Below are 56,397 nucleotides of genomic sequence, written 5' to 3'. Positions count from 1 at the left end.
TGGTCGTGGACCTGGCCCCCGTCGCCCTCGAGCGAGCCCGCGCGCTGGGGGCCGAGGCCGTCGTCGACGGCCGCGGGCAGGCCCCGGAGGAGATCGCCGAGGCGGTGCACGAGGCCACCGCCGGAGGGGCGCACGTCTCGCTCGACGCCTTCGGCTCCCCGTCGGCCGCGCTCGCCTCGGTGCTGTCGCTGCGCCGCCGTGGACGCCACGTGCAGGTGGGGTTGCTGTTGGGGGAGGCCGCGCGCACGGCCCTGCCGATGGACCGGGTGGTCGCCTGGGAGCTGGCCGTCCACGGCACGCACGGGCTGGCCGCGCAGGACTACCCGGCAATGCTGGCGCTCGTCACCGGGGCCGACGGGGGACCGGGCGTGGACCTGGCGGGCCTCGTCGGACGCACCATCGGCCTCGAGGAGGGACCGCAGGCGCTCGCTGAGCTCTCCACGGGTGGTGGGGGTGGGATCACGGTGATCCGCCCTTGAGGGGTGGCCCGGCACGCGGGGACGGGGCGCTTATCCCCTCCCGCCCGGGCTAGCCTCGGCGACATGAGCGCCACCCCCGACACCGCGTGGCCGGGCCACGAGCGGGGGACCGCCGGCTACCGGCGGATGCAGTGGGCGCTTTTCGCCGCGGGGATGGCCTGCTTCGCCCAGCTCTACTCGCCGCAGGGGGTGCTGCCGCTGCTGGCCGCCGACCTGGGGGTCACCGCCTCGCAGGCCTCGCTGGCGGTCTCGGCGGCGACGGGCGGGTTGGCGCTCTCGGTGCTGCCGTGGTCGCTGGTGGCCGACCGGATCGGACGGCTGACGGCCATCCGCATCGCCCTGGTGGGTGGCACCGGGCTGGGGCTGCTGGTGCCCTGGTGCCCGTGGTTCGAGCTGATGCTGGTGCTGCGCGTCCTGGAGGGCGCCGCGCTGGGTGGGGTGGCGGCGCTCGCCGTGGCCTATCTCTCCGAGGAGGTCAGTCCCCGGGCCGCTGCGGTGGCGGCCGGCACCTACGTGGCCGGCACCAGCCTGGGCGGGCTGATGGGGCGCATCGTGGCCGCACCGGTGGGTGACCTCGCCGGCTGGCGGACGGGGGTCTCGGCCGTCGCGGCGCTCGCGGCGGTGGCGGTGGTGGCCTTCTGGGTGCTGCCGCCGGAGCCACGGGGCTTCCGCGCACAGCGCTCGTCGGTGGGGTCGGTGGCACGCACCTGCCGGGAGCACCTGCGTCGGCCGGGGCTGATGGCCCTGTACATGCAGGCCTTCCTGCTCATGGGTGGGTTCGTGGCGGTCTACAACTACCTGGGCTTCCGGCTGGAGGGGCCGCCATGGAATCTCTCGGTGGGGGCGGTGAGCCTGCTCTTCCTCGCCTACCTCTCGGGCACCGGGTCGGCGCGGGTGGCGGGCTCGCTGGCCGACCGCTGGGGGCAGCTGCCGGTCCTGCTGGCCTCGGTGGGGCTCATGGTGACCGGGGTGCTGGTGACCCTGTCGTCGATGCTGCCGGTGGTCATCGTCGGGCTGGTGGTGTTCACCACTGGGTTCTTCGGCGCGCACTCGGTGGCCTCCGGGTGGGCCGGGGCCGCCGCCGAGCACGGGCGCTCGCAGAGCACGTCCCTGTACACGCTGGCCTACTACGCCGGGAGCTCGGTGGTCGGCTACGCCGGCGGTTTCGCGTGGGGAGGGGTCGGCTGGGGCGGGCTGGTGGCCGTCGTGGCGGGGCTCGCCCTGGCCGCCGGCGCGTGGGCGGTGCTGGCGCTGCGGGGGCGGTGAGGACCCTCTCACGCCCCGTCAGACCGTGCCCATGTCCTCGTGGTCGGGGTCGTTCGGGTCGCTCGGCCGCAGGGACAGTGCCACGACGAAGGTTGCCGCCGACAACCCGGCCGCGATGAGCACCGGCCCCCAGCCGTGCAGGCCGTTCAGCGACGGGATCGGCGCCCCCAGCACCACCCAGGCCAGCACGAAGACCACCGCGGCGGCGATGCTGGCGGTCGTGAAGCGCCGCTGGTCGTCGGGGGAGTCGAGCCGCTGGGGGTGCATGCGCACACCCTAGGCCGGCCCGCTCGCCGCGGTCAGCAGCTGCAGGGGTCGACGTCCTCCCCGGCCAGCGCCTTGGCCGCTAGGCCCTCCTCGGTGGCCACCTCCCAGACCTCCTTGGCCGCGTCCAGGTTCAGCAGGATGATCAGCGCGCCGAGGACGATGTCCGGCCACCCGCTGTCGGTCCACAGGGTCACGAAGGCCATCGCGATGATCGCGACGTTCACCAGCACGTCGTTGCGCGCCACCATGAAGGCAGCCGTCGTCATCGAGCCCCCGTGGTGGCGCACCCGCAGGAGCAGCAGGGCGCAGATGCCGTTGACGACCGCGGCACCACCGGCGGTCAGCACCAGGGCGGTGACGTCCGGTGGCACCGGGTCGCCGGCCTTGACGAACAGACCCCACGCGGCAGCCAGGGCCGGCAGCAGGATGACGCCCGCCATGATCTTCCCGGCCGTCGCCCGCCGGGCCAGCGACCAGCCCAGGGCCAAGGCGATGAGGAGGTTGACCGCGGTGTCCTCCAGGAAGTCGACGCTGTCGGCCAGGAGCGAGACCGACCCGATCGAGACCGCCACGCCTGCCTCGACGACGAAGTAGGCCAGGTTGAGCAGGGCGACCACGAGCACCGTGCGGCGCAGGGTGCGTGGGTCGAGCACGGAGGTGGAGGGCGCGGACATGCCCCCGATTCTCCCTCGTGCGGTCCCCGTCAGCGGCGGCGGGCCTGCGCGTCGTACGGGCCCCTGGCCCCCGGCCGCCCCACCTGGAGGTACAGCTCCTCGGCCCGGGCGTTGACCTCCTGCGCCGGCTCCGGATGCCCCAGGTCGTCGTGGACCCGGCCGAGGGCTCGCAGCGTGTGGGCCAGGCAGCCCACGTCGTCCAGCTCGTCGAAGAGACCCACCGCGCGCTCGATGACGTCCACGGCCTCCTGCCCCCGCCCCAGCTTCCAGAGCGAGATGCCCCGCCCGCGCAGGGCCTGGCCGAGTCGGTGGTCGTCCCCGGCCCGTCCGGCATCGGCCACGGCCTGGTCGAACATCTCCAGCCCGGCCGCGTAGTCGCCGGCCATGTTCCGCAGCCCGCCCCCGACCGACCGGGCCGAGGCCCGGATCCGCGTCACCGGGCTCTCCGCGGCGACCCGGGCGTGCTCGGCGGCCTGCTCCCGGCGGTGGGTCTCGCGGTGGGAGGTCACCAGGTTCAGGTGGCACAGGGCCACCCCGGCGTCGCACCCCGCCGCGGCGAAGAGGTCCATCGCCTCCCGGACCAGCTCCTCGGCGGCCTCGTACCGGGCCCGGTAGAGCTTCACCTGGGCCTGACCGCGCACGAGGGCCGCCCGCAGCTTGAGGAGGGCCCGCTCGTCCGCGGCCAGCGAGCCCGGGTCGGAGTCCTCCACGCTGCGGTTCGGCACCGGGGGCAGGGCGCGGAGCGCGGCATAGCAGGCTCGCTGCCAGTCCTCGTGGAGCCACTGGAAGTCGAAGGACGGGAAGAGGGTGAGCGCCAGGCGTGCTGCCAGCTCGGACAGGCCCTGGTCGGCCGCGAGCTCCACCGCCTGCACGAGGTGGCTCCGTTCCGCCTTGAGCCACTCCCGCGGGGACTCCAGCGCCCGACGTGCCGTGGCATCGAGGAAGGCCTCCTGCGAGGGCAGGTCCGGGGCCTCGTCGAGCAGCTCGGGGTCGTAGAGCGTCGGCGGGATGCCCGCCGTGGCCTGGTCGGCGAGACACCACCAGACGTGCACGAGACGCTCGGCCGCGGCGCGCAGCTCCTCGGGAGGCGTCCCTGACCAGTGGGAGCCGGCGGCAGCCTTGGTCAGGGCCGGGACGACGTATCGCGGCTGGCCCAGCTCGTCCACCCGCTCCAGGTGCAGCAGGTGCGTCTCCACCAGCAGGTCCAGGGTGTCGAACCACTGGGTCTGCCCCGTGAGCGCACCGACCACCCAGCCCGGGAAGGGCTCCTCACCGAGCAGGGAGAGCAGACCGAAGGCCGCCCGAGCCGGTTCCGGGAGCTCCTCCAGGAGCTCCTCGGTCGTGGTGCGCAGGTCGAGGCCGTCGGTGGCCAGCTGCGGCAGGATCTGGTTGGAGCTGCGCAGTCGGTCCAGCGCCATGGCGGGGGTCCAGTCGCGCTGGGTGCGCAGCTGTCCGGCCACCATGAGGAGCACGTACGGGTGGTATCCGCACAGCCGGGCGATGGCGGTGAGCTCCTCCTCGTGTCCCTCGGTGCGGTGCAGGCCCACCTGGCGGTGCAGCAGCTCCACCGCCTGGGCGGGGGTCAGCGCCTCCACCGGCAGGTGGTGGGCACCGGGCAGGCCGCGGAGAACCCGCCGACTCGTCATGAGCGCCGCCACCTCCCCCGCCGGCAGCACGTGCTCGGCCAGCTCGGGAGTGGGCACCGAGTCCAGCACGAGGAGGACCTCCCGGCCGGCGAGGCGCTCGGCCAGAGCCTGCCGGCGCTCGGGGACGGTCTTGGGCAGGTTGTGCTGGTGCACGCCCGCCTGCGAGAGCAGCTCCCCGAGCACCTCCCCGGCCGACCGACCCTGGGCCGAGTTGCCGCGCACGCCCACGTAGAGGACGCCACCGGGGAACTCGTCCTGGAGGTCCTGGGCGATCTGCAGCGCCGTGGCCCGCTTGCCGATGCCGGGGTGCCCGTGGAGCACCACCATCCGGCGCCGGCCGGACCGGGTCAGGAGGGCGGCGGCCTCCTCCCGCAGCTCCTCCCGGCCGACGAAGTCCTCCGGGGGCGGGGGCAGCTGGCTCGTGATCTGGGCCCGCCGGGACTGCTCGGCCCCCTCGTCCTCCTGCCCCCGGAGGATCTGCTCGTGGAGCTCGCGGGAGGCGGGGGAGGGGTTCACCCCGAGCTCGTCGCGGAGCCGGGAGCGCACCTGGGCGTAGACCTTCAGGGCCTCCGAGCTGCGTCCGGCGGTCACCAGGGCCTGCATGAGAGCCCGCGAGGTGCTCTCCCGCAGCGGGTGCAGGGCCAGCAGGCGCCTCAGCTCGGCGACCGCGCGCGTGGGGTCGTCGGCGGCCGCCAGGACCCACCATCGCTCGCAGAGCTCGGTGTGGGTGCTGTCGAGCTGGATCGCCAACGCGGCGGGGCGGGAGCCGTCCACCGCATCCGGGAAGGGGGCTCCGCGCCACAGTGCCAGGAGGGACTCGGAGGCGCTCCGAGCACGCTCGGTGTCCTCGCGGTGGATGGCCTGGGAGGCCGCGCGGCTGTGCTCGCGGTACTCGGCGAGGTCCGTCTCCACCGTGGCGCCCAGTCGGTAGCCGGTCGACGTGGTGACCACCACCTGCTCGGTCTCGGAGGCGGTCGCGCGCCGGATCCGGGCCACACAGCCCTGCACCTGGTTGCCGGCGGTGCGGGGCGGGTTCTCCGGCCAGAGCGACCGGACGAGCTCCTTCTGGTCCACGGCCCGCGGGGCCGCGGTCACCAGGATCTCCAGGACACGACGTTCCCGCAGCGGCAGGTCGAGCGGGATCCCCTCGGTGGTGGTGGCCTCGAGGGGGCCGAGAACGGCGATCCTCATCGGCCTCCTTCGAAGTCGAACCCGGGGGAACCCATCGTAGGGTTCCCCCCGTTGTGTGACGGTCGATGCCGTGCCCGCGTCAGCCCCCTCCAGCTGACGCACGCACCTCTCGAGACTCGTACCGGGGGAGCGGCCTCACCCGGCTCTGCCATCGTGCGGGACCCTCCTGTCGTTGCGCTGTCGTGGGGCACGTTGTCGCTGTCGCCACCGCAGAGCGGCAGCGGGGTGTCGCGGAATCCCCTCCCGGGGGACGGGTTCTCCCCGTTTTCCATCCCTCCGGGAGGGATCCTCGGGGTGGCATCATGCGGAGGAAGACTCGACCGGCCCAGTGCTCAGCAGACGATTGGACGACCATGACCACGCCCCCGCCCCCCGGAGGTCTTCCCGGGGACCGACCCGACGACCTGCCGCCCTACGGTCAGGGCTCCCCGTACGGCTCCCGGCCCGTGGACGGCAACGCCGAGACCGCCCCGCAGCACCCGCCCGCCTCGCCGTACGACGAGGAGGACTCGTTCGCCCACGAGCAGGCGGCCGGAGCCACACCGTGGGGTGGCGACCAGGCGCCTTACGGAGGGCAGGCGCCTTCTGGGGCCTACGGCGGTCAGGCGCCGTACGGGGGGCAGGCCCCGTGGCAGACCGGTCCGCACGGGGGGCCGCAGCCGGAGGGCACGGCCTGGCACTCCTCCACCCACGCCGCCGGCGGTGCCACCGGGAACGGTGGCGGTCGGGACATGGGACCGTTGGCGGTCGTGGGCTGCCTGTCGCTCCTCGTGATCGCCCTGTTGGGCTTCCTGGTCTTCAAGCTCGCCACGGGCGGGATCGACATCCCGGCGATGCCGGGGGGCGACAAGTCGAGCTCCTCCGAGGAGTCGCCGGGCGAGGAGTCGCCGGAGGAGACGACCCCCGAGGAGACGACACCCGAGGAGACCACGCCGGAGGAGACGACACCCGAGGAGACCACGCCGGAGGAGACGACCCCCGAGGAGACCACGCCGGAGGAGACGACCCCCGAGGAGACCACGCCGCAGGAGAGCGCCACGGCCCTGCCGCGCACGGTGGAGCTCAAGGCGTCGGTGTCCGACGGTCAGACGGCCGAGATCACGTGGTTCGACGACCAGGGGCGGCTCCAGAAGGAGACGATCACCGGTGACTGGTCGAGGTCGGTGACGATCGAGAACGAGTACCAGTCCACCTACTCCCTCTCGATCATGGCGAAGTCCACCGGTGACCAGGAGGAGTTCGACGTCTCGTGCGAGGTCTCGGGCTCCGACGTCCGCGGCAACGCCAAGGACGAGGACACCAGCACCTTCCCGTACGCCCGCTGCTCCGCCGACCTCAAGGAGGCCAAGGAGCAGTGATCCGCACGAGGGGCGCCTGCTCCGGCTCACCGGCCGGGGCAGGCGCCCCTCGCGTGTGCTCCCTCCGCCGAGGGCCGGGTCCCCTCAGCCGCCCAGGTGGCTGAGCATCTTGCCGGGGTTGAGGATCCCCTGCGGGTCGATGGCCTGCTTCACCGCCAGGTGGAGCCGCTGGTTGACCGGGTCCAGCTCCTTGGCCAGCCACCGGGCCTTCAGCGAACCGACCCCGTGCTCACCGGTGATCGTGCCGCCGAGGTCGAGCCCCAGCTGCATGAGCTCCTCGAAGGCCGCGTGCGCGCGCCGCTCCTGCTCGGCGTCGTCCCGCGCGTAGAAGATCGCCGGGTGGAGGTTGCCGTCGCCGGCATGGGCCACCACGGCGATGACGATCCCGGACTCCTCCCGGAGCTGGGCCAGCCGGGCGAAGAACTCCGGCATCCGCGAGCGGGGCAGGCACACGTCCTCCATGAGCTCGCTCGCCCCGTGGGCGGCCGTGTACTTCTCGTAGGCCGGGTGGGCCAGGCGCCGGGTGGCGACCAGGGCCTCGCTGTCGGCCGGGTCGTCCGAGGCCGCCACGTCGAGGGCGCCCACCGACTCGGCCACCTCGGCGAAGGCCTCCACCTCGCGCTGGGCCGTGGCCGGGTCGCCGGAGCCGTCCGACTGCATGAGCAGCATCGCCCCGGCCTGCTCGTCGAGCCCGAAGTCGCCGTAGTCGTTGAGCATCGACAGCGTCGTGCGGTCGAGCAGCTCCAGCATGGAGGGCTGGGCACCCCGGGCCATGAACTCGGCCACGCAGGTGCCGGCGGTGGCCTCGTCGGGGAAGGTCGCCACGGCGGTGAGCGGCTCCGCCAGCAGCGGCACCAGGCGGAGGGTGGCCTCCACGACGATGCCGAGGGTCCCCTCGGAGCCGATGAACAAGCCGCGCAGGTCCAGACCCGCCACGCCCTTGGCGGTGCGCGGCCCCAGGGTGGCCAGCGAGCCGTCCGCGAGCACCACCTTGAGCTGGCGCACGTAGTCCTTCGTGACGCCGTACTTCACGCAGCACAGGCCGCCGGCGTTCGTGGCGATGTTGCCGCCGATGCTGGAGATGTTCACGGAGCCCGGGTCCGGCGGGTAGCTCAGACCGTAGGGACGCAGGTGGTCCTTGAGCTGCTGGTTGATGATGCCGGGTTGCACGGTGACCGTCCGCTCGGCCGTGTTCACCCCCAGCACCTCGGCCATCTTCTCCACGCTCAGCAGGATGCAGCCGGCCACGGCGTTCGCGCCGCCGGAGATCCCGGTGCGCGCACCCTGCGGCACCACCGGGATGCCGTGGGCCGAGGCGAAGCGCATCACCGCCTGTACGTCCTCGGTGGAGGCGGCCCGCACCAGGACGGCCGCCCCCTCCGCCTCGCACTGGATGGCGCGGTCGGCCGAGTAGGTCTGGAGGATGTCCGCGTCGGCGGTCATCGCGCCGGGGGGGAGCTGCGGGGCGAGCTCGGCCTCCAGGAGCGCCAGGCGCTCCTGCGGGTCGTGCGGGGTGTTCGGGGTGGGTGCCGTCATCAGCGGGCTCCTTCGAGGTCGGTCTCCACGACGGTCTCGTCGTCGGCGGCGGGCGCCCCCTTGAGGGCGAGGACGATCAGGGCGGCGGCGATCATCATGGCGCCCAGCACCCACATCGCGGCGTTCTGGGTGCCGGTGAGGTCGGCGAGGTAGCCGGTGACGTAGGGCGCCACGAAGCCGCTCGCGTTGCCGACCGAGTTGATGAGCGCGACCCCGGCGGCGGCAGCGGCCCCGGAGAGGAAGCGGGTCGGCAGCGGCCAGAAGTTCGGCAGGGCGCCGCAGATGCACACGCAGACGATCGTGACGGCCACCATCGCGGTGAAGGGCGAGCTCATGTACAGGGCTGAGGGGATCACCAGCCCACCGAGCAGCAGCGGTGCGGCCAGGTGCCAGACGCGCTCGCCGGTGCGGTCGGCGTGCCGGGCCCAGAACACCATCGACAGCGCGCCGAAGGCGAACGGGATGGCGGTGATCAGGCCGATCTCCATGACCGAGTACTCCACGCCGAAGGTCTCCTGGAAGCCGGCGATGATCGTCGGGAGGAAGAAGCTCAGGGCGTACAGGCCGTAGGTGGTGCCGAAGTAGACGAAGGCCAGGGCCCAGATCCGGCCGTTGAGCAGGGTCCTGCGCAGCGGGTAGTGGTAGCGCTGGCCGGTGCTCTCCTCCTCGTGGGCCATCCGGTCCGTGAGCCACGCGCGCTCGGTGTCGTCCAGCCACTTCGCGTCGGCCGGGCGGTCGGTGAGGTAGAACCAGCAGACGATGCCGAGCAGGACCGCCGGGATGCCCTCCATGAGGAGCATGAAGCGCCAGCCGGACATCCCGCCGACCAGGTCGTCACCGGCCTGCAGCAGGGCAGCCGAGACCGGTGCGCCGATGACGCTCGAGAGCGGCAGGGCGAGCAGGAAGAGCGCCGTGGCCCGGGCCCGCTCCCGCTTCGGGAACCAGTAGGTGAGGTACAGGATGATGCCGGGGAAGAAACCGGCCTCGGCCACACCGAGCGCGAAGCGTGCGACGTAGAGCCAGGTCGCGTTGGGCACGAAGGCCATGGCGGAGGCCACCAGACCCCAGCTGATGATGATGCGGGCCAGCCAGCGCCGGGCCCCGTACTTGTGCAGCGCGAGGTTGCTGGGCACCTCGAGCAGCAGGTAGCCGGCGAAGAAGATGCCCGAGGCGAGACCGAACATCGTGGCCGTCAGGCCCAGCTCCTTGCTCATGCCGTTGGGGCCGGCGAACCCGATGTTGGTCCGGTCGAGGTAGTTCACGAAGTACAGGGCGATGAGGAAGGGGATCAGGCGACGGGAGACCTTCCGCATCACCCGCTTCTCCAGCTCGGGGTCGGCAGCGGGAGGTGGTGCCTGGATGTCCAACTCAGCGGTGCTCATGGCGGTCCTAGCTGCTCGGAGGGGCGACGACGGGGCGTCGGGTGGTTCTGGGAAACGTAGGTGCGCAGCGAGAGGGGTCACAATGTGGTGATGACACAGCATCCAGGGCAGTCGATGGAGGATCCGACCACCAAGGGGGCGGGCGCGCGCTGGCTCGAGCTGCTCCTGCGGGGTGTCCCGGTGGAGGAGCTCCTGCGACACGGGCAGGAGCTGGGGTCGGAGGGGGCACGTCAGGCCGGTCAGGCCCTCCAGGTCAAGGCCCTGCTGCAGGAACGCTCCCGCCGGGCCGGGGAGCTGGCGGCCCTCAACGACATCGCCGGGCACCTCCTCGGCATGCGCTCGCCGACCGAGCTCCTGCCGGAGATCGTGACCCGGGCCCGGCACCTGCTGCGCGTCGACCTCGCCTACCTGGCCCTGGCCCGCACGGACGACAGGGGACGGGACTGCCTCCGCATCGAGGTGACCGACGGGGCGCTCACCCCGGAGCTGGTCGGGGTGGAGCTCGACCTCGAGAGCGGGGTCATGGGCTGGATCATGCGCAACGCCCGCCCCCGCTGGTCGCACGACTACCAGGCGGACACGACCTTCGTGCGCGCCCCGGAGGCCGACGCGGCGGCGAGCGCCGAGCACATGCACGGCACCCTCGGTGCGCCGTTGACGGTGCGCGGCCGGGTCATCGGAGCCCTGTTCGCCGCCGACCGACTGCCCCGCGACTTCTCTGAGGAGGAGGTCACGCTCCTCTCCGCCCTGGCCGCCCACGCCGGGATCGCGGTGGACAACGCGCGCCGGCTGGCGCAGCTGGAGGCCACCCTGGAGGAGCTCGACCACCGCTCCGAGCGGCTCGCCCACGCCCTGCACTGGGACGACCGCCTGCGGGAGGTGGTGCTGCGGGGCGGGGGGATCACCGAGCTGCTGGCGGAGGTCAGCAGCGCGGTCGGTTCCCCGGTGCGCTTCGTGCGGCACCGGGTCGGGGAGCCCGACCCCGAGCTGCCCCCGGTGTCCAGTCCCGTCGTCGCGGCACAGCGGGTGCTCGGTTGGCTGGTCCTCGGCCGTGAGGAGGTCTCCGAGGCCGGCCGGATCGCCCTCGACCGGGCCGCCCCGACGGTGGCGCTGGCGGCCGTGGCCCACGAGGCGGCCACCGAGGCGACGGGCCGCGCCCGGGACCTGCGCCTCATCGAGCTGGTCACGGCCCCGCCCGACGCCGAGCCCCGGACCCGGGAGCTGCGCCTGGCGGGCCTGGACCCCACGGGCGAGTACTCCGTGGCGGTCGTCGCCGGCCGGGGAGCAGCCGTTACCGGTCACCCCGCCTGGGTGGAGGGGCTGCCGACCGAGGCGGTCGTGGTGCGGCACCACCGCGACGCCCTGGTGGTCTCGCCGGGGGATCCCGAGAAGCTGGCCGCCACCCTGCGGGCCGCCGGGGTCACTGCTGGTGTGGCGGGACCGGTGCCGGCCGAGCGGGGGCTGCCGGCCGCGCACACCGAGGCGAGCGAGGTGCTGCTGGCGCTCAAGGTGCTCGACGACGGTCCGATGGTGGCCACCCGGCGGCACCTGGGCATCCACCGGCTCCTGCTCACCGAGCTGGGGCGCGACGGGCTGCGGGCGGAGGTCGAGCGGGAGCTCGGCCCCGTGCAGGTCGAGGAGCAGCAGCGCGGGGTGCCCCTGCTGGCCACCATGCAGGCCTATCTGGACGCCGGGCGCAGCCCGAGCCGGGCCGCGGCCGCGCTCTCGGTGCACGTCAACACCGTCTACCAGCGGCTGGCCGTCGTGGACCGGCTGCTCGGCCCCGAGTGGCGGCAGCCCGGTCGTTCGCTGGACCTGCACGTGCTGCTCCGGCTGGAGAGCGGGCTGCCCACCCTGCGCCCGGCCCTGCCGACACCGCGCTGAGGCCCGGGAGCGGGCGGACGCGGGCCCGGTCGGGGTGCCAACTATCCTGAGGATCTGTAGCGCACGCCACACCACCGAGGGAGCGAGTCCATGAGCGACGCCACCGACCACGCCGTCCCGGCCACCGGGGAGGCCGAGGGCGCTGCCGCGCCGCCGGCCGACGTGGGGGAGGCCCGCATCGCTCTGGCCGAGGGCTTCGAGCCCCGCACCCTGGAGCAGTGGACCGAGTCCGCTGCCAAGGTGGTCAACCGCGGCCGGCCCGAGGACCGCCAGCTCGATCTCGAGGCTGCCCTCGACGTGCTGCGCACCCGCACCCTGGACGACTTCGTCGTGGAGCCGCTCTACGACGAAGGGACCGCCCCGTCGATGCCCACCGAGGCGCCGGGCGAGTTCCCCTACACCCGCGGTGGCGCCCTCCGCCCCGCCGACCTGCCCTGGGACGTCCGCCAGGCGTTCGACGACCCCGACGCCGCCGCCACCGCCGAGGCGGTCAGCGCCGACCTGGAGCACGGCGTGAGCTCGGTCCACCTCGTGGTGGGCGCCGCCGGTCTCGCCGCGGAGGACATCGCCCGCGCCGTCGAGCCGGTCCTCACCGACCTGGCCCCGATCTCGCTGGGCTCCCCGACCGGTCGGGCCGACTCCCTCGCCGCCGCCCGGGCGCTGCAGGAGGCGCTCGCGGGCAAGGACCTGCTCACCCAGGCTCCCGAGGCCGCCACCCAGGGCTCCTTCGGCCTGGACCCGGTGGGTCACGGCGCCCTGGAGGGCCACGAGGGTCCGGTCACGCTCGACGAGGACACCCTCGCGATCGTGCGGGCGGCCCTCGAGCTGGCCGAGGGGCGCGAGCTCGCCCCGATGCGCGCGATCACCGTCGACACCCTGCCCTGGCACGAGGCCGGCGCCTCGCACGTCCAGGAGATCGCGGCCGCCATCGCCACCGGCATCGCCACCGTCCGCCTCCTCGTGGAAGCCGGCATCGCCGCCCGGGACGCCTTCCGCCTGGTGGAGTTCCGCGTCTCGGCGACGCAGCAGCAGTTCCCGACCATCGCCCGCCTGCGCGCGACCCGCCGCCTCTGGGCGCACGTGGCCGGGCAGGTGGCCCGCGCCGAGGGTGCCGAGTGGCACCTGGAGCCGGCCGTGGCCGCCGCCCGGCAGCACGCCGTGACCGGCCGCCGGATGATCACCCGCGACGACCCGAGCGTGAACATCCTGCGCAGCACCATCGCCTGCTTCGCCGCCGCCGCCGGCGGGGCCGAGGCCATCACGGTGCTGCCGCACGACACCGCCGCCGGGCTGCCGGACGCCCACAGCCGCCGCGTGGCCCGCAACACGCAGACCGTGCTGGCCGCGGAGTCCCACATCGGTGCCGTGACCGACCCGGCCGGCGGTGCCTACTTCGTCGAGGCCCTCACCGACCACTACGTGCGCCTCGCCTGGGCGTACGTGCAGGGCCTCGAGGCCGCCGGCGGCATGGAGGCGGTGACCGCCCGCGAGCTGCTCGCCAAGAACGTGGCCGCCGTGGAGGAGATGCGCACCGAGCGCCTCGCCACCCGTGAGCTGTCCGTCACCGGCGTCTCGCAGTTCCCGATGGCCGGCGAGGAGCCGCTGGAGCGTCGTCCGCGCCCGGAGGTGGAGCTGCCCGAGGGTGCGCTGCCGCGCTCCCACGACGCGCTGCCCTTCGAGGTGCTGCGCGACCGCTCGGCCGCCGCCGCGCTGGCCGGAGCCGCCCCGCGGGCCGCGCTGGTCTGCGTCGGTGCCCGCAAGGACTTCAGCCCGCGCGAGACCTTCGCCGCCAACGTCCTCCTCGTGGCCGGCATCGAGCCGGTCCTCGTGGAGACGGCCGACGCGGCCGGTGTCGACGCCGCCCTGCAGAACGCCTTCGGCGAGGACGAGACCCCCGCCGCCGCCGTCATCGCCGCCGCCCCGGCCACCAACACCGAGCACGGTGGGGCCGTGGCCGACGCGCTGCGCGCCGCCGGGATCGGTCACGTGGCCCTGGCCGGCAAGCCCGCAGAGCTCGGCGGGGCGGGGTCCTCCGTGGACTCGGCCATCGCCACCGGAGGCGATGTCATCGCCTTCCTCACGCAGCTCCTCGACCAGATGGGAGTCGCCCGATGAGCGCGCCCTCGTTCACCTTCCCGCAGTTCCACGAGATCCCGGCCCCCGAGACCGGCTCCGGCGCCCCCGCCGAGATGCGCACCGGTACGCACCTCGACGGTCCGGATGCGCACCGGTCCGCATCCGACGCCGCTGCCGGCCGCGAGCCGTGGACCACCCCGGAGGGCATCGACGTCCCGCCGCTGTACACCTCGGCCGACCTGGAGAGCGTCGACCACCTGGGCACCGTCCCCGGCGCGGCGCCCTACCTGCGCGGCCCGTACCCCACGATGTACGTGAACCAGCCGTGGACGATCCGCCAGTACGCCGGCTTCTCCACGGCGCAGGAGTCGAACGCCTTCTACCGTCGCAACCTGGCCGCCGGGCAGAAGGGCCTCTCCGTCGCCTTCGACCTGGCCACCCACCGCGGCTACGACTCCGACCACCCCCGCGTGGCCGGCGACGTCGGCATGGCCGGCGTGGCGATCGACTCGATCCTCGACATGCGCCAGCTCTTCGACGGCATCCCGCTGGACCGCATGAGCGTCTCCATGACCATGAACGGCGCGGTGCTGCCCATCCTGGCGCTCTACGTCGTGGCGGCCGAGGAGCAGGGGGTGAGGCAGGACCAGCTCTCCGGGACCATCCAGAACGACATCCTCAAGGAGTTCATGGTCCGGAACACCTACATCTACCCGCCCGAGCCGTCGATGCGGATCATCAGCGACATCTTCGCGCACACCAGCGAGAACATGCCGCGCTTCAACTCGATCTCCATCTCCGGGTACCACATCCAGGAGGCCGGGGCCACGCAGGATCTCGAGCTGGCCTACACCCTGGCCGATGGCGTGGAGTACCTGCGCGCCGGCATCGAGGCCGGGCTGGAGGTCGACAAGTTCGCCCCCCGCCTGAGCTTCTTCTGGGCGATCGGCATGAACTTCGCGATGGAGGTGGCCAAGCTCCGCGCGGCCCGCCTGCTGTGGGCCCGCCTGGTGCGCGAGTTCGACCCGCAGAACCCCAAGTCGATGTCGCTGCGCACGCACAGCCAGACCTCCGGCTGGTCGCTCACGGCGCAGGACGTCTACAACAACGTGGTGCGCACCGGCATCGAGGCGATGGCCGCCACCCAGGGCCACACGCAGAGCCTGCACACCAACGCCCTGGACGAGGCGATCGCGCTGCCGACGGACTTCTCGGCCCGGATCGCCCGCAACACCCAGCTGCTGCTGCAGCAGGAGTCGGGCACGACCCACACGGTCGACCCGTGGGGCGGCTCCGCGTACATCGAGAAGCTCACCCACGACCTCGCCCAGCGTGCCTGGGCGCACATCCAGGAGGTCGAGCAGGCCGGCGGCATGGCCAAGGCCATCGAGGCCGGGCTGCCCAAGCTCCGCATCGAGGAGGCGGCCGCCCGCACCCAGGCCCGCCTCGACTCCGGCCGCCAGGCCCTCGTCGGCGTCAACCTCTACCCGGTGGACGAGGACGAGCCGATCGAGATCCTCAAGGTCGACAACGCCAAGGTGCGCGCCGAGCAGATCGCCAAGCTCGAGAAGCTCCGCGCCGAGCGCGACGAGGAGGCCTGCCAGGCCGCTCTCCGCGCCCTGACCGAGGGGGCTCGCGGCGACGGCAACCTGCTGGCCCTGTGCATCGATGCCGCCCGGGCCCACGCCTCGGTCGGGGAGATGAGCGACGCGATGGAGGAGGTCTTCGGCCGCTACACCGCGCAGATCCGTACGATCTCCGGCGTGTACACCCAGGAGGCCGGACAGGACGAGCACATCGACGCCGCCCGCGAGGCCGTCGACGCCTTCGCCGAGGCGGAGGGTCGCCGCCCGCGCATCCTCGTGGCGAAGATGGGCCAGGACGGTCACGATCGTGGCCAGAAGGTCGTCTCCACCGCGTACGCCGACCTCGGGTTCGACGTGGACGTGGGTCCGCTCTTCCAGACCCCGGAGGAGGTTGCGCGTCAGGCCGTGGAGGCCGACGTGCACGTGGTCGGCGTCTCGTCGCTGGCCGCCGGGCACCTCACGCTGGTGCCCGCCCTCCGGTCGGAGCTCGACGCCCTGGACGGTCAGGACATCGCCATCGTCGTGGGTGGCGTGATCCCCGAGCAGGACTTCGAGGAGCTCCGGGCCGCCGGCGCGGACGCGATCTACCCGCCCGGCACGGTGATCGCCAAGGCGGCGCTCAACCTGGTGGAGACCATTCGCGAGCGCGTGGGCCTGGGCTCCGGGGCCGCGGACGCCGGGTCCGCCGAGGGCTGAGGGGTGGCTGCCGGGCTCGACCCCGAGGTGCTGGCGCGCGGCGTCCTGGCGGGCAACCGCCGGGCCGTCTCCCGGGCGATCACGCTCGTGGAGTCCATGCGCTCCGACCGTCGTGAGGCGGCCCGACGGATGCTGCAGCAGCTCATGCCGCACACCGGTGGGGCCGTCCGGGTGGGCATCTCCGGGGTGCCCGGGGCCGGCAAGTCGACCACCATCGACGCCCTGGGGCGGCGCCTCATCGATGCCGGGCACCGGGTGGGCGTGGTGGCGGTGGACCCGTCGAGCGCCCGCACCGGCGGGTCGATCCTCGGCGACCGGACGCGGATGGGCGAGCTGGCCAGCCGGCCGGAGGCCTTCGTGCGCCCCAGCCCCACCGGGGACCACCTGGGGGGCGTGGCCCGGGCGACCCGGGAGTCGATGCTCGTCCTGGAGGCCGCCGGTTTCGACGTGATCATCGTCGAGACCGTGGGCGTCGGTCAGTCCGAGGTGGCCGTCTCGGGCATGGTCGACACCTTCCTTCTGCTGGCGCTGGCCCGCTCCGGTGACCAGCTGCAGGGCATCAAGCGCGGCATCCTGGAGATCGCCGACGTGATCACGGTGAACAAGGCCGAGGGGGAGCACGCCCCGGAGGCCCGGGTGGCGGCGCGCGACCTGCGCCAGGCGCTGCACCTCATGCGCCCTGACGACACCCCGCAGGTGCTCACCTCGTCCGCGCTGACCGGGGAGGGGCTCGACGAAGTCTGGCAGGCGGTCCTGGACCACCGGCAGGCCCTGGTGGACGCCGGCCGCCTCGAGACCCGACGGGCCGAGCAGCAGCAGGCCTGGATGTGGTCGCTCGTGGACGCCGAGCTCCGGGCCGCGGCCCGGACCACCCCGTCGGTCAGGGCGCGGCGCCGGGAGTGGGAGGCCGCCGTGGCCGAGGGCGCGATGCCTGCGACCGAGGCCGCCGAGGAGATCCTCGCGGCGCTGCGCAGCGACTGGTCCCGTCAGGCCTGAGCCCCTCGGGTGGGCGAACCATCGCCTGCCCCCACCCGGGCCCACCGGACGTCCTTCGCCGTCTGGACGGGCCCTGGCGGGAACTGACCGCTGGACGGGAACGCCCTGGGAGTAGTGTCGAATCGTGAGTGCGACGCGCAGCAGTGCCTCTCCCGTCAACCCGTCCCCCGTCATCGAGGTCGAGAGCCTCGTCAAGACCTACGGCCGGTTCAACGCGCTGGACGGGCTCGATCTGCGCGTGGAGCCCGGTGAGGTCCACGGCTTCCTCGGCCCCAACGGCTCGGGCAAGTCCACCACCATCCGCATCCTGCTGGGTCTGGCCCGGGCCACGGGCGGGAGCGCCCGACTCTTCGGCCGGGACCCGTGGGCCGAGGCGGTGGGGCTCCACCGCCGACTGACCTACGTCCCCGGCGACGTCGCGCTGTGGCCGCGCCTCACCGGAGGGCAGTGCCTCGACGTGCTGTCCGCGGGCCACGGTGGCATCCCGGCGGCCCGGCGGGCCGAGCTGCTCGAGCGGTTCGCGCTGGACCCCACGAAGCGGGCCCGCGACTACTCCACCGGCAACCGCCAGAAGGTGGCCCTCGTCGCCGCCCTCGGGGTGCAGGCCGACCTGCTTGTCCTCGACGAGCCGACCTCCGGTCTCGACCCGCTCATGGAGCAGGTCTTCCAGCAGGTGGTCCGGGAGCGGGTCGCCGAGGGGGCCACGGTGCTGCTCTCCAGCCACATCCTGTCCGAGGTCGAGGCGCTGGCCGACCGGGTGACGATCATCCGGGAGGGGCGCACCGTCACCATCGGCAGCCTGGCGGAGCTGCGCGGTGCGACGAGCAGCCACGTCCACGCCGTCACCGTGCACGCCCCGGCCGGGCTGGAGGGTCTGCCCGGGGTGGGTGGCCTGCAGGTGCAGCCGGTGGCCGGTGCTGCGGCTCCGGGGGCGGGTGCTCCGCGCGGCACGGACACCCGCTGCCGGGTGGAGCCCGCCGCGCTGCCGCAGGTCGTGGGCAGCCTCCACGCCGCCGGGGTGCAGAGCCTGACCGTGGAGCCCCCGACCCTCGACGAGCTCTTCCTGGAGCAGTACGCCGGCTCGGGGGAGGTGCGATGAGCAGCACGGCGGGGTGGGGGCGGGTGCTCCTCCTCGGGTGGCGCTCCGGGTGGCGCGGGCTGGCCGCTTGGGTCGTGGGCCTCTGTGCGCTGATGGGGATGACGGCCGGCTCCATCGCCTCGGTCTACACCACCGAGGCCGAGCGCACGGCCTACGCGCGCATGGCCGGGAGCCCGGGCATGTCGGCACTGTCCGGCGACGTCGCCGGCGTCGACACCCTCGGCGGGATCACCGCCAACGAGTTCGGGCAGATCGCCGGCTTCGCGGTGCCGCTCATGGCCATCGCCCTGGTCGTCCGGGGCACTCGCACCGAGGAGCAGGCCGGCCGCCACGCCATGCTCCGGGCCGGTCCGCTGGGCCGTCTGGCTCCGCTGGCGGCCGCCCTGCTGACGGCGCTGGGAGCCCTCGCCGCGATGGCCGCCGGGAGTGCCGTCCTCATGGTGGCCAACGGTGCCGACGGGACGGGGGCGCTGTACTACGGGGCGGGGCTCTTCGCCCTCGGGGCCGTGCACGCGGCGGTGGCGGCCCTCGTCGCCCAGCTCGTGGGGCAGACCCGCGGCGTGTGGGCGGTCTCCCTCCTGGTGGTCGTGGTCGGTTTCGTCCTCCGCGGTGTCGGTGCCGTGCGGGGCGGTCCGTGGGGCTGGGCCTCGCCGCTGGGCTGGCTGGACGCGCTGCGCTCCTTCGGCGACGACCCGCGGTGGTGGCCGCTGGCCCTGAGTCTCGGCGTGTTCCTGGTGCTGACCGGGGCGGCGGTGGCGCTCGCCGCTCGCCGCGACCTCGAGGCCTCCCTGTGGTCGGCCCGCCCGGGTCCGGCGGGCGCTGGCGGGAGGCTGCGCACCCCGTGGGGCCTGGCCCTCCACGAGCACGGCCTGACCATCCTGGGCTGGGCGGTCGGCACGGCCGTGCTCATGGGCGCCTACGGGCTGCTCACCCAGCCGATGATCGACGCGCTGCGGGACATGCCCGAGCTGCAGGGATACCTCCGGGCCGCCGAGGAGGTCGTGGACACGGTCGTGGCCACCTTCGCGATGCTGCTCGGGGCCCTCGCGGTGGCGAGCGTGCTCCAGGCCGCCGGGGGACTGCGCACCGCGGAGGAGCAGGGGCTGCTCTCCCAGCAGCTCGCCGGACCGGTCTCCCGCACCGGCTGGTGGTGGACCCACGCGGTCGTCATCGCCCTGGGGGCGCTGCTGGTCGTCCTCGTCGGTGGCGCCGCCCTCGCCGGCAGCATCGTGGTGAGCACGGACGACGCGGGCCGCTTCGGCGAGCTGTTCGCCGCCGGGCTGGCGCAGCTGCCGGCGGTCGTGCTCTTCCTCGGTCTGGTGACGCTGCTGCTCGGCTGGGTGCCGGAGCACCGCGGCCTGGTGTGGCTGCCCTTCGCGGCGGCGCTCGTCATCGGCTGGCTCGGGCCGGCCCTCGACCTGCCGCAGTGGGTCATGGACGTCGCCCCGCTGACCGCGGTGGGGCAGGTGCCGGTCGACGACTTCCGGCTCGGCGCGGCCGCGGTCCTGGTCCTGCTGGGGGTGGTGCTCTCCGCCCTCGGGGCGATCGGCCTGCGGCGGCGGGACATCCCGCGGGTCTGAGACCGTCCCGCAGAGGGACTCCGGCCGTCGGTGGGGCCTGCCAGACTGGCCCCATGCCGAGCTATCGCGTCCTGGCCGAGGTGATGGCGGTCCGGGGTGAGACCCGGCCGACCGACGTGCTGAGCATCGCCCGCGACGTGGTCTCGCGCACCCACCTGGTGGAGAAGGTCTCGCTGGACATGCCCCGGGGCGTGCCGGTGGTGACGGTGCGCTGCGTGGTCCCGGAGTCGAACGACGACGCCGAGGACCACGAGGCCTTCGACCTGGCCCAGCGCTACCTGGTGGCGATGAGCGAGTTCGTGGACATGCGCCGGGTGGAGGTGCGCCGCCGGGTCAAGGGGCGCTTCGAGCCGATCGCCCGCCCGAGGGGGGCCGATGATTGACTACCTGAAGATGCTGCGGATCGACCCGGAGCGCAATCGGGAGGTCCTGCGGGCCCGGGAGGCGGCCGCAGCGCGCAACCCGCTGCCCCGGGTGGGCTTCTGGCCCTCCTTGGTGCGCCTGCTCGGGGCCGTGGTGCCGGCCTTCGGGGGCTCGGTCGGGTTCATGGTGCTCGTGCTGGGCCTCGTCCTGCTCACGATGTGGGCGGACGGCGACGCGATCGACCCCTGGGAGCTGTGGCACCTGACCGTCCTGGTCGGTGGGCTCATGGTCACGACGGGTTCCTTCCCGAGCATCCAGAAGGTGATGCAGGGGGTGCGGCTCTCCGGGGTGGCGCTCTTCGTCGCGTGGCTGGTGCAGGCCGCGCTCTGGGTGGCGGTGGCCCTGGCGTCCGGTGCCGCGATGCGGGGGTTGGCGGGCGAGGCGTTGGGCGATCCGGCCGGCTGGGGGCTGGTCGCCTGGCTGCTCATGGCCTACCTGCTGCTGAACACCCTGGGCCCTTGGTTGCTCACCCGCCTCTGGCGGCTGCCCATCTGGCTGGTGGTCGTCCTCGGCCTGGTGTGGGGACTCTGCTTCCTGGCCAGTTTGCTGGCCAGTCTGCTGGTGCTCATGGGCGACTACGGATGGTGGCTCTGGGTGATGCTGGCCTCGCCGATCGTGTCGCTTCCCGCCCTGCTGGCGCTGGCCCTGCGGCCGATGGACCATCTCCCGGCCCTCACCGAGGAGGAGCTGAGCTACGCCCTGGGTGCGGGGCCGCCGCGGGGAGGGCCGCATGACTGAGTCACCGAACCCCTTCGCCGACTACGCCGACCGCTTCCGGCGGCGGGAGCATGCGCGCCGTGAGGAGGAGATCCACCAGCCACCCCGCCGGGCTGGGTTCGGGGAGACGCTCCGGGTGCTGGCGGGGCCCTCGCTGGTGACGCTCTGCGGGGTCACCGCCCTGTGCGTCGTCCTGGGCGGGTTGTCCTGGCTGGGGCCCGAGGTGGGGCCGGGTGACGAGATGGGCCTGTGGGGTGTCCTGGCCGGGGCCGGGGGGCTGGGGGTCGCCGCGTTCCCGTTCAAGGGCTTCGCCCGGGCGATGGACGGCCGGCGCCTCAACCCGCTCGGGCTCTTCCTGGCCTGGGTGGGGCAGGCGGTGGCCTGGACGGTGCTGTCGGTCGTCCTCGGCGCCGTGCTGGTGCCGCTCCTGGGCGGCTCGCGGGGTGGGCCGGAGGGCCTGGGGTGGTTCCTCGCCGCGCCGCTGGTCCTGGCCTACATGCTGGTGGTCACGCTGGGTCTCTGGTCCCTGACCCGGACCTGGGAGTGGAGCCCCTTCGTGGCCGTCCCGCTGGTCGTCGTCGGGGCCTTCGGGTGGCTCGCCGCCCTGATGGCACTCGCCTTCACCGTCACCGGGTCCGTCGGGTGGTGGAGCACGGTGCTGCTCGCCCTGGGGATGCTCTCGCTGCCGGGACTCCTTTGGCTGGCCCACCGGCCGATGGACCACGTGGCCGTGGCGGGCGAGGCCGCGTTCGACGGACCGTTCGGATTCTGACCCGTCACCGAGCCCCTGTGACCTGCTTCACCGCCGGGAGTAGTCTCGAGTCATGAAGATCGCATTCCTGGGACTCGGAAACATGGGCGGCCCGATGGCCGCGAACCTCGTCAAGGCCGACCACGAGGTGATCGGCTTCGACCTCGTGCCGGAGGCTCGTGAGGCCGCTGCGGCGGCGGGCGTCTCCGTCGTCGAGACGGCCGCGGAGGCCGTGGCCGACGCCGAGGCCGTCATCACGATGCTGCCCAACGGCCAGATCGTGCTCTCGGTCTACGAGGAGATCGTCCCCGCCGTGCAGCGCGAGGACGTGCTCTTCATCGACTGCTCCACCATCGACGTGGACTCCGCCCGCAAGGCCGCGGACATGGTCCGCGAGGCCGGGCATTCCAGCATCGACGCCCCGGTCTCCGGTGGTGTGGTCGGCTCCGAGGCCGGCACTCTGACCTTCATGGTCGGCGGCAGCGAGGCCGCCGTGCAGCGGGCCCAGCCGCTGCTCGACGTGATGGGCCGCAAGACCGTGCACTGCGGCGACGCCGGCAACGGCCAGGCCGCGAAGATCTGCAACAACATGCTCCTGGGCGTGCAGATGATCGCCGTCTCCGAGGCCTTCGTGCTCGGGGAGAAGCTCGGCCTGGACCCGCAGGCCTTCTTCGACGTCGCCTCCACGAGCACCGGCCGCTGCTGGGCGCTGGACACCAACTGCCCGGTCCCCGGCCCGGTCGAGGGCTCCCCGGCCAATCGCGACTTCTCCGGCGGTTTCGCCTCCGGCCTCATGCTCAAGGACCTGGGTCTGGCGCAGGACGCCGCCGAGCTGGCCGGTGCCGACACCGCCTTCGGCCGGGCTGCGCGTGACGCCTACGCGCGCTTCGCCGAGATCGACGGCCCGAAGCGTGACTTCTCGGCCATCATCACGGCGATCCGCGACGGCCAGCTCAACGCCTGAGCCCGTCGCACGGTCGGCCCGGTGCGGCCTAGGGTGTGGGGGTGACCGACCACCAGCATCCCACCCCGCAGCCGCAGTACGGCCAGTACGCGCACTCCGCCCCCTACAGCCACGGGGGTCAGCAGCCCCCGCCCGGGCAGTCCCCGGGCGGGGGTTCGGCGTTCCAGCCGGGCATCCAGCCCGGGTGGTACGGCCCTGCCCCGCGCTACTCCTCGGTCCGGCCCGGTGCCGAGTACCAGGAGCTCACCCGGGGGCCCCGCTGGGCGTGGTGGCGGCCGCTGGCCTCCTTCGGCCTGCTCCTGCCGACGCTGCTCATGGCCTTCGTGGTCATGGGGATCGCCACCTTCGTCCCGCTGGCGATGTACCCCGACCAGATGGAGATCTTCGACCCCGCTGGCGGGGGCGGCGAGATCCCGGTGATGCGCCCGGAGACCTTCCTCGGGATGAACATCGGCCTGGCCGTCCTCATCCCGGTGGCGGTCTGCTGCATCGCCCTGGCCTTCTGGCTGCGGCCCGGGTACGTGCACTCGGTGGCCGGGCGCTTCCGGTGGGGGTGGACGCTGCGCTGTCTGGCGGTGCTCACCCCGTGGTGGCTGGCCTTCCTCGTGGGGGCCAATCTGCTGTCCGGGGAGGGCTTCGCCCTGGACCTGCACCCGCACGTGTGGTGGATGCTCGCCATCGTGCTGCTCACCACCCCCCTGCAGGCCGCGGGGGAGGAGTACCTCTTCCGGGCCTTCGTGCTCCAGTGGTGGGGCAGCTGGATCCCGTGGCGCTGGCTGGCGCTGGCTCTGGCCACGCTCACCTCGACGGCGCTCTTCGCCCTGGCCCACGGGTCGATGGACGTGTGGGTGCTGGCCGACCTGGGCCTCTTCGCGGCGGTGGCGGTCTTCCTCACCGTCCGGACCGGTGGCCTCGAGGCCGCGGTGGCGATGCACACGGTGAACAACGTGGTGCTCATGGTGATGGCGCTGGTCTTCGGTGGCTTCGAGGACAGCTTCGTCTCCACCGACACGACCTCGACCCCGTGGGCGCTGCTGGTGACGGTGCTGCTCCAGGGGGTGGGGCTGCTGCTCGTGGAGTGGCAGTGGCGCCGGGCCGGTCACGCGCGCCGCACCGCTCCGGCGGACGTCCCGGCCTCCACCCCCGGGCAGGACGCGGGAGCGCTGCTGGCCGGATCGCGCTGAGCCAGCCCGTCCGCCGGCCCGAGGGGCCCTGCGCGTGCCGAGAGGCCGGGACCCGTGAAGGTCCCGGCCTCTCGGCGTGTGCGGACGACGACCACCACCCGGCTCGTCCGCCGTGCACCGCGTGGGCCCCTGCGCCCGTGCGATGCCCCCACCATATCCCGGCCCATTAGGTGAGGCAAGCCTAAGTCTTGGTGTCTGTGCGGGGTCGGCTCCTGCCGGGGCGTCGCAGGGGTGCGTCAAGGGGTGCCGATCATCGGTGTCGACCTGCCTGCGAGACTTCGCCAAAGGTGCCGCGGCGGAGCGGCACCTCCGAGCAGAGGAGGTCCCCCATGAGGATCGCGTTGCTGGGAGCCGGCACCGTCGGCTCGTCCGTCGCCCGGATGCTGTGCGCCGAGCCCGAGCTGTGGGGGGAGCGGGCTGGTCGCCCGATCACCCTCGCCGGCATCGGGGTGCGCACCCCGGACCGTGAGATCGAGGGTGTGCCGGGCGAGCTGTTCACCACGGACTTCGAGGGTCTCGTCGACTCCGCGGATCTCGTCATCGAGGTCGTCGGGGGTCACGACCCGGCCGGGGGCTGGGTGCGCCGGGCGCTGGGTGCCGGGACGCACGTCGTCACCGCGAACAAGGCCCTCATCGCCACCGACGGGGTGGAGCTCCACGCGCTGGCCCGGGCGCACGGTGCGCGACTGCGCTACGAGGCCGCGGTCGGTGGGGCGATGCCGGTCGTGGCGATGGTGGCCGACAACCTGGCCGGTGACCGCATCCTGGGGATGCGCGGCATCGTCAACGGCTCCACCAACTACGTCCTGACCCGGATGGAGCGCGACTACCTGTCGATGGAGGAGGCCTGCGGTCTGGCCTCCGACCTCGGCTACCTCGAGGCCGACCCCTCGGCGGACCTCGACGGGCACGACGCCGCCAACAAGCTGGCCATCCTGGCCCGGCACGCCTGGGGCGGCGACTTCGGGCCGGAGGCGGTCGACTGCACGGGCATCCGGGAGGTGACCTCCGAGGACGTCCACGCCGCGGCGGCCGAGGGGGCGGTCATCAAGCTCATCGCCCGGGCGGTCGGGCCGGCCGGGCCCGGTGACCTGCCGACGCTCACGGTGCGCCCGGAGCGGGTGCCGCGCACGGAGACCCTGGCCGGGGTCCACGACGGGGACAACCGGGTGATCGTCGACTGTGCGGCGGCTGGGCCGATCGAGGTGGCCGGCATGGGGGCTGGTGGGGACGCCACGGCCTCGGCCGTCATCGCCGACGTGCTGGCCATCGCCCGCGCCACCGCCTGACGGGATCCCCCCGCGCCCATTTCGCGCCAGGTGCGTTTGGCTGCGTTGTGGCGCGGGGGAGTGCACCTCGCGTGAGGAGGGGGTGGCGGGTGCGGGGTGGCTGGTGGGTCAGCGGCGGGAGACCTCCGGCAGGCGCAATCCCAGCACGGCGCCGGCGACCCCGAGCGCGGTGAGCATCGCCAGCGGCCACCAGGGGCTCACCCCGGCCAGCAGGCCGGCCAGGCCGCCGGTCACGAGCAGCACCACGGCGATGAGGGTGTTCGCCGCCGCCGTGTAGGCGGTCCGGGTGTCACCCTCGGCCATGTCCACCAGATAGGTCTTGCGTCCGGTCCGCACGCCGGTGTGGAAGAGCGTGACGAGGAAGTAGGCCCCCGGCAGGACCCAGGCCATCACGGTGTCGCCGGTCAGGGCGGCCAGAGCCAGCGTGGCCACGAGCACCACGGACGCGGCCGTGGCCCCACCCACCATGAGCAGCCGGCTGGACCGGTCGGCCAGTCGTCCGGACACCCGCCCGCCGAGCAGGGAGGCCACGCCGGTGCCGAGGACGAAGGGGGCCAGCCCGGTGAGCGGGCTGGAGCTCTGCTGGGCGGAGGCCGCCACGAGGAAGGTGGGCGCCAGGGCGGTGATGAGCAGCAGGGCACGCACGGTGACGAAGTGCCGGAAGTCCGGGGCGGTGCGCCACAGGGTCCACGGGGCGGCCGGCGGCCCGTCGCTGCTGTCGGCGGACGGCGGCTCCTCCACGCGCAGCCAGGCCCAGGCCGTGAGCAGGAAGAGTGGGGCGGCCAGGGCGGCGACCCCGGCCAGGTGGCGCGGGTCGGTCCCGCCGCCGGAGAGGCGCAGCCCCACGCCGAGGGTGAGGGCCACGAGCCCCGCCACCACCGTGGCGGTGCCTGTGAGCTGCCCGCGCTGCCCCTTGGGGATGGTGCGGCCCTGGCTGTCCTTGCTCGCCAGCGAGGTCACCGCCCGGCCGGTGGCCAGCACGGCCAGCCCGGCCAGCACCCCGAGGCCGACGGCGACTCCGGAGGTCAGGGCCAGGCAGAGGGTGATCGCCACGGCCCCGACCGCCTGCACGAGCGCCCCGAGGGCCACGAGGCGGTGGCGCCTCGCCCAGGAGCGCACCCAGGGGGTCATCGCGGCCTGCGGCAGCATCGACCCGGCCTCGCGGACCGGGACGAGCAGGCCGACCGCCCATCCCGGCGCGCCGAGGCCGGTGAGCGCCCAGGTGAGGACGGTGGGGGCGTGGACCACCTGGTCGGCGGCGTTCATGGCCGAGGTGGCCCCGAGGATGCGGGTGCCGTTGCGGGGCAGGGCGCGGCGGGCGGCGGGGTCGAGCGCGTCGGCGCCGGCGGACGGGTCCTCGACGATGCGCTCCCACACCCGGTTGCTCGGGTGCTCGGCGCTCATCGCTCCTCCTCGGGGCGGTCTGCCAGGAGGGCTGCGATCGAGTCGCCGAAGGTCTCCCGGGCTGAGGGACCCAGCAGGGCGGACTGGACGATGTACCCCTGGGCCAGGGCGAGCAGGGCCGGGGTCGCACGGGTGGCCCGGCGGGTGGCCTGCTCCTCGTCCAGGTCCTCGTCCTGCTGGTACCAGGCCGCCAGGTAGTGCTGGGCGCCCCGGGCGATCTCGGCGAAGACCTCGCCCCCGAGATCCTGCAGGCCCTGCTCGCGCCCGACGAGGGCCCAGATCTCCAGCACGAGCGCGCCCTCGCCGGGCTCGGGGAGCTCGGCGAGGAATCCACCCAGGGCCACGTGCGGTGGTGGGACGGGCGTGCGCTCGGCGATCTCGGCGAAGGTCGAGGTGCGGCGGCGGATGACCTCGAGGGCCACCGCGGCCACGAGCTCGTCCTTGCCGGTGAAGTAACCGTAGATCGCGCCGGCGGAGAGCCCGGACTCCTCGATGACTTGGGACATGGAGGTCCCGGCCAGGCCGCGGCGCAGCATCACCCGGCGGGCCGAGTCGACGATGCGGGCGCGCTGCTGCTCGCGACGGGCGGGGGTGAGGCGGGGCATGGGGAGATCCTACAAAGAGAACGATCATTTTGCGTGGCTGGGGGCGCGGGGCTACGATGCAGAACGATCGTTCGTTATGGCGTTGGTTCTCTCGGCGCCCGGTCTGACAGGAGCACCATGTCCCCCCGCCCACAGCACCCACCTCGCCGCCACCGAGCGCGTCGACCGTCGCAGTCCGTGGTCTGCCGCCCTGCGCACCGCCATCCTGTCCGCGGTCCTCGTGGCCCTCGTGATGCTGGCCTTCCTCTGGCCGACCGTGACGTCCACGCCCCAGGGCCTCCCGGTCGCGGTCGTCGGCACCCCGCAGCAGGTCGACCAGGTCACGCAGGCCATGGGCCAGCGGGCCGCGGAGTCCGGCGAGGAGCTGCCCTTCGAGCTCGAGCGCGCGGACTCCCGTGCGGTGGCCGTCCAGCGCATCGAGGAGCGGGAGCTGTACGGCGCCCTCGTCCTGCCCGCCACCCCCGGTGACCGGGTGGAGGTCCTCACCGCGAGTGCCGCCAACGCCTCGGTCGCGCAGATGCTGCACTCCGCCGGGTCCGGCCTCGCCACGGGGTCCGCGCAGCAGGCCGCCGCCCGGGCACCCGAGGCACAGCGGGCGCAGATCCTCCAGCGGGCGCTCGCCGGCCCGCAGGTCACCGACGTGGTGCCGCTCTCGCCGGACGACCCGCGCGGCGCCGGCCTGGCGGTCGCCTCCCTCCCGCTCACCATCGGTGGGCTGCTCGGTGGTGTGCTCCTGTCCAACAGGCTGCGCGGCACCTGGCGGCGGATGGTGGGGGTGCTCTCCTATGCCGCGCTCGGTGGGCTGCTCATGGTGGCTGTGCTCGACTGGTGGTTCAACCTGCTGCCTGCCCCGAGCCTCCCCCTGTGGGGGGCCATCTCGCTGAGCCTCCTGGCGACGGTCGCCCTCATCGTGGGGCTGCACAGCGCCATCGGCGCCCCGGGCATCGCGGTCGGGGCCCTGCTCACCATGCTGCTCGGCAACCCGATCTCCGGGGCACAGGCCCCCGCGGAGTTCCTGCCCGGGGCGTGGGGTGCCGTCGGCCAGCTCTTCGTCCCGGGCGCCACGGGAACCCTGGTGCGCGACATCGCGTACTTCCCCCAGGCCCCGGCGCTCGTGCCGTGGCTGACGCTGGCCGGCTGGGTCGCGCTGGGCCTGGGGCTCATCGCCGTGGGTCACCACCGGACCGGTGGGCACGGGCGCGTGCTCGTGGAGGCCCGGTGACCCCGGCCTCGCGGGTGGCCGCCGGGACGGCGCAGCCCCCGGCCATCAGCGTGCGGGGGCTGCGCGTGGTGCGGGGCGGGCGCGAGGTGCTGCCCGGCATCGACCTCGACGTCCCGGCCGGGCAGGTGATGGGCCTGCTGGGCCCCTCGGGCAGCGGGAAGTCGACGCTCATCCGCAGCATCGCCGGCGTCCAGCGGGTCGCCGGCGGAGAGGTGGAGGTGCTCGGCGAGCCGGCCGGGTCACCGGCGAACCGGGGACGGGTGGGCTACGTGACCCAGGCCGCCTCGGTCTACGAGGACCTCTCCGTCCGGGCCAACCTCCGCTACTTCGCCACCCTGGCGGGGCACCCCCGCACCACCCGGGAGGCGGTCGTGGAGCGGGCCCTGGCCGAGGTGGACCTGGCCGACCACGCCGCCGCCCGAGTCGACGCGCTCTCCGGCGGGCAGCGCTCGCGCGTCTCGCTGGCGGCCGCCCTCGTGGCCGACCCCGAGGTGCTCCTCCTCGACGAGCCGACCGTGGGGCTCGACCCCGTCCTGCGCCGGGACCTGTGGGGGCTCTTCGCCCGCCTGGCGGCCACCGGGCGCACGCTGCTCGTGAGCAGCCACGTCATGGACGAGGCGATGCGCTGCGACCGCGTGCTCCTCCTGCGGGAGGGGCGGCTCCTGGCCGACTGCACCCCCACCGACCTGCTGGCGCACACCGGCGCCCCCGATGCCGAGTCGGCCTTCCTCCGGCTCGTCGAGACCGAGGAGACCCGATGAACCCCACCCGCACCCTGGCGACGGCCGGGCGCGTCCTGCGCCAGCTGGTCGGCGACCCGCGCACGATGGTGCTCCTGCTCGGCGTCCCGGCCGGACTGCTGGCCCTGCTGGGCTGGGTCTACGAGTTCAGCGGCCTCTACGACCGGGTGGGCGCCGTGCTGCTGGCGATCTTCCCCTTCACCGTGATGTTCGTGGTCACCTCCGTCGCCACCCTGCGGGAGCGGCAGTCCGGCACCCTGGAGCGGCTCCTCACGACACCCCTGCGGCGCGGGGAGCTCCTGGCCGGGTATGCGCTCGCCTTCGGGGTGATGACCGTGTTCCAGACCGCGGTGACCGCGGCCGTCGCGGTGCTCGTCGGGCTGAGCTTCGCCGGTCCGTGGTGGGCGCTGCTCCTGGTGGCCCTCACCGCCTCGTCGCTGGGGACGGCCCTCGGGCTGCTGGCCAGCGCCTTCGCCCGCACCGAGTTCCAGGCGGTGCAGTTCATGCCCGCCTTCGTGCTCCCGCAGGTGCTGCTCTGCGGGCTCATCGTGCCGCGGGAGGCGCTCCCGCGGGTGCTCGAGCTGGTGAGCACCGCCCTGCCGCTGAGCCACGCCGTCGAGGCCGTGACGGTGGTCCGCGACCAGGCGCGGATGGGGGCCGACCTCGCCGAGCCGCTGGCCGTGCTGGCGGGGATGGCCCTGGCGGCCCTCGCGCTGGCCACGGTGACGCTGCCTCGACGGACTCCTTGAGCCGGTGTGCATCTGGTGTTCACCCGGCGCTCATCGCGGGGTCAGGTGTGCCACCTAGCGTCACCACGCCCCTGCACCCTCCCCTCAAGAGAAGACTCATGACCACCCCCTCCACGCCGTCCTCGGTCGGCCGTCGCACCGTCCTCGGCGGCGCCGCCGCCGGTGCCGCCCTCACCCCGCTGGCCGCCCTCGGTGCCCGTGCGCAGGGCAACGGTGGCGGCCACCAGATGCGCAAGCGCCCCCACGGCCCCGACTACGGCCCGCTCCACCCGGTGAAGGACGAGACCACCGGGCTGGAGCTCATCAGCCTGCCCAGGGGCTTCGAGTACATCTCCTACGGCTGGACCGGCTCGATCATGGACGACGGTCGCCCCACCCCGGGTGCCCACGACGGCATGGCCGCCTTCCGCCAGGGCGACCAGGTCCGCCTCGTGCGCAACCACGAGCTGCGCAGCGGCGACGGCGCCTACCACCCCACCCACTACGACCCGACCGGTCCCGGTGGCACCACGACCATCGTGTTCGACCCGGACGCCGGCAAGTTCGTCGAGTCCTACGCCTCGCTGGCCGGCACCGCCGTGAACTGCGCCGGCGGCCCGACCCCGTGGGGCACCTGGCTCTCCTGCGAGGAGACCTTCTACACCTCCGAGACCGGCCAGCGCCACGGCTACGTCTTCGAGGTGCCCACCCACGGCGTCTCCTCGGCCGAGCCGCTCACCCAGATGGGCCGCTTCGTGCACGAGGCCGTCGCCGTGGACCCCTCCACCGGCATCGTGTACCTCACCGAGGACGCCACCCCCTCCGGCTTCTACCGCTTCCTGCCCAACCGTCCGGGCGACCTGGACGCCGGCGGCGAGCTGCAGATGCTGCGCATCGAGCGCGGCGAGGGTTCCTACGTCACCTACACCGACGGCACGGGCGAGCGCTACCAGACCTCCTGGGTCACCATCGACGAGCCGGACCCGGCCGACGACGGCGTGCGCACCGTGCAGCAGGGCATCGCCAAGGGCGGCGCCCAGTTCGCCCGCCTGGAGGGCGCCTGGTGGGGCAACGACGTGGTGAACATCGTCTCCACCAGCGGTGGCCCGGACGAGAACGGCCAGGTCTTCACCTACGACCCGCGCACCGGCGAGCTGGTCATCCTCTTCGCCTCCCCGGACGAGACCGTCCTGGACAACCCGGACAACATCTGTGTCTCGCCGCGTGGCGGCATCGTGCTCTGCGAGGACGGCGGCGGTGACTCCTACCTGCACGGTCTGACCACCGACGGCGAGATCTTCCCGTTCGCCCGCAACGAGGTCGTCATCCCGCGCTCCGGGATGGCTGGCAGCACGGTCGAGGCCGGGGACTACCGCACCTCCGAGTGGTGCGGCTCGACCTTCGAGCCGAAGAACGGCAACTGGCTGTTCGTGAACATCCAGACCCCGGGCATCACGCTGGCCATCACCGGCCCGTGGCGCAAGGGCTCGCTGTGAGCTGACCCCGCTCCCCGGAGCCGCCGCGACCGCTTGGAGGGGCGCGGCGGCTCCGGTGTGTCCGGGGAGTCAGGCCGCGGGGGCGTCCTCCGGCTCGGGGTCGGTGCTCGGCGGGTGGGGCAGGGCGACCAGGAAGAGGGCGCTGGCCATGGTCACCAGCCCCACCACCACCAGGGCGGGGCGGATGCCGACGAGGCTGCCCAGCACCCCGCCCAGGGCCATGGCGGCGGCGCTCACCGCCCGGTTGAGGGTGGCCCAGGCCACGATCACCGGGGCCAGCAGGTCCCCCGGGGCGGCGTCCATCCGCACCCGGCTGAAGGCCGGGTTGAAGAAGCCCGCCGCGAGGAGCAGGCCGAGCTGCAGGCCCACCACCACGGCCAGCCCGGCCAGCCCGGTGGGCACCAGCGCCAGCGGGGCGATCCACAGGGTGCGCGCCACCCCCGAGGCCAGCAGGACGGGGCGCCGTCCGAAGCGCCCCATGAGGCGGTGCACGACCATCCCGGCGAGGATCCCCCCGAGGCAGGGCAGCCCCTGCGAGAGCCCGAACTCCAGCGCCGAGAGCTCCAGGGTGCGCAGCAGCAGCAGGTCCACCAGCGGGGTGCTGGCCATCGACCCGGCCGTGAAGAGCAGGGCGTTGCCGAGGAGCCGGCGCAGCAGCGGGCTGCCGGCGATGGTGCGGTAGCCCGCGTCGGCGCGGGGGCGCTCGCGGGGCGCTGGGGGATCCCACGCCATCCCGGCCACCCCGCGGGCGGCCACGGCGCTGCCCAGGGTGAGCACGGCGACGGTCAGCAGCGTCACCTCCACCCCGAGGGCGTCGGTGAGCAGGCCGCCGAGGGCCGGGCCGATGATGGTGGCCGTCCAGGCGATGGCCTCCTGACGGCCCAGGGCCTCGTCGAGGTGCTCCCCGGCCACCTGGCGCATCGCCGGCGCGATCCGGGCCGCCTGCAGCATCCCGGCGGCGGTCTGGAGGCAGAGCGTCACGCCGAGGTGGACGAGGGTCACCGCCGCGAGCCAGCCCGCGACCGCCAGCGAGGCGGCGGCCAGCGCGGCGACGAGGGCCGAGCCACCCAGCACGGTGGCCGGGTGCGCACCGGCGGTGCGCGGGGTGGCGAGGTTGGCCAGCAGGATCCCGAGGAAGGTCCCCAGGCCGAGCAGGAGGCCGAGCTCGGTCCCGGTGGCGTCCAGGTGCCGGACGGCGATCCAGGCGATGGCGCCGGTGCCGGTCCACGAGCCGAGCTGGCCCAGGGTGAAGACGGTCAGCAGCCGCCGGAGGTGCAGGGGCATGAGGGGGAGCCTGCCAGCGGGGGCCGACAACCACGGGTGGCCGGGCGGTCCGCAGCCACGGCGTGTCGCCCGCCCTCCCGGGCTCCACAACATCTGGTGGTGGCAGGTCGGGTGAATCACCGTATATGGTGCTCTTGCTGGTCCTCCCCGGCACCGCCGCCCGGCGGGTCACCTCGTGGTGACCCCGTGCGCGGCACCGCAGGGGAGGGGCAAGAGGGAACCCGGTGCGAGTCCGGGACTGCCCCGCAGCGGTATTCGGGAACGACCGCCGTCAACGGCACTGGGTGCAGCCAGCACCCGGGAAGCGACGGCCAGTAGGTCCACGTCCGGCCAGGCCGGACGCCTCGGCGACGAGGACGCCCGTGAGTCCGAAGACCTGCCAGCGCCCGCCCGGGACCCCGGGCGGTGACGTCGAGCCGCGCGGGACGGCTTGCGGACGTGTCGACCCCGGCACGCGGAACCCCCCACGGGCGGTTCCCGGTCGGTCGTGCGCTGGGCGCCGGTCGGGATGGCCGTGCGCCCCCTCGCGGCGAGAGCTCGCGAGGAGAGAGCATGACCACCACCAGCGCCGGAGCACAGCCCGGAGCGCCCACCGCCGGCACCCCCGAGGTCCCCGTCGACCAGCCCACCCTGGACGGCGTCCCCGCCACCACCCCCCGCAGCCAGATGCGGGTGGTGAAGCGCAGCGGGGAGCACGAGCAGGTGGACCTCACCAAGATCGTCACCGCCATCGAGCGCTGCACCGACGGCCTGCCCGAGGTGGACCCGATGCGCGTGGCCACCCGCACCATCGCCGGCCTCTACGACGGCGCCACCACCGCCGAGCTCGATCAGCTCGCCATCGCCACCGCCGCGGAGATGACCGCCACCGAGCCGCAGTACTCGCGCCTGGCCGGGCGGCTGCTGGCGAATGTCATCGACAAGGAGGTCCGCGGGCAGGGGATCGGCTCCTTCTCCGCGAGCATCCGCACCGGCCACGACCAGGGTCTCGTCGGCGAGGTCACCCACCAGTTCGTCGCCGCCCACGCCGAGCAGCTCGACGAGGCCGTGCGCCGCGCCCAGGCCGCCCACGCCGACTGGCGCTTCGACTACTTCGGCCTGCGCACCGTGAACGACCGCTACCTGCTGCGCCACCCGCTGACCCGCGCGGTCATCGAGTCCCCGCAGTACTGGCTGATGCGGGTCGCCGCCGGCCTCTCGCAGACCGCCGACGAGGCGATCGAGTTCTTCGAGCTGCTCTCCTCGCTGGCCTACCTGCCCTCCTCGCCGACCCTGTTCAACTCCGGCACCCGGCACACCCAGATGTCGAGCTGCTATCTCATCGACTCCCCGCAGGACGACCTGGACTCCATCTACGAGCGCTACCACCAGGTGGCCAAGCTCTCGAAGTTCGCCGGCGGCATCGGCCTGGCCTTCAGCCGGATCCGCTCCCGCGGGGCGCTCATCCGCGGCACCAACGGGCTCTCCAACGGCATCGTGCCCTGGCTGCGCACCCTCGACGCCTCGGTGGCCGCGGTGAACCAGGGCGGCCGCCGCAAGGGAGCGGCGTGCATCTACCTCGAGCCCTGGCACCCGGACGTCGAGGAGTTCCTCGAGCTGCGCGACAACACCGGCGAGGACTCCCGGCGCACCCACAACCTCAACCTCGCCCACTGGATCCCCGACGAGTTCATGCGCCGCGTCGAGGCCGACGCCGAGTGGTCCCTCATCGACCCCGACACCGTGCCCGAGCTGCCCGACCTGTGGGGCGAGGCCTTCGACGAGGCCTATCGCGCCGCCGAGGCCCGCGGAGACGTGGTGCGCACGATCCCGGCCCGGCAGCTCTACGGGCGGATGATGCGCACCCTGGCCCAGACCGGGCAGGGGTGGATGACCTTCAAGGACGCCGCCAACCGCGCCTGCAACCAGACCAGCGACGACCAGACCCCGCGGGTGGCCGCCGACGGCACCCTCCAGCCCGCCCCGGTGGTGCACCTGAGCAACCTGTGCACCGAGATCATCGAGGTCACGAGCAACGACGAGACCGCGGTGTGCAACCTGGGCTCGGTGAACCTCGCCGCCCACCTGCGCTGGAGCGACGGCACCACCGGGCCCCGGCCGCTGGACCCCACCGCCACCGCCACCGGCCTCGACACCGAGCGGCTGCGCGCCACCGTGCGGCTGGCCGTGACCTACCTGGACCGGGTCATCGACATCAACTACTACCCCTCCGAGCAGGCGGCCGCCTCCAACCCGCGCTGGCGCCCGATCGGCCTGGGCTCGATGGGCCTGCAGGACGTCTTCTTCGCGCTGCGCCTGCCCTTCGACTCCTCGGAGGCCAAGGAGCTCTCGACCCGGATCGCCGAGGAGATCCAGCTCTCGGCGATGGAGCGCTCCACCGAGCTGGCCGAGGAGCTCGGGGCGCACCCGACCTTCGCCGAGACCCGCGCCTCCCGTGGCCAGCTGCAGCACGACCTGTACGGGGTCACCCCCACCCAGACCGAGCGCTGGGAGGCGCTGCGGGAACGCATCGCCGAGCACGGGCTGCGCAACTCGCTGATGATCGCCATCGCGCCGACGGCCACCATCGCCTCGATCGCCGGCTGCTACGAGTGCATCGAGCCGCAGGTGAGCAATCTCTTCAAGCGCGAGACGCTCTCCGGGGAGTTCATGCAGGTGAACCAGTACCTGGTGGCCGAGTTCCGGGCGCGCGGGCTGTGGACCGAGGAGGTCCGCGAGAAGCTCAAGACCGACAACGGCTCGGTGCAGGGCATCGCCGATCTGCCGGAGGAGTCGCGGCGGCTGTTCCGCACCGCCTGGGAGCTGCCGCAGAAGGCGCTCGTCGAGATGGCCGCGGCCCGGCAGACCTATGTCGACCAGTCGCAGAGCCTCAACCTGTTCCTGGAGAGCCCGAGCATCGGCAAGCTCTCGTCGATGTACCGGTACGCCTGGCAGGCCGGACTGAAGACCACCTACTACCTGCGCTCCCGGCCGGCCACCCGCATCCAGCAGGCCACCGTTGCTGGCGCCCGGGCCACGGCGAGCTGGGGGAGTGCCCAGCCGGCCGCGGCCCAGGCCGCCACCGGGCAGCGCACCGTCACCGACGCCGAGGCGCTCGCCTGCTCGCTGGAGAACCCCGAGACCTGCGAGGCCTGCGAGTGACGGTCGGCGCCCCCACCCCGCCCGTCACCGGACCCACGCCCCGCCACGAACCCACGGAGGACCCCATGACCGACCAGAACGCCGCCCCCCAGAACCCCACCGACCAGCTGCAGGCCGACGTCCGCGACGCGGTGGCCCAGGGCTCCCGCCTGCTCGACCCGGGGATGTCCCTGACCCTGCGCCCGATGCGCTACCCGCAGTTCTTCGAGATGTACCGCGACGCCATCAAGAACACCTGGACGGTGGAGGAGGTGGACCTGGCCGGCGACCTGCCGGACCTGCGCGACCGGATGACCCCGGCCGAGCGCCATCTCATCAGCCGGCTGGTGACCTTCTTCGCCACCGGGGACACCATCGTGGCGAACAACCTCGTGCTCAGCCTCTACAAGCACATCAACTCCCCGGAGGCGCGGATGTACCTCTCGCGCCAGCTCTTCGAGGAGTCGGTGCACATCCACTTCTACCTGAACCTGCTGGACACCTACGTCCCGGACGAGGACGAGCGGCACCAGGCCTTCGCCGCGGTGGAGAACATCCCCTCGATCCGCACCAAGGCCGAGTTCGCCTTCCGCTGGATCGACTCGATCGACGACCTGGAGCGGCTGGAGACCAAGGAGCAGCGCCGCCAGTTCCTGCTCAACCTCATCTGCTTCGGCACCTGCATCGAGGGGCTGTTCTTCTACGGCGCCTTCGCGTACGTGTACTTCCTGCGCTCCCGCGGGCTGCTCAACGGGCTGGCCACCGGCACCAACTGGGTCTTCCGGGACGAGTCGATGCACATGGCCTTCGCCTTCGAGGTCATCGAGGCGGTGCGCGGGGAGGAGCCGGACCTGTTCGACGACGCGATGGCCGCCCAGGTGCGGCAGATGCTCATGGAGGCGGTGGAGGCCGAGACCCAGTTCGCACACGACCTGCTCGACGGGGGCGTGGCCGGGCTGCCGGTGGCCGACATGCGGGCCTATCTCGAGTCGGTGGCGGACCGCCGCGCCGTGCAGCTGGGGATGCCGCAGATCTACGGGACGAAGAACCCGCTGGGCTTCATGGAGCTGCAGGACGTCCAGGAGCTGAGCAACTTCTTCGAGCGCCGCGTCTCGGCCTACCAGGTCGGGGTGGAGGGCAGCGTCTCCTTCGACGAGGACTTCTGAGCCGCTGACTCGTCGAGATGCGCACCGGTCCGCATCTCGATGGAGCCGCCTCCCCAGAACCGCACCGGTACGCATCTCAACTGTCGAGATGCGTACCGGTGCGGTTCTCGTGGTGGGGTGACGGGTGAGATGCGGACCGGTGCGCACCTGGCGTGGTCTGCTGGCTCCGGGGCGTACCGGTGCGCATGTGAACTGTCGGGATGCGTACCGGTGCGCCTCTCGTGTGTCGGTGCGCACCTCGCCGGTCAGGTCACGGGGTCCCGATGTGCACCAGGGCGTCGCCGGCGTTGACCAGGGGCATCTCGGTGCGCCCGATGACCACCCCGTCGCGGTCGGCCTTCACCGCGGCCAGCGCCCGGCCGAAGGAGTCCCACAGGCCGCCGAGCCGGTCTCCCCGGGTGACCTCCTGGCCGAGCTCGCACTCCATCTGGACGATGCCGCTGCGGCGGGCCCGCACCCAGCCGCTGGAGCGCAGCTCGACGGAGTCCGCCACCGGCGGCCCGTCCTCCCCGGGCGCGGTCATCCCTAGCTCGCCGAGCACCCGGTGCACCCCGGCCACGGCCGGTGCGATGGCCCACTCGTCGAAGCGCATCGCCTCCCCGCCCTCGTAGAGGAGCACCTTGGCCCCGTGCTCGCGGGCGGCCTGGCGCAGGGAGCCGTCGCGCAGCTGGGCGTGCAGCATCACGGGGGCCCCGAAGGCCCGTGCCAGCCGTCGGGTCAACGGGTCGTCGAGGTCGGCCCGGACCTGGGGCAGGTTGCTCCGGCGGTGGGCGGCGGTGTGCAGGTCGATCCCCACCTCGCACGGGGTCACCACCTCGGTCATGAACAGGTGCGCCACCCGGGCCGCCAGCGACCCGCGCGGGGAGCCGGGGAAGGAGCGGTTGAGATCCCGCCGGTCGGGCAGGTAGCGGTCCCCGGTCATGAAGCCGAAGACGTTGACGATCGGCACGGCGATGAGCGTGCCGCGGAACTCCTTCGGGTCCAGACCCCGCAGGACGCGGCGGACCACCTCGATGCCGACGACCTCGTCGCCGTGGACCGCGGCGCTCACCCACACCACCGGCCCGTCCTCCCGGCCGTGCACCACGCGCACCGGGAGGTTCGTCTCCGCGCCGGTGACTGTGCGCGTCATCGGCAGCTCCACCTTCTGCGACCTCCCGGCCCGTACCCGCACCGACCCGATGGGGAAGCTCGCGCGGGCCATCAGCGCCCCCGGTTCCGGCGCCGGTGCGCCACGGGGGGTCGCCCGCCGAGGTAGGAGGCCGCGGAGTCCACGACGAACCCCTGCCGCAGGGCCTCCCGGCCGATCAGCATCCGGAAGCCCATCTCGTCGCGGCTGGTGAGGGTGACCTCTGCGGTGGTCCGCTCCTCGCGCAGCACGAGGTCGAGCAGCACGACGACCCGCTGCTCGGTGTGCCCCGAGGAGCTGCGGACCGAGCGGCGGTCGTGCACCGGGCGGGTGAGGCGCACCGCGTCGGCGGCGGACTTCTGCCAGGGGTTCACCCAGAAGGTCACCCGGGCCACCCCCCGGTCGTCGCGCCACTCGAGCATGTCGAAGGCGTGGAGGGCCGAGGTGCGGGCCCCGGTGTCGATCTTGGCCTTGATCCACGGCACCCCCACGTCGGGGAGGGTCACCCACTCGCGCCAGCCGACGAGCACCGGCGCGCGATCGGGCGGGGTGCTCGGAGTCTGCTCCAGGGTCTCCTCCGGGGCGATGTCGCCGGTGGCTGCGAGCGCCTCGGGGGTGGCCTCCTGCACCGCGTCGTCGGCGGGCTCGGGGGCCTCGGTGGGCGTGTACGGGGGCACGGACCCAGTGTGTCAGGCTCCCCCCATGAAGATCGCCGTCCTGTCGCGCGCGCCGCGGGCCTACTCCACCCAGCGGTTGCGGGCGGCTGCGCTGGATCGGGGGCACGAGGTGAAGGTGCTCAACACGCTGCGCTTCGGGATCGACCTGACCGGCGACGAGCCCGACCTGCAGTTCCGGGGGCGCCGGCTGAGCACCTACGACGCGGTGCTGCCGCGCATCGGGGCCTCGATCACCTACTTCGGCACAGCGGTGGTCCGGCAGTTCGAGCAGATGGACGTCTACACGCCGAACACCAGCTACGGGATCGCCAACAGCCGCGACAAGCTGCGGGCCACGCAGATCCTCTCGAAGCACGAGATCGGGATGCCGCGCACCACCTTCGTGCGCGACCGGGCGGACATCAAGGCCGCGGTCGAGCGGGTCGGCGGGGCGCCGGTGGTCATCAAGCTCCTCGAGGGCACCCAGGGGATCGGGGTGATCCTCGCCCCGGACGTCAAGGTGGCCGAGGCGGTCATCGAGACCCTGCAGTCCACCCAGCAGAACGTGCTCATCCAGGAGTTCATCGCCGAGTCGCGGGGGCGGGACATCCGCGCCCTGGTGGTCGGTGACCGCGTCGTCGCCGCGATGCGCCGTTCGGCCCAGGGGGACGAGTTCCGCTCCAACGTGCACCGTGGGGGGAGTGTCGAGGCGGTCCGGCTCGACCCGGCCTTCGAGGCGGCGGCGGTGCGCTCGGCGCAGATCATGGGGCTGCGCGTGGCCGGGGTGGACATGCTCGAGAGCGACCGGGGGCCGCTGGTCATGGAGGTGAACTCCTCCCCGGGCCTCGAGGGCATCGAGCGGGCCACCGAGCTCGACGTGGCCGGCGCGATCATCGACTACGTCGCCGGGCAGGTGGACTTCCCGGAGATCGACGTCCGGCAGCGGCTCACCGTGTCCACCGGGTACGGGGTGGCCGAGCTCGAGGTGCACGCCGGGCACGCGATGGTGGGGAAGACCCTCGAGGAGTCCGGGCTGCGGGAGCGGGACGTCACCGTCCTCACGCTGCACCGGGGCACGTCGGTTGTCCCCAACCCGACGGGTCCCTCCGTGCTGGAGGCGGGGGACCGCCTGCTGTGCTTCGGGAAGCTCGAGGAGATGCGCTCGATGGTGGCCCCCAAGCGCCGTCGGCGGGCAAAGGTCAAGAAGCTCCCCGAGCAGGCCCTGGAGCACCCGGAGGGGTGAGCTCGTCGGGGGTGGGGTGCGCCGGGAGGCGCCACCGGTCGGGGGCCCGGTGGGAGCGCGGTGGGACTTCCGACCGGACATCCAGGGGTTCCGGGCGGTGGCGGTGCTGCTCGTGCTGCTCCACCACGCGGCGCTGGCCCCCTGCCCGGGGGTTGCGTCGGGGTGGACGTCTTCCTCGTCATCTCCGGCTTCCTCATCACCTCCCACCTGCTGCGGGAGCTGGACCGCACCGGCCGGGTGGACCTGGAAGCCTTCTGGGCCCGCCGCATCCGCCGGCTGCTCCCGGCCGCCGCCGAGGGGACGGACTACCTGGCCACCCAGGACCCGAGCGTCCTGCAGCACTACTGGTCGCTGGGGGCGGAGGAACAGTTCTACCTGCTCTGGCCGCTGGCCCTCAGGGCGCTCTGGGGGGGCGGCCCGGTCCTCCTCCCGCACGCGCGGGTTGCCCCGGGCGTGCGACGGCGGGGGCCCCACCGACCGGACCGCCGTCTCCCTGGGCGTGCTGGCGGTGGTGGCCGCGAGGCTGGCCACGAACCTGGCCTGGACCGACACCCGCCAGCCGTGGGCCTACTTCCTGCTGCCAGCGCGGCCCTGCTCCCGGTGGCCGGGGCCGCGCTCCCGGCCCACCTGGAGCCCTCCCTGGCCGACTCGCCGGAGGACCTGGTGGTCCTCTACGACGACGGCTGCGTGGGCGACTACCCGGACCGTCGCATCGACCCGGGCTGCCGGTGCGGCGCGGCGGATGAGGGGGCGAGCTCCTCCGCACCGGTCGTGCTCCTCGGGGACAGCCACGCCGCCATGTGGTTCCCGGGTCTCGACGCCGCCGCCTGGCAGTGCCCGGACGGCTTCTGCCCCCCGGTCCTCGGAGCCACCCCGGTCTACACGAATGCCGACCACGTGAACGCCACCTTCGCGGCCCGCACGGCCGCGGACTGGCGCGCCGCGCTCGCTGGCTGAACCGCGGCCGCCGCGGGGTGCGTCGCCACGACGCCGCTGCGCACACGGCATGGCGCCCGCCCCCCGAAGGGGACGGGCGCCACTCACACACCTGGTGGAGAAGAGAAGACCGTCGGCTCAGCCAGCCGTGAGGTTGGTGGTGTTGAGCAGGAGGTTCGGCGAGCCGTTGGCGCCGGAGATGGCGTCGGCGGTCGCCGTGGAGGTGAGCGCCTCGGTGACCTCGGCCACGGTGGCGGTGGGGTTCTTCTCCAGGTACAGGGCGGCGCCACCGGCGACGTGCGGGGAGGCCATCGAGGTGCCGGAGATGGTGTTGGTCGCGGTGTCGCTGTCCATCCAGGCCGACTCGATGTCGGAGCCCGGGGCGATGATGTCGACGCAGGAGCCGAAGTTCGAGAAGTAGGACAGCGAGTCGGTGTTGTCCGAGGAGGCCACGGTGATGGCGGACGGAGCAGCGGCCGGCGAGTAGTTGCAGGCGTCGTCGGTGTCGTTGCCGGCGGCCACCACGGTGGTCACGCCCGCCTGGGTCAGACGCTCGACGGCCTCGTCCTGGACGGAGGAGTAGGAGCCGCCCAGGGACATGTTGGCCACGGACGGGCCGGTGTGGCTCTCGGCCACCCAGTCCATCGCGGCGATGATGCCCAGCATGGAGCCGGAGCCGTCGCAGCCCAGCACGCGGACCGGGACGATGTCGGCGCCCTTGGCGACACCGTACTGCTCACCGGCGACAGTGCCGGCGACGTGGGTGCCGTGACCCTGGCAGTCCTCGGTGCCGTTGCCGTCGTCGATGACAGTGTGGCCGTCGAGCACGCGGCCGCCGAAGTCCTGGTGGGTGGAGCGGACACCGGTGTCGAGGATGTAGGCGGTCACGCCCTCGCCGGTGGCGTCGTAGTTGTAGGTGCCGTCGAGGGGCAGGGCGTCCTGGTCGACGCGGTCCAGGCCCCAGGGGGCGCCGGTCTGGGCCTCGTCGATCGAGACGGTCTGGTTCTTCTCGACGACCGCGATCTCCGGGTCGTTCTTCAGCTCGGCGGCCTCGGCGGCGGAGAGGTCGGCCGCGAAGGCACCGAGGTTCTTGTACTGGGCGGTGACGTTCATGCCCTTGGCGCCGAGCTCCTGGGCCTTGGCGGCGGTGGCCGAGGCGGTGGCCTTCTTGCCGGCGGAGGTGCCGAGCGACTGGGCACCGGCCGGGGTGTCCATCATGACGATGTACTCGGCATCGGTGGTGGGGATGACCTCAGCGGTCTGGGCGGCACCTGCGCCTGCCCCGGTGCCGACGGTGAGCGCGGCCGCGAAGGCCAGACCAGCGGTGGTACGAAGGGTAGCCATCAGATCTCTCCTGTGCTTGGTTCCCCAAGGTGTGAGCCTCCAGGGTGACCGGGTGTTCGGTCTGGGAAGACCCTCCCCTGGGAGATCTGCCATAACAAGCGGTTTGGGGAACTCCTCAGGGCGTCTTGGCGATCTCTTGACACGCTCTTGGACTGGCCGGGCCTGCTGGCCGCTCCGTCGCACCTGCTCTTGGTCTCGCGCCCAGCCCGTGCGAGGGGTGGCGCGCGCAGAGTGTGCGGCGCACGCCGAGGGCCCACCCCGGACGGGGCGGGCCCTCGGCGTGCGGTGGGAGCCGTCAGACGGCCCCGGGTTCAGCCGCTCAGCGGGTGGCGACGTCGTCGACCAGGAACGAGGTCTGGTTGCCGCTGTTCTCGGAGGAGGCGAACTCCACGACGACCTGCTGGCCGGCGTGGTCCGAGATGTCCAGGGACTGCGTCTCGTAGCCCCGGGAGCTGTCGAGGTTGGACCAGGTGCCCAGGGTCTCCAGCTCGTTGCCGCTGGCGTCGAGCAGGCGGACCTCCATCGTGTCGTGGGCCGAGTAGGAGGTCCACTCGTCGGTGTCGACGCCCAGCTCGAAGTCCAGCGCGGTGGAACCGGCCGGGATGGTGAGGGCCTGCTGCACCTTCACCTGGCTGGTGTAGCCGGCGCCGCCGAGCCACAGCTTGGAGTAGCCGCCGGCCGCCGGGTAGCCGAAGGAGCTGATGGCCCAGGTGTCACCGCTCCACCCCTGGGAGCCGTCCTCGAAGTCACCGTTCACGATGCCCGAACCGGGGGTGGGCTCCGGCTCCGGGGTCGGAGCCGGAGCACCCAGCAGGGCGGTGGTGTTCAGCAGCAGGTTCGGGGAGCCGTTCACGCCCGAGACGGCGTTCGGGGTGGCGCTGGAGGTGAGCGCCTCGGTCACCTGGGCGACGGTGGCGTTCGGGTTCTTCCCGAGGTACAGGGCGGCAGCACCCGCCACGTGCGGGGAGGCCATCGAGGTGCCGGACATCTCGGTGGAGCCCGTGCTGCTGGCGTGGCTGGCCGAGAGGATGTCCGAGCCCGGGGCGAGGATGTCGACGCAGGAGCCGTAGTTGGAGAACCAGGAGAGACCGTCCTGGTTGTTGGTGGACCCGACGTTGATGGCGGAGGCGGCGCGGCCCGGGGAGTAGTTGCACGCGTTGTCGGTGTCGTTGCCGGCAGCGGTCACGACGACGACACCGGCGTCGGTGAGGCGCTTGACGGCAGCGTCCTCCACGTCGGAGGCGCCACCACCGAGGCTCATGTTGACCACGGACGGGCCGGAGGCGTTCTCGGCCACCCAGTCCATGCCCGCGATCACGCCGGACGACGGGCCGCGGCCGTCGCAGCCCAGGACGCGCACGGGCACCAGGGTGGTGTCCTTGGCGACGCCGTACTTCTCGCCGCCGACGGTGCCGGCGACGTGGGTGCCGTGACCCTGGCAGTCGTTGGTGCCGTTGCCGTCGTCGATGGCGGTGGCACCCCCCTGCACGCGACCGGAGAAGTCGGTGTGGTCCGCGCGGATGCCGGTGTCCAGGACGTAGGAGGTGGTCCCGGCGCCGGTCCCGGCGTAGGTGTAACCGCCATCGAGGGGCAGGGCCTCCTGGTCGATGCGGTCCAGACCCCACGGGGCGCCGGCCTGGGTGTCGGTGACGGAGACGGTCTCGTTCTTCGAGATCGCGACGACCTCCGGGTCCTGCTCCAGCTCCTGGACCTGGGCGGACGTCAGGTCGGCGCTGAAGCCACCGAGGTGGGTGAACTACTGGCGGACCTTCATGCCCTTGGCCTCGAAGCGCTCGGCCTGGGCCTTCGTGGCGCGCTCCACCGCGGCCTGCGCGGTCTCGTTGGCCAGGGCCTTGGTGCCCTTGGCCTCGGCCGGCAGGTCCAGCATCACGATGTACTCGCCCTGCGGGACGTCGAGCACCTCGGCCTGGGTGGCGGTCGAGTCGGTGGCCGTAGCCGCCCACGACGGTGGCCGTGCGTCAGGAACGACGCCCCCGGTCAAGGCGCGGCCAGTTCCGGTTGCCGATCTCGCGCTTCCAGACCTCCCGCCAGGTCGGCACCCGGAGGTCCTCCTTGTGCCGGGCACGGGTGCGGGTCCAGACGATGCCCAGGGGGCCCAGCAGGTAGGGCACGAGCATCACGAGCCAGGCGCGGCGGAAGGACTGCAGGTCGTAGCTCCCGCCCTGGGCGTCCAGCGCCAGCCCGATGCCGAGGATCGTCGCCAGGGTCACCGCGAAGCCGCACATGATGATGAACCCGGTGGCGGTGCCGAGGCGCTCGGTCGGGGCGAAGGTGCGGGCGAAGTCGAAGGCCACCGCCGACCCGGGACCTCCCGTCGCGAGACCGACGACCCACAGGGTGAGCAGCCACAGGGGGGCCGGGCCCGGCCAGAGCACCACCATCAGCCACGGCAGGGCGTTCGCGATGACGACGAGGAGCACCAGGGTGGAGCGGCGCAGCGGGTGCCGCTGGGTGAGGAAGCCGACCATCGGGCCGACGAAGACCCCGAGCACGACGAGCAGGCTGAGCAGGCCGGAGGCGGTCGCGTCGCTGCGCCCCTCGGCGGAGGTCAGGTACGGGAAGCCCCACATCATCGCGAAGGTCATGGGGGCGAAGACGGTCGAGGCGTGGGTGAAGGCCCCCAGCCAGGTGCCCGGGTGACCCAGCACGTCGCCGAGACCGGCGCGGGGGCGGCCGCTGGAGCGGGGCGTGGTGCCGCCGGCGGGATGGTCCCGGATGAGCAGCCCCGCCACCAGGGCGGAGAGCACGGCGGTGGCCGCGGCCACGAGGTACGAGGTGCTCCAGCCCGTGGTCCGCAGGAGCCAGACGAGGGGCACGGCCGAGAGGATCTGCCCGAACTGCCCGGTCAGACCGGTGACCTGGGTCATGAGCGGCACCCGGCGGGGCGCGAACCAGGCAGGGACCAGGCGGATCGCCGAGGCGAAGGTCATCGCGTCCCCGGCACCCACCAGCACGCGCGCGGCGACGGCCCAGCCCAGCTGATCGGCCACCGCCATCGAGGCCTGGCCCAGGGCCATGAGCACGGCACCGATGGTGATCATGCGTCGCGGCCCGAAACGGTCCAGCATCACCCCGACGGGGAGCTGGGCCAGCGAGTACACGAGGAGCTGGACCACCACGAAGGTGGAGACGACGCCGGCACCGACCTCGAAGCGCTCGGCGGCGGGGAGCGCGGCCACCCCCATCGAGCTGCGGTGGAAGACCGCGATCGCGAAGGCGGTGGCCGCTGCGGCCCAGACCACCCAGGCGCCACGCGGCGTACCGCCCGCCCGGGGCGCGGTGGCTCCGGACGGGCGGTCGGTGGTGCTGGGGGAGAACTGCTCGGCCGTGCTGCCCCCGGTCACTTCGGGGGCATGCGCAGCGCGCCGTCGAGGCGGATGACCTCGCCGTTGAGCAGCGGGTTGGCGACGATGTGCTCCACCAGGGCCGCGTACTCCTCCGGCTTGCCCAGACGGGCCGGGTGCGGCACGAGGGCCTCCAGGGTCTCCTTCACGTCACCGGGCATGCCGGCCATCATCGGGGTCTCCATGACCCCCGGGGCGATGGTCATGACGCGGATCTGCGAGGCGGCCAGGTCGCGGGCGGCCGGCAGGGTGAGGGAGGCGATGGCCCCCTTCGAGCTGGCGTAGGCGGCCTGCCCTATCTGGCCGTCGTAGGCCGCCACCGAGGCGGTGTTCACGATGACGCCGCGGTCGCCCTGACCGCGCTCGTCCTCCACCGGCTCGTTCGCGGCCATGGCCTCGGCGGCCAGGCGCAGCACGTTGAAGGTGCCGACCAGGTTGATGTCGATGACCGTCTTGTACTTCTCCAGCGGCAGCACCCCCTTGCGGCCCAGGATCTTGCCCGGGGTGGCCACGCCGGCGCAGTTCACCGCGATGCGCAGGGTGCCCAGCTCGGCGGCGCGCGCCACGGCGGCGGCCACCTGCTCCTCGTCGCGCACGTCGGCGCCGGCGAAGAGGGCCATCGGGGCGTCGGCGGAGGCGCCGTGCTCCTCGTTGATCGCCTGCGCGGCCTGCTCGCCGGCGTCACCGGGGAGGTCCACCAGGACGACCTTCGCGCCGGCCTTCACCAGACGGCGGGCGGTGGTGTTGCCCAGGCCCTGGGCGCCGCCGGTGACGAGCGCGACGGTGTCGGGGGTGATCTGCATCAAGTGCTCCTGAGGGGAAGAGGGGTGGGTCAGCCGAGGGACTTCAGCATGTCGCGGGCGATGACCATCCGCTGGATCTGGTTGGTGCCCTCGAAGATCTGGGTGATCTTCGCGTCACGGAAGAAGCGCTCCGCCGGGAAGTCGGTGGTGTAGCCGTAGCCGCCGAGCACCTGGATGGCGTCGGTGGTCACCTTCATCGCGGTGTCGGAGCCGAACATCTTGGCGATGGCGGCCTCCCGGCCGAAGGGCTTGCCGGCGTCCTTCAGCCGGGCCGCGTGCAGGTAGGTCGACCGCGCCGCCGTGGTCTGCGCCTGCATGTCGGCCAGCAGGAACTGCAGGCCCTGGTTGTCGATGATCGGCTTGCCGAACTGCTCGCGCTCCGCGGCGTACTTCAGGGCCAGGTCGCAGGCGGCCTGGGCCAGACCGGTGGAGGCGGCGGCGATGCCCAGCCGGCCCGAGTCCAGGGCGGCCAGGGCGATGTTCAGGCCCTTGCCGGGGGTGCCGATGAGGTCGGTGCCCGGGACGGTGACCTTGTCGTAGAGCACCTCGCGCACGGTGTCGGAGTGCAGACCCATCTTGCGCTCCGGCTCGGCGAAGGTCAGGCCCTCGGCCCCGGCCGGCACGTGGAAGCAGGAGATGCCCCTGCCGTCCTTCTCACCAGTGCGGGCGAAGGTCGTGTAGAAGTCCGCGTGGCCGGCGTGGGAGATCCACATCTTGCCGCCGGAGATCGCGTAGGACTCGCTGCGACCGGTGTCGTCGACCTCGCCGGAGCCCACGGCCCGGGTCTTCATCGACGCGACGTCGGACCCCGCGGCCGGCTCGGAGAGGCAGTAGGAGCCGAACCACTCGCCGCCGACCATGTCGGGCAGCAGGCGCTGGCGCTGCTCCTCGGTGCCGTAGTTGTAGACGGGGAAGCAGGTCAGGGCGTGGATGGAGACACCCACGCCGATCGCCATCCAGGCGCTGGAGAGCTCCTCGATGCACTGGAGGTAGACCTCGTAGGGCTGGCCGCCGCCGCCGTACTCCTTCGGGTAGGGGAGTCCGAGCAGGCCCGCCTTCCCGAGAGTGGCGAACACCTCCTCGGGGAACTCCTTGCGCTTCTCGTACTCGTCCGCCTTCGGCGCCACCTCGCGGGCGGCGATGTCGCGGACGAGCTCGATGAGGTCTTCCGACTCGGGGGTCGGCATCAAACGTGTGACGGCCATGGGCCAAGGGTAACGAGGCCCACACTCCGGCTGCGACGCACCACCCGTCAGGCCGGTGGCCAGGGGGTCAGCGCGGTGAGCTTGCCGGTGCGCCCGTCGCCCGAGGAGCGACCCGTGACCCGGCGCCGCACCCACGGCCCCAGGTGGGTGCGGGTCCACTCCCGGTGCTCCGCCCAGGTCTTCACCGGGGCCTGGGAGACCTCCAGGGGCTCGCGGAAGGCGCCCCCGTCGGCCTCGGGGAAGCCCAGCGCGGCGTGGGCGGCCAGCGCCACCCGGCGATGCCCCTCCGGCGTCATGTGGATGCGGTCCTCGCCCCACATCCGCCAGTCCTTCAGGAAGTCCAGGCTCCACTGGCTGCACAGGTGGCAGCCGTGGCGGCTCGCGATGCCCAGCAGGTGGGCGATGTACTGCCCGACCCGCCCCCGGGTGGCGCTGATGAGCGGGGCGCCGGCCGGGTCGGTGGGGGTGACCAAGAGGACCTCCGCACCGGTCGCCCGCAGCCGGGCGATCGCGCCCTCCAGCCCGGCGGCCAGGGCGTCGATGTCGGCGCGGGGGCGGAGGATGTCGTTGCCGCCGCCGACGATGCTCACGAGGACCGGGGTGCCCGGTCGCTCGCGCCGGGCCTGCTCGACGAGGCGCAGGGCGGCCTCGGTCTGCGGCCCGGCCACGTCCGCCAGCTTGCGGCCGCGGACGGCCAGGTTGGCGTAGCGGAAGCCCGGCTCGGGGGAGCCGTCCGGCGTGGTGCCGGGCGCGGGGGCGGTGGCGGCCAGCATCGTGGCCAGGCGGTCCGCCCAGCCGCGGAACTCCCCGGCGGCGGGCCCGTCGTCGTCGCACATGCCCTCGGTGAACGAGTCGCCCAGGGCGATGTACGTGCCCCACGGGCGCGGCTCGGTGGCCAGGTGCTGCAGCGGTCCGGGGGTGGTTCTCACGGGAGGCTCCAGTCGATCGGATCGGCGCCCTGCTGCTCGAGGGCGGCGTTGGTGCGGGAGAACGGCCGCGAGCCGAAGAAGCCGGAGCGGGCGCTCAGCGGTGAGGGGTGCGGGGACTCCACGCACGGCATCGGGGCCAGGAGCGGGGCGAGGTTGCGGGCGTCGCGCCCCCAGAGGATCGCGGCCAGCGGTTGGCCGGCGGCGGCCCGCTCGGCCAGCGCACGGATCGCCAGCTCGGTGATGGTCTCCCAGCCCTTGCCCCGGTGGGAGGCGGGCGCGCCGGGGCGGACGGTGAGGCAGCGGTTGAGCAGCATGACGCCGCGCTCGAACCACGGGGAGAGGTCGCCCGTGGTGGGCCGTGCGCAGCCGACGTCCTCGACCAGCTCGGTGTAGATGTTCTGCAGGCTGCGTGGCACCGGCTGGACCTCCGGGGCGACGGAGAAGCTGAGGCCGACGGCGTGGCCCGGGGTGGGGTAGGGGTCCTGGCCGACGATCAGCACCCGGACGCTCTCGAGCGGGAGGCTGAAGGCGCGCAGGACGTGCTCGCCGGCGGGGAGGTAGCCGTGGCCGGCGGCGTTCTCGGCGCGGAGGAACCGGCCCAGCTCGGCGAGGGTGCCGGCGGCAGGCTCCAGGACGGGGACCCACGAGGGGTGGACGCGGCCGGCGAAGGTGGGATTCTCAGCGGGGGCGGTCACGGGCACACGGTACGGCGGGGGCGGCGGCCATCCCAAGGGCAACCGGTCGACCCCCAGCCTGTCGCCCGTCCCACCGGGAGCAACCGGTCGACCCCGCGACAGTTGCGGGCGCAACGGGTTGCTCCCGGTTGTCACGTGACGGTCTGGGGCGCAACGGGTTGCTCCCGGTGGGGCAGCGGCACGGCGAAAAGCGCACCGGTGCACACCTCGGTGGGGTGGGGGTGGGAGGAGCGGGGAGTAACATGGCTGTGATTCGGTACGTATGCTTGCCCGCATGGGTGCAGCAGAGCAGAACGTGGGGGAGACCGGCGGCCTGACCGCCCGTGACCGGGAGATCCTGGCCTTCGAGCGGCAGGCCTGGCGGTACGCGGGTGCCAAGGAGCAGGAGATCCGCGAGCTCTTCGGCATGACGACCACCCAGTACCACCAGCGGCTCAACCAGCTCCTCGACACCGAGGCCGCACTGGCCGCCGACCCGCTGCTCGTCAAGCGCCTCCGCCGGCAGCGCGACGCCCGCCACACCACCCGCCTGGCCGCGCGCGACCGCCGCACCCGCTGATGGGGTGGGCCGCCCTCGGACGCCGCGCTGCCGCCCTCCACGCCCGCCACGTCGAGCGCACCACCGAGCCCGGGGTCGACCACGTCTGGCATGGCGCCGTCGCCGAGCGCCGCCTCGAGGCCCGAATCCACCCCGCCCCGCCACGCGACCCCTCCGCCGGCGCCGCCGCACTCACCGCCCCCGAGGCCCAGGACCGCGTCGAGGTCCTCCTCGACGGCGCGCACGTGGCCACCGAGCCCTTCACCGACAACACCGAGAAGGTCACCCTCGGCCGCACCGCCCTGGCCGGTGCGGGATGGGACGTGGATGCCGAGGGAAGCCTCGCCCTCGAGGTCATCAGCACGAAGGTCCCCCTCGTCCGCCCGCGCGCGGTTCGGGAGGTCCACGTCATCCGCCGCGACCGCGACCCCGCGCGCCGCAGCCGCGTCGCCCTCCACGCCCCGTCCGGCAGCCGCGCCGAGCAGCGCGCCGCCTTCCGCAGCCGCCGCCCCCGCACCGGTGCGGTCCGGGACTTTGTCGTCGTCGCCGGCCCGAAGCTGCTGCTGCTCCTGCTCGGCCTGCTCACCCTCGTGGCCCCGAACCTGCTCGGCTGGCTCATGAACCCCCTGCGTCCGCTGCTGGACTGGGTCGCCGACCGCCTCCGCCCCGTCACCGAGTGGATCGGCCGCCTCCTCCAACCCCTCCTCGATGCGGTGGCCGCCGTCGCGCGCTGGATCGGCGCCGCCCTCGGCTGGCTCTGGGGCCTCGTGGAGGCGGTGCTCTCGTTCCTCTTCGGCTGGGTCGACGACATCCCCTGGCCCCGCATCGACCTGCCAGACGTCCCCTGGCCCGACCTCTCGTGGCTCCGCGACCTCTTGCGCCCCGTGGAGCCGGTGGTCGTCTGGCTGTTCGACAACGAGCAGCTCGTCGTCGCGGTCCTCCTCGGCCTCTGGGCGGCGCGGGCGGGCCTGCGTCGTCACCGTGAGGGCACCGCCGGGGCCGATGCGGAGGCCGCCCGGCTGCGCGCCCGGCTCGCTGCCGACCTGCGCGAGCTCGTCGCGCGCCGGGAGGCGGAGGAGGCCGCCCGCTCAGCCGGGCCAGACCCCGCTCGTCCCGCGGCGGTGGCTGCCGACGAGGTGCGTGTCCACGATGCCGACCGCCTCCATGAGCGCGAAGCAGGTGGTCGGCCCCACGAAGGCGAACCCGCGCCGCTTGAGCTCCCGGGCTAGGGCGACCGACTCCGCTGAGGTCGTCGGCACCTCCTCCACCGTCCGCGGCGATGGGGTGGCCTCCGGCCGGTACGACCAGACCAGCTCCGCCAGCCCGCCGTCCTCGCGCAGCGCCACGGTCGCCCGCGCGTTCTGGATCGTGGCCTCGATCTTCCGGCGGTTCCGCACGATCCCCGCATCGCCCATGAGGTGCTCGACGTCGGCGGGCCCGAAGGCTGCGACGGCGTCGGGGTCGAAGCCCGCGAAGGCCTGCCGGAAGGCGGGCCGCTTGCGCAGGATCGTGGCCCACGACAGCCCGGACTGGAAGGCCTCGAGGCTCAGCCGCTCGAACAGCCCCTGCTCGTCGCGGACCGGCAGGCCCCACTCGGTGTCGTAGTAGTGCCGCATGAGCTCCGAGGAGTCGCCCCACGGGGTGCGGGGCAGGCCGTCGGTCCCGATGACGACCTCGGAACCGGCGGGCACGGGCGGCACGCTCATGACTCCAGGCCGGACACGCGGAGGGTGAGGTTCAGCCGCCCGGTCAGGCCGACCCGCGCCATCGCTGCCGCGACGGGCGCCGGGGCCGTGCCGGTGTGGATCGCCGGCACCCCGTGGTAGGCGCGCCGCGCCGAGCCACCGAAGACCACGAGGTCCCCGGACTCCAGTCGCAGGTCGGTCCACGGCCTGGTGCGGGTCTCGGTGTTCCCGAACCGGAAGGTGCACGCATCACCCACCGAGAGGGAGACCACCGGCGCCTCGGAGGGCTCGTCGGCGTCGCGGTGCATCCCCATCGACGCCCCGGGTGCGTAGTGGTTGAGCAGGGCCGCGTCGGGCACCACCCCGGTGGCGTGCCAGGCGTCGAATCCCGCTGCGGCCAGTGCTCGCCGGTAGACCCGCTGCATCCACTCCGGCACCGGCAGCGGGCGGGCCCCCGGCGCGCCCTGCTCGGCCACGCGGGCCATCCCGGTGGAGGTCCACACCCACCCGAAGGGCACCATCGCCACGGTCATCCGCCCGCCGCGCACCTCCGGCCGGTGCGCCGGCACGGGGCCGGCCGCCCAGCGGGGGTGCTGCTCCACGAGCCAGGTCTGCTGGCGCTCGGTCAACCACCCGGGTACCCACTGGCAGCCCGGTGCGATCTCCTGCGGGCTCCGGGGCAGGAGATCGTCCCCGAAGAGCGCACCCATCAGTGACCCCGCGGCGCCGTCGTGCAGCCGGTCATGCGCCCGGGAGAACCCCGGTCTCATGCAGGAGCGCGGCGAAGGCCTCGGGCCCCTCGCCGAAGTGGTAGCGGTGCGCCACCAGGCCGGCCTGTCGGGCCCCCGCCACGTTCTCCTCCCGGTCGTCGATGAAGACCGCCTCGGCGGGGTCCACCGGGTGGCCGGCCGCGGCCTCGGCGGCGAGGAGGGCCACAAAGAAGGCGGCGTCCGGCTTGGCCTCCCCGAGGGCGCTGGAGGTGTGGACGGCGTCGGCGATGTCGGCGAAGGCGTCGCTCTCGGCCAGCCAGGCCGCGCGGGAGGGCTGCTGGTTGGTGGCCATGACCACCCGCAGTCCCGCGCGGCGAGCCCGCACCACCAGCGCGCGCTGCTCCACCAGCGGCTCGGTCTGGTACCAGAACTCGGCCAGGGTGTCGGGATCGGCGGCGTTGTCGTGGGCGGCCAGCACCTCGGCGATCACCTGCGGGAAGGTCGGGTCGCCCTCCGCCCCGGAGAGCAGGCCGACCTCGGCGGCGAAGACCTCGTCGAGGACCGCGCGCGACCGGCCCCACAGGGCGGTGTCGTGGGCCAGGGCGTCGGGGGCGTGGCCCCATCCGCCCGCGATGTGGGCCAGCACGGACTCGAGCCAGCCATCGGGCATCCGCTGGACGACGGCGTCGGCATCGAGCAGGAGGAGACGCACGGTGCGAGGGGTCGACATGGCCCGATTCTTCCACCCCACCCGGCTTTGCACTCGCGGGGCGGGAGTGCCAGAATCCGAGTTAGCACTCAGTGCCCCTGAGTGACAGGTCGAGGCAGGGCGGGAGCCCACCGGCCGTGCCACCGGGCCACGACCACCCACGACGGGGCACGAGGACAGAAGAAGACAGCCGACCACAGGTCGAGGGGTTCGACGCCGCGCCGGTCCGTGCCGCGCGGGGCGCCCCGTCCGTCGCGGGCGACCGGTGGTCATTCGCTACGCGTGTGGGAGGAACCACCGATGGCCAAGATGATTTCGTTCAACGAGGAGGCCCGGAAGGGTCTGGAGAAGGGCATGAACACCCTCGCCGATGCGGTGAAGGTGACCCTGGGCCCGAAGGGCCGCAATGTCGTGCTGGAGAAGAAGTGGGGCGCCCCCACCATCACCAACGACGGTGTCTCCATCGCCAAGGAGATCGAGCTCGAGGAGCCCTACGAGCGCATCGGCGCCGAGCTCGTCAAGGAGGTCGCCAAGAAGACCGACGACGTCGCCGGTGACGGCACCACCACCGCCACCGTGCTGGCCCAGGCCATGGTCCGCGAGGGCCTGCGCAACGTGGCCGCCGGCGCCAACCCGATGGGTCTGAAGCGCGGCATCGAGAAGGCCACCCAGGCCGTCTCCGACGAGCTGCTCGCCATGGCCAAGGAGATCGACACCAAGGAGCAGATCGCCTCCACCGCGTCCATCTCCGCCGCCGACCCCGAGATCGGCCAGGTCATCGCCGAGGCGATGGACAAGGTCGGCAAGGAGGGCGTCATCACGGTCGAGGAGAGCAACACCTTCGGCATCGACCTCGAGCTCACCGAGGGCATGCGCTTCGACAAGGGTTACATCTCCCCGTACTTCGTCACCGACACCGACCGCATGGAGGCGGTGCTCGAGGACCCGTACATCCTCATCGTCAACTCCAAGATCGGCGCCATCAAGGACGTGCTGCCGCTGCTGGAGAAGGTCATGCAGTCCGGCAAGCCGCTGGCGATCATCGCCGAGGACGTCGAGGCCGAGGCGCTGGCGACCCTGATCGTCAACAAGGTCCGCGGCAACTTCAAGGCCGTGGCCGTCAAGGCCCCGGGCTTTGGTGACCGCCGCAAGGCCATGCTCGGTGACATCGCCATCCTCACCGGTGGCCAGGTCATCTCCGAGGAGGTCGGCCTCTCGCTGGAGACCACCGAGCTCGACATGCTCGGGCAGGCCCGCAAGGTCGTCGTCACCAAGGACGAGACCACCATCGTGGACGGCGCCGGCGACGAGGCCCAGGTCGAGGGCCGTGTGAAGCAGATCCGCGCCGAGATCGACAACTCCGACTCGGACTACGACCGCGAGAAGCTGCAGGAGCGCCTCGCCAAGCTGGCCGGCGGCGTGGCTGTCATCAAGGCCGGTGCGGCCACCGAGGTGGAGCTCAAGGAGCGCAAGCACCGCATCGAGGACGCCGTGCGCAACGCCAAGGCCGCCGTGGAGGAGGGCATCGTCGCCGGTGGTGGCGTGGCCCTGCTGCAGGCTGCTGCCAAGGCCTTCGAGGGCCTGTCGCTCGAGGGCGACGAGGCCACCGGTGCCGAGATCGTCCGGGTGGCCTCCGGCGCCCCGCTGAAGCAGATCGCCGTGAACGCCGGCCTCGAGGGCGGCGTCGTGGCGGAGAAGGTCAAGGGCCTCACCCCGGGCGAGGGCCTCAACGCGGCCACCGGCGAGTATGTCGACATGATCGGCGCCGGCATCATCGACCCGGCCAAGGTGACCCGTTCCGCGCTGCAGAATGCGGCCTCCATCGCCGCGCTCTTCCTCACCACCGAGGCGATCGTGGTGGACAAGCCGCAGAAGGGCGACGAGGGCCCCGACGCGAACATGGCCGAGATGGGCGGCATGGGCTTCTGATCCCATCCCCCGGTCGCACCGGGTGACGGTGCACCAGCCTCACGACGGGCGGTCCTCCTGCGGGAGGGCCGCCCGTCGGCGTGCGATGCACCCGCTGCCCGGCATCGCCCCCTCCACTCGCCTCTCCCCGCGTCAGACACGCTCCACCGCGCTGCAGCAGCAAGGAGCGCACCTGGTGCGACACGTAGGCTGGCGCGATGGCGCTGTGGATCGACCGCCCGGTGTGGGCCGCCCACGACACGCTGTTCAGCCACCTCGTGAGCGACGGCGGGCTGGAGGAGAGCGGGGCGGCCTCCTGGGGTGGGGCCGCGCAGGAGCTCCGGGAGGCGCTCGCCGCCGCCGGGTTGCACCCCGGCTGGCTCGACGGGGACCACGCCGACGTGCCGGCGGAATCCTTCGAGGAGCTCCTGGGCCTGGGTGCCCGCCTCCGGAGTGCCCGCGAGATCACCAGCATGCTGGAGGCCACGGGGCAGCGGCTGCGCAAGGGCAGGCAGGGAAGGTGCCTCGTCCGTCGGGTGCACTCTGAGCAGGAGCGCACCGACCTCGTCCGGTCCTCCCGTGTCCCCGATGCGGGGAGCACCGTCCGGCAGCAGCAGGTGGTGACCGACGGGGACCGGGTGCTCCTGGCCCAGACCTCCGACGGGTGGGACCTTCCCGCCGCGCCGGCGCACCCCGCCCGCCCGATCGGTTTCCTGGAGCGGGCCACCCGCCGCGAGGGTCGGGTCCAGCGGGCCCACGTGGCCTACTCGCTGACCCTCGTGGACCGGGGCGTGGGGCCCTCCCGGGGCTCCGCTCCCATCGAGGGGCGCTGGGTGCCGGTGCCCGAGGCGGCGCAGCAGTGCGGGCACGCCCTCTGGTGGCCACTCGTGGCCCGGGGGTTCGAGCGCGGCTGGGGAGCCTGAGCCGATCTCACCGCAGCGCGGCGAGCTCCCGGGCCAGGTTCTCCCGTGCCGCCGACCCCCAGGCACGCCGGGCGTGCTCGGTGGCGTAGAGCTCTCCGGCCCCGAGGCGCTCCAGCACCCGGGCCCGACCAGCGCGAAAGGCGTCCTCCGGCACGTGGGCGTACTCCTGCCGCACCTGAGCCGTGTACTCCCTGTAGCGCTCCGGCGGGGCCGCGAGGATCCACAGGTCCGCGTCGCAGAGGACCTGCCCGAGGCGGTCGTCGGCCGCTGCGTGGTGCTCGGTGGTGAGCAGCACCAGCCGCTCGACCTCGTCCACCACACCCGGTTCCACACCGAGGTCCGTGAGCTCCCGGCGAGCCAGGTCGGCGGAGTCCTGCTCGTTGCGGCCCGGCCCGGCGGTCGGGTCGTAGACGGCGTCGTGGAACCAGGCGGCCACCCGGGCGGTGCGGGCTCCCCGGGCATCGATCTCCGCAGCCTCCTGCAGCTCCTCCAGCGCCCGGAGCATCTCGACCAGGTGCTGGGTCGAGTGGTAGGGACGCCCCGGGCCGGCCCACGCGGCCAGCAGGCGGGTGCCGGCGTCCGTCACGGTCCGTGCACCGGCCCCCGGGGCGAGGGCGCACAGGTCCTGCGTCCACCGGGTGATGTGCGGGGGCATGCCCCCAGTGTGCCCGGCGGGGGCGGTCAGGGGGTCCCGCCCTCCGCCGTCGCCTCGCCCTTGGCCTCCGAGGCGACCGTCAGCGAGACCTCCCGCTCCTTGCCCTCCCGGATGACGCGCAGGCTCACCTCGTCCCCCACGCGCTGCTCCCGGAC

Annotated in this window: 49 protein-coding genes, 1 pseudogene and 1 riboswitch (2 of these 51 running past the window's edge); of the genes and pseudogenes, 26 read left to right on the top strand and 24 right to left on the bottom strand. The window is 73.3% G+C overall.

Going from position 1 to position 56,397, the window contains the following annotated elements; genetic code table 11:
* Together CFT82_RS04465 and CFT82_RS04460 are read left to right on the top strand one after the other, a co-directional pair.
* Positions 1-479, top strand: the 3' portion of a protein-coding gene (locus CFT82_RS04465; protein WP_088817822.1) for a zinc-dependent alcohol dehydrogenase family protein. 574 nt of this gene lie to the left of the window's left edge; 479 of the gene's 1,053 nt are visible here — the last part of the coding sequence; the start codon falls outside the window, past its left edge; it ends in the stop codon at positions 477-479.
* A gap of 63 nt (positions 480-542) precedes the next feature.
* Positions 543-1,745, top strand: a complete 1,203-nt coding sequence (locus CFT82_RS04460) for an MFS transporter (RefSeq protein ID WP_088817821.1) — start codon at positions 543-545, stop codon at positions 1,743-1,745.
* Positions 1,746-1,763: 18 nt separating this feature from the next.
* Here CFT82_RS04460 and CFT82_RS04455 read toward each other — a convergent pair whose 3' ends face one another.
* Genes CFT82_RS04455 through CFT82_RS04445 form a run of 3 tightly spaced genes read right to left on the bottom strand, consistent with a single transcriptional unit; the run spans position 1,764 to position 5,523 of the window.
* Positions 1,764-2,012, bottom strand: a complete 249-nt coding sequence (locus CFT82_RS04455) for a hypothetical protein (RefSeq protein WP_088817820.1) — start codon at positions 2,010-2,012, stop codon at positions 1,764-1,766.
* A 32-nt stretch (positions 2,013-2,044) separates the two neighbouring features.
* Positions 2,045-2,686 (bottom strand): cation transporter, encoded by a 642-nt coding sequence (locus tag CFT82_RS04450; RefSeq protein WP_088817819.1) that lies wholly within the window; start codon positions 2,684-2,686, stop codon positions 2,045-2,047.
* Positions 2,687-2,715: 29 nt separating this feature from the next.
* Positions 2,716-5,523 carry an AfsR/SARP family transcriptional regulator gene (locus CFT82_RS04445; RefSeq protein WP_088817818.1) on the bottom strand — a complete coding sequence of 936 codons (2,808 nt, stop codon included), beginning with the start codon at positions 5,521-5,523 and terminating at the stop codon, positions 2,716-2,718.
* 353 nt (positions 5,524-5,876) lie between these two features.
* Here CFT82_RS04445 and CFT82_RS04440 point away from each other — a divergent pair, with 353 nt between their 5' ends.
* Positions 5,877-6,881 (top strand): hypothetical protein, encoded by a 1,005-nt coding sequence (locus CFT82_RS04440; RefSeq protein WP_088817817.1) that lies wholly within the window; start codon positions 5,877-5,879, stop codon positions 6,879-6,881.
* Between the two features lie 84 nt (positions 6,882-6,965).
* Here the strand turns inward: CFT82_RS04440 and CFT82_RS04435 are convergent, their stop codons facing one another.
* Complete coding sequence (locus CFT82_RS04435) at positions 6,966-8,417, bottom strand: FAD-binding oxidoreductase (RefSeq protein ID WP_088817816.1); 1,452 nt, start codon at positions 8,415-8,417, stop codon at positions 6,966-6,968.
* Positions 8,417-9,799, bottom strand: coding sequence for an MFS transporter (locus CFT82_RS04430; protein ID WP_088817815.1), 1,383 nt, complete (start codon positions 9,797-9,799; stop codon positions 8,417-8,419). The genes CFT82_RS04435 and CFT82_RS04430 overlap by 1 nt, the downstream gene beginning before the upstream one ends.
* A 90-nt stretch (positions 9,800-9,889) precedes the next feature.
* Here CFT82_RS04430 and CFT82_RS04425 point away from each other — a divergent pair, with 90 nt between their 5' ends.
* From CFT82_RS04425 to CFT82_RS04370, 12 genes are all read left to right on the top strand, one after another.
* Positions 9,890-11,683, top strand: coding sequence for a helix-turn-helix domain-containing protein (locus CFT82_RS04425; protein WP_143469483.1), 1,794 nt, complete (start codon positions 9,890-9,892; stop codon positions 11,681-11,683).
* A 90-nt stretch (positions 11,684-11,773) separates the two neighbouring features.
* A complete protein-coding gene (locus CFT82_RS04420; RefSeq protein WP_088817813.1) occupies positions 11,774-13,798 on the top strand; it encodes a methylmalonyl-CoA mutase family protein in 2,025 nt (674 codons plus the stop codon).
* Entirely contained in the window at positions 13,795-16,041 is a 2,247-nt protein-coding gene (gene scpA, locus CFT82_RS04415; RefSeq protein ID WP_200815043.1) for a methylmalonyl-CoA mutase, read from the top strand. The genes CFT82_RS04420 and scpA overlap by 4 nt, the downstream gene beginning before the upstream one ends.
* Before the next feature lie 3 nt (positions 16,042-16,044).
* Positions 16,045-17,037 (top strand): methylmalonyl Co-A mutase-associated GTPase MeaB, encoded by a 993-nt coding sequence (meaB, locus tag CFT82_RS04410; protein WP_088817812.1) that lies wholly within the window; start codon positions 16,045-16,047, stop codon positions 17,035-17,037.
* Positions 17,038-17,161: 124 nt separating this feature from the next.
* A complete protein-coding gene (locus CFT82_RS04405; protein ID WP_015780131.1) occupies positions 17,162-18,136 on the top strand; it encodes an ABC transporter ATP-binding protein in 975 nt (324 codons plus the stop codon).
* Positions 18,133-19,716, top strand: a complete 1,584-nt coding sequence (locus tag CFT82_RS04400; protein ID WP_088817811.1) for an ABC transporter permease — start codon at positions 18,133-18,135, stop codon at positions 19,714-19,716. Before CFT82_RS04405 ends, CFT82_RS04400 begins: the two co-directional genes overlap by 4 nt.
* Before the next feature lie 53 nt (positions 19,717-19,769).
* Positions 19,770-20,099, top strand: coding sequence for a hypothetical protein (locus CFT82_RS04395; RefSeq protein WP_088817810.1), 330 nt, complete (start codon positions 19,770-19,772; stop codon positions 20,097-20,099).
* Positions 20,092-20,877 carry a hypothetical protein gene (locus tag CFT82_RS04390; RefSeq protein ID WP_088817809.1) on the top strand — a complete coding sequence of 262 codons (786 nt, stop codon included), beginning with the start codon at positions 20,092-20,094 and terminating at the stop codon, positions 20,875-20,877. Before CFT82_RS04395 ends, CFT82_RS04390 begins: the two co-directional genes overlap by 8 nt.
* On the top strand, positions 20,870-21,628 hold the full coding sequence (locus tag CFT82_RS04385) for a hypothetical protein (RefSeq protein WP_143469482.1): 759 nt from the start codon (positions 20,870-20,872) through the stop codon (positions 21,626-21,628). The genes CFT82_RS04390 and CFT82_RS04385 overlap by 8 nt, the downstream gene beginning before the upstream one ends.
* A gap of 52 nt (positions 21,629-21,680) precedes the next feature.
* Positions 21,681-22,571, top strand: coding sequence for a 3-hydroxyisobutyrate dehydrogenase (mmsB, locus tag CFT82_RS04380; protein WP_088817807.1), 891 nt, complete (start codon positions 21,681-21,683; stop codon positions 22,569-22,571).
* Between the two features lie 41 nt (positions 22,572-22,612).
* Positions 22,613-23,755, top strand: a complete 1,143-nt coding sequence (locus CFT82_RS04375; RefSeq protein WP_088817806.1) for a CPBP family intramembrane glutamic endopeptidase — start codon at positions 22,613-22,615, stop codon at positions 23,753-23,755.
* Positions 23,756-24,084: 329 nt separating this feature from the next.
* Positions 24,085-25,044 carry a homoserine dehydrogenase gene (locus CFT82_RS04370; protein ID WP_088817805.1) on the top strand — a complete coding sequence of 320 codons (960 nt, stop codon included), beginning with the start codon at positions 24,085-24,087 and terminating at the stop codon, positions 25,042-25,044.
* Between the two features lie 108 nt (positions 25,045-25,152).
* On the opposite strand, the gene CFT82_RS04365 is transcribed toward CFT82_RS04370, so the two are convergent.
* Both CFT82_RS04365 and CFT82_RS04360 read right to left on the bottom strand, forming a co-directional pair.
* Entirely contained in the window at positions 25,153-26,448 is a 1,296-nt protein-coding gene (locus tag CFT82_RS04365; RefSeq protein ID WP_088817804.1) for an MFS transporter, read from the bottom strand.
* Positions 26,445-27,053 (bottom strand): TetR/AcrR family transcriptional regulator, encoded by a 609-nt coding sequence (locus tag CFT82_RS04360; protein WP_088817803.1) that lies wholly within the window; start codon positions 27,051-27,053, stop codon positions 26,445-26,447. The genes CFT82_RS04365 and CFT82_RS04360 overlap by 4 nt, the downstream gene beginning before the upstream one ends.
* A gap of 76 nt (positions 27,054-27,129) precedes the next feature.
* Between CFT82_RS04360 and CFT82_RS04355 the strand changes: the two genes are divergently transcribed.
* The 4 genes from CFT82_RS04355 (at position 27,130) to CFT82_RS04340 (ending at position 31,239) form a co-directional block, all read left to right on the top strand.
* The gene (locus CFT82_RS04355; protein WP_143469481.1) at positions 27,130-28,275 is read left to right on the top strand and encodes an ABC transporter permease; all 1,146 of its coding nucleotides are present in this window, start codon (positions 27,130-27,132) and stop codon (positions 28,273-28,275) included.
* Complete coding sequence (locus CFT82_RS04350; protein ID WP_234994262.1) at positions 28,272-29,036, top strand: ABC transporter ATP-binding protein; 765 nt, start codon at positions 28,272-28,274, stop codon at positions 29,034-29,036. Before CFT82_RS04355 ends, CFT82_RS04350 begins: the two co-directional genes overlap by 4 nt.
* On the top strand, positions 29,033-29,764 hold the full coding sequence (locus tag CFT82_RS04345) for an ABC transporter permease (protein WP_088817801.1): 732 nt from the start codon (positions 29,033-29,035) through the stop codon (positions 29,762-29,764). The genes CFT82_RS04350 and CFT82_RS04345 overlap by 4 nt, the downstream gene beginning before the upstream one ends.
* A 98-nt stretch (positions 29,765-29,862) precedes the next feature.
* Positions 29,863-31,239: an alkaline phosphatase PhoX gene (locus tag CFT82_RS04340; RefSeq protein WP_088817800.1), complete on the top strand. Its 1,377-nt coding sequence runs from the start codon at positions 29,863-29,865 to the stop codon at positions 31,237-31,239.
* 69 nt (positions 31,240-31,308) lie between these two features.
* Here CFT82_RS04340 and CFT82_RS04335 read toward each other — a convergent pair whose 3' ends face one another.
* On the bottom strand, positions 31,309-32,523 hold the full coding sequence (locus tag CFT82_RS04335) for an MFS transporter (protein WP_159461856.1): 1,215 nt from the start codon (positions 32,521-32,523) through the stop codon (positions 31,309-31,311).
* 214 nt (positions 32,524-32,737) lie between these two features.
* Positions 32,738-32,901: riboswitch (cobalamin riboswitch) on the top strand.
* 174 nt (positions 32,902-33,075) lie between these two features.
* Here CFT82_RS04335 and CFT82_RS04330 point away from each other — a divergent pair.
* Together CFT82_RS04330 and CFT82_RS04325 are read left to right on the top strand one after the other, a co-directional pair.
* Entirely contained in the window at positions 33,076-35,664 is a 2,589-nt protein-coding gene (locus tag CFT82_RS04330; protein ID WP_200815042.1) for a ribonucleoside-diphosphate reductase subunit alpha, read from the top strand.
* Between the two features lie 65 nt (positions 35,665-35,729).
* Positions 35,730-36,809: a ribonucleotide-diphosphate reductase subunit beta gene (locus CFT82_RS04325; protein ID WP_088817798.1), complete on the top strand. Its 1,080-nt coding sequence runs from the start codon at positions 35,730-35,732 to the stop codon at positions 36,807-36,809.
* A gap of 250 nt (positions 36,810-37,059) precedes the next feature.
* Here CFT82_RS04325 and CFT82_RS04320 read toward each other — a convergent pair whose 3' ends face one another.
* Both CFT82_RS04320 and CFT82_RS04315 read right to left on the bottom strand, forming a co-directional pair.
* On the bottom strand, positions 37,060-38,013 hold the full coding sequence (locus CFT82_RS04320; protein ID WP_088817797.1) for a succinylglutamate desuccinylase/aspartoacylase family protein: 954 nt from the start codon (positions 38,011-38,013) through the stop codon (positions 37,060-37,062).
* A complete protein-coding gene (locus CFT82_RS04315) occupies positions 38,013-38,507 on the bottom strand; it encodes an ATP-dependent zinc protease family protein (RefSeq protein ID WP_327078686.1) in 495 nt (164 codons plus the stop codon). The genes CFT82_RS04320 and CFT82_RS04315 overlap by 1 nt, the downstream gene beginning before the upstream one ends.
* A gap of 133 nt (positions 38,508-38,640) precedes the next feature.
* Between CFT82_RS04315 and CFT82_RS04310 the strand changes: the two genes are divergently transcribed.
* Positions 38,641-39,837, top strand: a complete 1,197-nt coding sequence (locus CFT82_RS04310; RefSeq protein ID WP_088817796.1) for a RimK family alpha-L-glutamate ligase — start codon at positions 38,641-38,643, stop codon at positions 39,835-39,837.
* A gap of 162 nt (positions 39,838-39,999) precedes the next feature.
* Entirely contained in the window at positions 40,000-40,794 is a 795-nt protein-coding gene (locus tag CFT82_RS12250; RefSeq protein WP_088817795.1) for an acyltransferase family protein, read from the top strand.
* Positions 40,795-40,911: 117 nt separating this feature from the next.
* Here CFT82_RS12250 and CFT82_RS04300 read toward each other — a convergent pair whose 3' ends face one another.
* The 9 genes and pseudogenes from CFT82_RS04300 to CFT82_RS04270 all read right to left on the bottom strand — a co-directional run bounded on the left by CFT82_RS04300 (position 40,912) and on the right by CFT82_RS04270 (position 49,114).
* Entirely contained in the window at positions 40,912-42,117 is a 1,206-nt protein-coding gene (locus CFT82_RS04300; protein ID WP_088817794.1) for a S8 family peptidase, read from the bottom strand.
* 319 nt (positions 42,118-42,436) lie between these two features.
* A complete protein-coding gene (locus CFT82_RS12000; protein WP_268807420.1) occupies positions 42,437-43,651 on the bottom strand; it encodes a S8 family peptidase in 1,215 nt (404 codons plus the stop codon).
* A 129-nt stretch (positions 43,652-43,780) separates the two neighbouring features.
* Positions 43,781-43,852, bottom strand: a pseudogene (locus CFT82_RS12320) (hypothetical protein); the annotation flags it as partial.
* 21 nt (positions 43,853-43,873) lie between these two features.
* The gene (locus CFT82_RS11685; RefSeq protein ID WP_159461855.1) at positions 43,874-44,038 is read right to left on the bottom strand and encodes a hypothetical protein; all 165 of its coding nucleotides are present in this window, start codon (positions 44,036-44,038) and stop codon (positions 43,874-43,876) included.
* 58 nt (positions 44,039-44,096) lie between these two features.
* Positions 44,097-45,482, bottom strand: coding sequence for an MFS transporter (locus tag CFT82_RS04290; protein ID WP_088817792.1), 1,386 nt, complete (start codon positions 45,480-45,482; stop codon positions 44,097-44,099).
* A complete protein-coding gene (locus CFT82_RS04285; protein WP_088817791.1) occupies positions 45,479-46,285 on the bottom strand; it encodes an SDR family NAD(P)-dependent oxidoreductase in 807 nt (268 codons plus the stop codon). Before CFT82_RS04285 ends, CFT82_RS04290 begins: the two co-directional genes overlap by 4 nt.
* A gap of 29 nt (positions 46,286-46,314) precedes the next feature.
* Positions 46,315-47,490 (bottom strand): acyl-CoA dehydrogenase family protein, encoded by a 1,176-nt coding sequence (locus CFT82_RS04280; RefSeq protein WP_088817790.1) that lies wholly within the window; start codon positions 47,488-47,490, stop codon positions 46,315-46,317.
* 47 nt (positions 47,491-47,537) lie between these two features.
* On the bottom strand, positions 47,538-48,419 hold the full coding sequence (locus tag CFT82_RS04275; RefSeq protein WP_234994261.1) for an SGNH/GDSL hydrolase family protein: 882 nt from the start codon (positions 48,417-48,419) through the stop codon (positions 47,538-47,540).
* Positions 48,416-49,114 (bottom strand): uracil-DNA glycosylase, encoded by a 699-nt coding sequence (locus tag CFT82_RS04270; RefSeq protein WP_088817789.1) that lies wholly within the window; start codon positions 49,112-49,114, stop codon positions 48,416-48,418. Before CFT82_RS04270 ends, CFT82_RS04275 begins: the two co-directional genes overlap by 4 nt.
* 274 nt (positions 49,115-49,388) lie before the next feature.
* On the opposite strand from CFT82_RS04270, the gene CFT82_RS04265 reads away from it, so the two are divergent.
* Entirely contained in the window at positions 49,389-49,673 is a 285-nt protein-coding gene (locus CFT82_RS04265; protein WP_088818320.1) for a DUF3263 domain-containing protein, read from the top strand.
* 1,067 nt (positions 49,674-50,740) lie between these two features.
* On the opposite strand, the gene CFT82_RS04260 is transcribed toward CFT82_RS04265, so the two are convergent.
* From CFT82_RS04260 to CFT82_RS04250, 3 genes are read right to left on the bottom strand one after another with little or no spacing between them, the layout of a single operon-like run.
* On the bottom strand, positions 50,741-51,358 hold the full coding sequence (locus CFT82_RS04260) for a DNA-3-methyladenine glycosylase I (RefSeq protein ID WP_088817788.1): 618 nt from the start codon (positions 51,356-51,358) through the stop codon (positions 50,741-50,743).
* Complete coding sequence (locus CFT82_RS04255) at positions 51,355-52,047, bottom strand: alpha-ketoglutarate-dependent dioxygenase AlkB family protein (protein ID WP_088817787.1); 693 nt, start codon at positions 52,045-52,047, stop codon at positions 51,355-51,357. The genes CFT82_RS04260 and CFT82_RS04255 overlap by 4 nt, the downstream gene beginning before the upstream one ends.
* A gap of 31 nt (positions 52,048-52,078) precedes the next feature.
* A complete protein-coding gene (locus CFT82_RS04250; protein WP_159461854.1) occupies positions 52,079-52,777 on the bottom strand; it encodes an HAD family hydrolase in 699 nt (232 codons plus the stop codon).
* Positions 52,778-53,056: 279 nt separating this feature from the next.
* Between CFT82_RS04250 and groL the strand changes: the two genes are divergently transcribed.
* Positions 53,057-54,685, top strand: a complete 1,629-nt coding sequence (groL, locus tag CFT82_RS04245) for a chaperonin GroEL (RefSeq protein WP_088817785.1) — start codon at positions 53,057-53,059, stop codon at positions 54,683-54,685.
* A gap of 197 nt (positions 54,686-54,882) precedes the next feature.
* A complete protein-coding gene (locus CFT82_RS04240) occupies positions 54,883-55,587 on the top strand; it encodes a DUF4031 domain-containing protein (protein ID WP_088817784.1) in 705 nt (234 codons plus the stop codon).
* Between the two features lie 7 nt (positions 55,588-55,594).
* Here CFT82_RS04240 and CFT82_RS04235 read toward each other — a convergent pair whose 3' ends face one another.
* Together CFT82_RS04235 and CFT82_RS04230 are read right to left on the bottom strand one after the other, a co-directional pair.
* Positions 55,595-56,242, bottom strand: coding sequence for an HD domain-containing protein (locus CFT82_RS04235; RefSeq protein WP_088817783.1), 648 nt, complete (start codon positions 56,240-56,242; stop codon positions 55,595-55,597).
* A gap of 26 nt (positions 56,243-56,268) precedes the next feature.
* Positions 56,269-56,397, bottom strand: the 3' end of a protein-coding gene (locus CFT82_RS04230; RefSeq protein ID WP_088817782.1) for a S1C family serine protease. 1,158 nt of this gene lie beyond the right edge of the window; the window shows 129 of its 1,287 coding nt (coding positions 1,159-1,287); its start codon lies beyond the right edge, outside the window — the gene reads right to left on this strand; it ends in the stop codon at positions 56,269-56,271.

It is taken from the genome of Kytococcus aerolatus (assembly GCF_900187395.1).
Lineage (GTDB): Bacteria > Actinomycetota > Actinomycetes > Actinomycetales > Dermatophilaceae > Kytococcus > Kytococcus aerolatus.
Note: the sequence above shows the minus strand (reverse complement) of the source record. Positions and strands in the feature narration are given on the sequence as shown.

Excerpts from the sequence above, each read along its gene's own strand:
- CFT82_RS04460 (WP_088817821.1), top strand. The coding sequence starts at position 543 with ATGAGCGCCACCCCCGACACCGCGTGGCCGGGCCACGAGCGGGGGACC.
- CFT82_RS04455 (WP_088817820.1), bottom strand. The coding sequence starts at position 2,012 with ATGCACCCCCAGCGGCTCGACTCCCCCGACGACCAGCGGCGCTTCACG.
- CFT82_RS04450 (WP_088817819.1), bottom strand. The coding sequence starts at position 2,686 with ATGTCCGCGCCCTCCACCTCCGTGCTCGACCCACGCACCCTGCGCCGC.
- CFT82_RS04445 (WP_088817818.1), bottom strand. The coding sequence starts at position 5,523 with ATGAGGATCGCCGTTCTCGGCCCCCTCGAGGCCACCACCACCGAGGGG.
- CFT82_RS04440 (WP_088817817.1), top strand. The coding sequence starts at position 5,877 with ATGACCACGCCCCCGCCCCCCGGAGGTCTTCCCGGGGACCGACCCGAC.
- CFT82_RS04435 (WP_088817816.1), bottom strand. The coding sequence starts at position 8,417 with ATGACGGCACCCACCCCGAACACCCCGCACGACCCGCAGGAGCGCCTG.
- CFT82_RS04430 (WP_088817815.1), bottom strand. The coding sequence starts at position 9,799 with ATGAGCACCGCTGAGTTGGACATCCAGGCACCACCTCCCGCTGCCGAC.
- CFT82_RS04425 (WP_143469483.1), top strand. The coding sequence starts at position 9,890 with ATGACACAGCATCCAGGGCAGTCGATGGAGGATCCGACCACCAAGGGG.
- CFT82_RS04420 (WP_088817813.1), top strand. The coding sequence starts at position 11,774 with ATGAGCGACGCCACCGACCACGCCGTCCCGGCCACCGGGGAGGCCGAG.
- scpA (WP_200815043.1), top strand. The coding sequence starts at position 13,795 with ATGAGCGCGCCCTCGTTCACCTTCCCGCAGTTCCACGAGATCCCGGCC.
- CFT82_RS04400 (WP_088817811.1), top strand. The coding sequence starts at position 18,133 with ATGAGCAGCACGGCGGGGTGGGGGCGGGTGCTCCTCCTCGGGTGGCGC.
- CFT82_RS04395 (WP_088817810.1), top strand. The coding sequence starts at position 19,770 with ATGCCGAGCTATCGCGTCCTGGCCGAGGTGATGGCGGTCCGGGGTGAG.
- CFT82_RS04390 (WP_088817809.1), top strand. The coding sequence starts at position 20,092 with ATGATTGACTACCTGAAGATGCTGCGGATCGACCCGGAGCGCAATCGG.
- CFT82_RS04385 (WP_143469482.1), top strand. The coding sequence starts at position 20,870 with ATGACTGAGTCACCGAACCCCTTCGCCGACTACGCCGACCGCTTCCGG.
- mmsB (WP_088817807.1), top strand. The coding sequence starts at position 21,681 with ATGAAGATCGCATTCCTGGGACTCGGAAACATGGGCGGCCCGATGGCC.
- CFT82_RS04370 (WP_088817805.1), top strand. The coding sequence starts at position 24,085 with ATGAGGATCGCGTTGCTGGGAGCCGGCACCGTCGGCTCGTCCGTCGCC.
- CFT82_RS04365 (WP_088817804.1), bottom strand. The coding sequence starts at position 26,448 with ATGAGCGCCGAGCACCCGAGCAACCGGGTGTGGGAGCGCATCGTCGAG.
- CFT82_RS04360 (WP_088817803.1), bottom strand. The coding sequence starts at position 27,053 with ATGCCCCGCCTCACCCCCGCCCGTCGCGAGCAGCAGCGCGCCCGCATC.
- CFT82_RS04355 (WP_143469481.1), top strand. The coding sequence starts at position 27,130 with ATGGCGTTGGTTCTCTCGGCGCCCGGTCTGACAGGAGCACCATGTCCC.
- CFT82_RS04345 (WP_088817801.1), top strand. The coding sequence starts at position 29,033 with ATGAACCCCACCCGCACCCTGGCGACGGCCGGGCGCGTCCTGCGCCAG.
- CFT82_RS04340 (WP_088817800.1), top strand. The coding sequence starts at position 29,863 with ATGACCACCCCCTCCACGCCGTCCTCGGTCGGCCGTCGCACCGTCCTC.
- CFT82_RS04335 (WP_159461856.1), bottom strand. The coding sequence starts at position 32,523 with ATGCCCCTGCACCTCCGGCGGCTGCTGACCGTCTTCACCCTGGGCCAG.
- CFT82_RS04330 (WP_200815042.1), top strand. The coding sequence starts at position 33,076 with ATGACCACCACCAGCGCCGGAGCACAGCCCGGAGCGCCCACCGCCGGC.
- CFT82_RS04325 (WP_088817798.1), top strand. The coding sequence starts at position 35,730 with ATGACCGACCAGAACGCCGCCCCCCAGAACCCCACCGACCAGCTGCAG.
- CFT82_RS04320 (WP_088817797.1), bottom strand. The coding sequence starts at position 38,013 with ATGGCCCGCGCGAGCTTCCCCATCGGGTCGGTGCGGGTACGGGCCGGG.
- CFT82_RS04310 (WP_088817796.1), top strand. The coding sequence starts at position 38,641 with ATGAAGATCGCCGTCCTGTCGCGCGCGCCGCGGGCCTACTCCACCCAG.
- CFT82_RS04300 (WP_088817794.1), bottom strand. The coding sequence starts at position 42,117 with ATGGCTACCCTTCGTACCACCGCTGGTCTGGCCTTCGCGGCCGCGCTC.
- CFT82_RS04285 (WP_088817791.1), bottom strand. The coding sequence starts at position 46,285 with ATGCAGATCACCCCCGACACCGTCGCGCTCGTCACCGGCGGCGCCCAG.
- CFT82_RS04280 (WP_088817790.1), bottom strand. The coding sequence starts at position 47,490 with ATGGCCGTCACACGTTTGATGCCGACCCCCGAGTCGGAAGACCTCATC.
- CFT82_RS04265 (WP_088818320.1), top strand. The coding sequence starts at position 49,389 with ATGGGTGCAGCAGAGCAGAACGTGGGGGAGACCGGCGGCCTGACCGCC.
- CFT82_RS04260 (WP_088817788.1), bottom strand. The coding sequence starts at position 51,358 with ATGAGCGTGCCGCCCGTGCCCGCCGGTTCCGAGGTCGTCATCGGGACC.
- CFT82_RS04255 (WP_088817787.1), bottom strand. The coding sequence starts at position 52,047 with ATGGGTGCGCTCTTCGGGGACGATCTCCTGCCCCGGAGCCCGCAGGAG.
- CFT82_RS04250 (WP_159461854.1), bottom strand. The coding sequence starts at position 52,777 with ATGTCGACCCCTCGCACCGTGCGTCTCCTCCTGCTCGATGCCGACGCC.
- groL (WP_088817785.1), top strand. The coding sequence starts at position 53,057 with ATGGCCAAGATGATTTCGTTCAACGAGGAGGCCCGGAAGGGTCTGGAG.
- CFT82_RS04240 (WP_088817784.1), top strand. The coding sequence starts at position 54,883 with ATGGCGCTGTGGATCGACCGCCCGGTGTGGGCCGCCCACGACACGCTG.
- CFT82_RS04235 (WP_088817783.1), bottom strand. The coding sequence starts at position 56,242 with ATGCCCCCGCACATCACCCGGTGGACGCAGGACCTGTGCGCCCTCGCC.